The organism is Microbulbifer hainanensis, from assembly GCF_014904735.1.
Taxonomy (GTDB): Bacteria; Pseudomonadota; Gammaproteobacteria; order Pseudomonadales; family Cellvibrionaceae; genus Microbulbifer; species Microbulbifer hainanensis.
In genome coordinates this window covers 57,672-114,559 of the sequence record NZ_JACZCR010000026.1, presented here as the reverse complement: position 1 = coordinate 114,559, position 56,888 = coordinate 57,672, and the positions used below count along the sequence as shown (strand labels likewise).

General features: G+C 56.9%; 58 protein-coding genes (2 of these 58 cut by a window edge). 21 read left to right on the top strand and 37 right to left on the bottom strand.

What is annotated here, in order from left to right; translation table 11 throughout:
- Both IG168_RS09410 and IG168_RS09405 read right to left on the bottom strand, forming a co-directional pair.
- On the bottom strand, positions 1–483 hold the 5' portion of the coding sequence (locus tag IG168_RS09410; RefSeq protein WP_193164135.1) for an OsmC domain/YcaO domain-containing protein. It extends 1,710 nt beyond the left edge of the window; 483 of the gene's 2,193 nt are visible here — the first part of the coding sequence; its start codon is at positions 481–483; its stop codon lies off the left edge, out of view.
- A gap of 457 nt (positions 484–940) precedes the next feature.
- Entirely contained in the window at positions 941–1,810 is an 870-nt protein-coding gene (locus IG168_RS09405) for a LysR family transcriptional regulator (RefSeq protein ID WP_193164134.1), read from the bottom strand.
- A gap of 94 nt (positions 1,811–1,904) precedes the next feature.
- On the opposite strand from IG168_RS09405, the gene IG168_RS09400 reads away from it, so the two are divergent.
- On the top strand, positions 1,905–2,405 hold the full coding sequence (locus tag IG168_RS09400) for a lactoylglutathione lyase family protein (RefSeq protein ID WP_193164133.1): 501 nt from the start codon (positions 1,905–1,907) through the stop codon (positions 2,403–2,405).
- 37 nt (positions 2,406–2,442) lie between these two features.
- On the opposite strand, the gene IG168_RS09395 is transcribed toward IG168_RS09400, so the two are convergent.
- The 4 genes from IG168_RS09395 to IG168_RS09380 form a co-directional block, all read right to left on the bottom strand.
- Entirely contained in the window at positions 2,443–3,237 is a 795-nt protein-coding gene (locus IG168_RS09395; RefSeq protein WP_193164132.1) for a class I SAM-dependent methyltransferase, read from the bottom strand.
- Between the two features lie 160 nt (positions 3,238–3,397).
- Positions 3,398–4,477: a lipocalin-like domain-containing protein gene (locus IG168_RS09390; protein ID WP_193164131.1), complete on the bottom strand. Its 1,080-nt coding sequence runs from the start codon at positions 4,475–4,477 to the stop codon at positions 3,398–3,400.
- Entirely contained in the window at positions 4,470–6,893 is a 2,424-nt protein-coding gene (locus IG168_RS09385) for an ABC transporter permease (protein ID WP_193164130.1), read from the bottom strand. The genes IG168_RS09390 and IG168_RS09385 overlap by 8 nt, the downstream gene beginning before the upstream one ends.
- Entirely contained in the window at positions 6,869–7,555 is a 687-nt protein-coding gene (locus IG168_RS09380; RefSeq protein ID WP_193164129.1) for an ABC transporter ATP-binding protein, read from the bottom strand. The genes IG168_RS09385 and IG168_RS09380 overlap by 25 nt, the downstream gene beginning before the upstream one ends.
- Before the next feature lie 594 nt (positions 7,556–8,149).
- Here IG168_RS09380 and IG168_RS09375 point away from each other — a divergent pair.
- The 4 genes from IG168_RS09375 (at position 8,150) to zwf (ending at position 12,620) form a co-directional block, all read left to right on the top strand.
- Complete coding sequence (locus tag IG168_RS09375) at positions 8,150–9,094, top strand: hypothetical protein (protein WP_193164128.1); 945 nt, start codon at positions 8,150–8,152, stop codon at positions 9,092–9,094.
- Positions 9,076–9,525 (top strand): nuclear transport factor 2 family protein, encoded by a 450-nt coding sequence (locus tag IG168_RS09370; protein WP_226876739.1) that lies wholly within the window; start codon positions 9,076–9,078, stop codon positions 9,523–9,525. The genes IG168_RS09375 and IG168_RS09370 overlap by 19 nt, the downstream gene beginning before the upstream one ends.
- A 372-nt stretch (positions 9,526–9,897) precedes the next feature.
- The gene (locus tag IG168_RS09365) at positions 9,898–11,028 is read left to right on the top strand and encodes an alcohol dehydrogenase family protein (protein ID WP_226876737.1); all 1,131 of its coding nucleotides are present in this window, start codon (positions 9,898–9,900) and stop codon (positions 11,026–11,028) included.
- Between the two features lie 188 nt (positions 11,029–11,216).
- Entirely contained in the window at positions 11,217–12,620 is a 1,404-nt protein-coding gene (zwf, locus tag IG168_RS09360) for a glucose-6-phosphate dehydrogenase (protein WP_193164126.1), read from the top strand.
- 611 nt (positions 12,621–13,231) lie between these two features.
- Here zwf and IG168_RS09355 read toward each other — a convergent pair.
- Complete coding sequence (locus tag IG168_RS09355) at positions 13,232–14,101, bottom strand: hypothetical protein (RefSeq protein WP_193164125.1); 870 nt, start codon at positions 14,099–14,101, stop codon at positions 13,232–13,234.
- A gap of 238 nt (positions 14,102–14,339) precedes the next feature.
- Positions 14,340–14,915, bottom strand: coding sequence for a tRNA-uridine aminocarboxypropyltransferase (locus IG168_RS09350; RefSeq protein WP_193164124.1), 576 nt, complete (start codon positions 14,913–14,915; stop codon positions 14,340–14,342).
- 8 nt (positions 14,916–14,923) lie between these two features.
- On the opposite strand from IG168_RS09350, the gene IG168_RS09345 reads away from it, so the two are divergent.
- Entirely contained in the window at positions 14,924–15,367 is a 444-nt protein-coding gene (locus tag IG168_RS09345) for a GNAT family N-acetyltransferase (RefSeq protein ID WP_193164123.1), read from the top strand.
- A 108-nt stretch (positions 15,368–15,475) separates the two neighbouring features.
- The gene (locus IG168_RS09340; protein ID WP_193164122.1) at positions 15,476–15,910 is read left to right on the top strand and encodes an OsmC family protein; all 435 of its coding nucleotides are present in this window, start codon (positions 15,476–15,478) and stop codon (positions 15,908–15,910) included.
- Between the two features lie 73 nt (positions 15,911–15,983).
- On the opposite strand, the gene IG168_RS09335 is transcribed toward IG168_RS09340, so the two are convergent.
- Positions 15,984–17,192: an acyltransferase family protein gene (locus IG168_RS09335; RefSeq protein WP_193164121.1), complete on the bottom strand. Its 1,209-nt coding sequence runs from the start codon at positions 17,190–17,192 to the stop codon at positions 15,984–15,986.
- A 158-nt stretch (positions 17,193–17,350) separates the two neighbouring features.
- Between IG168_RS09335 and IG168_RS09330 the strand changes: the two genes are divergently transcribed.
- Positions 17,351–18,256, top strand: a complete 906-nt coding sequence (locus tag IG168_RS09330; RefSeq protein ID WP_193164120.1) for a LytR/AlgR family response regulator transcription factor — start codon at positions 17,351–17,353, stop codon at positions 18,254–18,256.
- Positions 18,257–18,287: 31 nt separating this feature from the next.
- Here the strand turns inward: IG168_RS09330 and IG168_RS09325 are convergent, their stop codons facing one another.
- Entirely contained in the window at positions 18,288–18,773 is a 486-nt protein-coding gene (locus IG168_RS09325) for a VOC family protein (protein ID WP_193164119.1), read from the bottom strand.
- Between the two features lie 257 nt (positions 18,774–19,030).
- Here IG168_RS09325 and IG168_RS09320 point away from each other — a divergent pair, with 257 nt between their 5' ends.
- Positions 19,031–19,984 (top strand): MlaD family protein, encoded by a 954-nt coding sequence (locus IG168_RS09320; protein WP_193164118.1) that lies wholly within the window; start codon positions 19,031–19,033, stop codon positions 19,982–19,984.
- Complete coding sequence (locus IG168_RS09315; RefSeq protein WP_193164117.1) at positions 19,981–20,628, top strand: ABC-type transport auxiliary lipoprotein family protein; 648 nt, start codon at positions 19,981–19,983, stop codon at positions 20,626–20,628. The genes IG168_RS09320 and IG168_RS09315 overlap by 4 nt, the downstream gene beginning before the upstream one ends.
- An 11-nt stretch (positions 20,629–20,639) precedes the next feature.
- On the opposite strand, the gene IG168_RS09310 is transcribed toward IG168_RS09315, so the two are convergent.
- The 3 genes from IG168_RS09310 to IG168_RS09300 form a co-directional block, all read right to left on the bottom strand.
- Positions 20,640–21,200: a cytochrome b gene (locus tag IG168_RS09310; protein ID WP_193164116.1), complete on the bottom strand. Its 561-nt coding sequence runs from the start codon at positions 21,198–21,200 to the stop codon at positions 20,640–20,642.
- A gap of 47 nt (positions 21,201–21,247) precedes the next feature.
- Positions 21,248–22,093 (bottom strand): PA4780 family RIO1-like protein kinase, encoded by an 846-nt coding sequence (locus IG168_RS09305; RefSeq protein WP_193164115.1) that lies wholly within the window; start codon positions 22,091–22,093, stop codon positions 21,248–21,250.
- Positions 22,094–22,347: 254 nt separating this feature from the next.
- Complete coding sequence (locus IG168_RS09300; RefSeq protein ID WP_193164114.1) at positions 22,348–23,175, bottom strand: DUF2306 domain-containing protein; 828 nt, start codon at positions 23,173–23,175, stop codon at positions 22,348–22,350.
- A 268-nt stretch (positions 23,176–23,443) separates the two neighbouring features.
- On the opposite strand from IG168_RS09300, the gene IG168_RS09295 reads away from it, so the two are divergent.
- The 3 genes from IG168_RS09295 to IG168_RS09285 are packed head-to-tail and all read left to right on the top strand — an operon-like array spanning position 23,444 to position 25,819.
- Entirely contained in the window at positions 23,444–24,700 is a 1,257-nt protein-coding gene (locus IG168_RS09295) for a sensor histidine kinase (protein WP_193164113.1), read from the top strand.
- Complete coding sequence (locus IG168_RS09290) at positions 24,700–25,392, top strand: response regulator (protein WP_226876735.1); 693 nt, start codon at positions 24,700–24,702, stop codon at positions 25,390–25,392. Before IG168_RS09295 ends, IG168_RS09290 begins: the two co-directional genes overlap by 1 nt.
- Positions 25,379–25,819, top strand: coding sequence for a hypothetical protein (locus IG168_RS09285; protein WP_193164112.1), 441 nt, complete (start codon positions 25,379–25,381; stop codon positions 25,817–25,819). Before IG168_RS09290 ends, IG168_RS09285 begins: the two co-directional genes overlap by 14 nt.
- Before the next feature lie 62 nt (positions 25,820–25,881).
- On the opposite strand, the gene IG168_RS09280 is transcribed toward IG168_RS09285, so the two are convergent.
- Positions 25,882–26,316 (bottom strand): GFA family protein, encoded by a 435-nt coding sequence (locus tag IG168_RS09280; RefSeq protein ID WP_193164111.1) that lies wholly within the window; start codon positions 26,314–26,316, stop codon positions 25,882–25,884.
- 365 nt (positions 26,317–26,681) lie between these two features.
- Between IG168_RS09280 and IG168_RS09275 the strand changes: the two genes are divergently transcribed.
- Positions 26,682–27,116 (top strand): OsmC family protein, encoded by a 435-nt coding sequence (locus IG168_RS09275; RefSeq protein ID WP_193164110.1) that lies wholly within the window; start codon positions 26,682–26,684, stop codon positions 27,114–27,116.
- A gap of 55 nt (positions 27,117–27,171) precedes the next feature.
- On the opposite strand, the gene IG168_RS09270 is transcribed toward IG168_RS09275, so the two are convergent.
- Positions 27,172–28,095, bottom strand: coding sequence for a M14 family metallopeptidase (locus IG168_RS09270; protein ID WP_193164109.1), 924 nt, complete (start codon positions 28,093–28,095; stop codon positions 27,172–27,174).
- A 485-nt stretch (positions 28,096–28,580) separates the two neighbouring features.
- Here IG168_RS09270 and IG168_RS09265 point away from each other — a divergent pair, with 485 nt between their 5' ends.
- From IG168_RS09265 to IG168_RS09255, 3 genes are all read left to right on the top strand, one after another.
- Entirely contained in the window at positions 28,581–29,273 is a 693-nt protein-coding gene (locus IG168_RS09265; protein ID WP_193164108.1) for an AHH domain-containing protein, read from the top strand.
- A gap of 20 nt (positions 29,274–29,293) precedes the next feature.
- Positions 29,294–29,869: a hypothetical protein gene (locus tag IG168_RS09260; protein ID WP_193164107.1), complete on the top strand. Its 576-nt coding sequence runs from the start codon at positions 29,294–29,296 to the stop codon at positions 29,867–29,869.
- Positions 29,870–30,016: 147 nt separating this feature from the next.
- The gene (locus tag IG168_RS09255; protein WP_193164106.1) at positions 30,017–30,568 is read left to right on the top strand and encodes a tetratricopeptide repeat protein; all 552 of its coding nucleotides are present in this window, start codon (positions 30,017–30,019) and stop codon (positions 30,566–30,568) included.
- Between the two features lie 31 nt (positions 30,569–30,599).
- On the opposite strand, the gene IG168_RS09250 is transcribed toward IG168_RS09255, so the two are convergent.
- Positions 30,600–31,079: a hypothetical protein gene (locus IG168_RS09250; RefSeq protein WP_193164105.1), complete on the bottom strand. Its 480-nt coding sequence runs from the start codon at positions 31,077–31,079 to the stop codon at positions 30,600–30,602.
- Positions 31,080–31,554: 475 nt separating this feature from the next.
- Here IG168_RS09250 and IG168_RS09245 point away from each other — a divergent pair, with 475 nt between their 5' ends.
- Positions 31,555–32,406 (top strand): hypothetical protein, encoded by an 852-nt coding sequence (locus IG168_RS09245; protein ID WP_193164104.1) that lies wholly within the window; start codon positions 31,555–31,557, stop codon positions 32,404–32,406.
- Here IG168_RS09245 and IG168_RS09240 read toward each other — a convergent pair.
- The 12 genes from IG168_RS09240 to IG168_RS09185 all read right to left on the bottom strand — a co-directional run bounded on the left by IG168_RS09240 (position 32,390) and on the right by IG168_RS09185 (position 46,630).
- Positions 32,390–32,671 (bottom strand): hypothetical protein, encoded by a 282-nt coding sequence (locus IG168_RS09240; protein WP_193164103.1) that lies wholly within the window; start codon positions 32,669–32,671, stop codon positions 32,390–32,392. The two genes, IG168_RS09245 and IG168_RS09240, sit on opposite strands and share 17 nt — an antisense overlap.
- A gap of 560 nt (positions 32,672–33,231) precedes the next feature.
- Positions 33,232–34,317: a hypothetical protein gene (locus IG168_RS09235; protein WP_193164102.1), complete on the bottom strand. Its 1,086-nt coding sequence runs from the start codon at positions 34,315–34,317 to the stop codon at positions 33,232–33,234.
- Positions 34,318–34,441: 124 nt separating this feature from the next.
- Complete coding sequence (locus IG168_RS09230; protein ID WP_193164101.1) at positions 34,442–35,122, bottom strand: DUF998 domain-containing protein; 681 nt, start codon at positions 35,120–35,122, stop codon at positions 34,442–34,444.
- A 357-nt stretch (positions 35,123–35,479) separates the two neighbouring features.
- Positions 35,480–35,971 (bottom strand): DUF4411 family protein, encoded by a 492-nt coding sequence (locus tag IG168_RS09225; protein ID WP_193164100.1) that lies wholly within the window; start codon positions 35,969–35,971, stop codon positions 35,480–35,482.
- Positions 35,968–37,110 (bottom strand): XRE family transcriptional regulator, encoded by a 1,143-nt coding sequence (locus IG168_RS09220; RefSeq protein WP_193164099.1) that lies wholly within the window; start codon positions 37,108–37,110, stop codon positions 35,968–35,970. The genes IG168_RS09225 and IG168_RS09220 overlap by 4 nt, the downstream gene beginning before the upstream one ends.
- A 401-nt stretch (positions 37,111–37,511) precedes the next feature.
- Positions 37,512–38,114 (bottom strand): hypothetical protein, encoded by a 603-nt coding sequence (locus IG168_RS09215; RefSeq protein WP_193164098.1) that lies wholly within the window; start codon positions 38,112–38,114, stop codon positions 37,512–37,514.
- Positions 38,115–38,258: 144 nt separating this feature from the next.
- The gene (locus tag IG168_RS09210; RefSeq protein ID WP_193164097.1) at positions 38,259–39,167 is read right to left on the bottom strand and encodes a hypothetical protein; all 909 of its coding nucleotides are present in this window, start codon (positions 39,165–39,167) and stop codon (positions 38,259–38,261) included.
- A gap of 425 nt (positions 39,168–39,592) precedes the next feature.
- A complete protein-coding gene (gene prpF / locus IG168_RS09205; protein WP_193164096.1) occupies positions 39,593–40,771 on the bottom strand; it encodes a 2-methylaconitate cis-trans isomerase PrpF in 1,179 nt (392 codons plus the stop codon).
- 172 nt (positions 40,772–40,943) lie between these two features.
- Positions 40,944–43,541 (bottom strand): Fe/S-dependent 2-methylisocitrate dehydratase AcnD, encoded by a 2,598-nt coding sequence (gene acnD, locus IG168_RS09200; protein ID WP_193164095.1) that lies wholly within the window; start codon positions 43,539–43,541, stop codon positions 40,944–40,946.
- Positions 43,542–43,858: 317 nt separating this feature from the next.
- Positions 43,859–44,983 (bottom strand): bifunctional 2-methylcitrate synthase/citrate synthase, encoded by a 1,125-nt coding sequence (gene prpC, locus IG168_RS09195; protein WP_193164094.1) that lies wholly within the window; start codon positions 44,981–44,983, stop codon positions 43,859–43,861.
- 60 nt (positions 44,984–45,043) lie between these two features.
- A complete protein-coding gene (gene prpB, locus IG168_RS09190; RefSeq protein ID WP_193164093.1) occupies positions 45,044–45,922 on the bottom strand; it encodes a methylisocitrate lyase in 879 nt (292 codons plus the stop codon).
- Positions 45,923–45,946: 24 nt separating this feature from the next.
- The gene (locus IG168_RS09185; protein ID WP_193164092.1) at positions 45,947–46,630 is read right to left on the bottom strand and encodes a GntR family transcriptional regulator; all 684 of its coding nucleotides are present in this window, start codon (positions 46,628–46,630) and stop codon (positions 45,947–45,949) included.
- 319 nt (positions 46,631–46,949) lie between these two features.
- Here IG168_RS09185 and IG168_RS09180 point away from each other — a divergent pair, with 319 nt between their 5' ends.
- Entirely contained in the window at positions 46,950–47,471 is a 522-nt protein-coding gene (locus IG168_RS09180; protein WP_193164091.1) for a DUF2062 domain-containing protein, read from the top strand.
- Here IG168_RS09180 and IG168_RS09175 read toward each other — a convergent pair.
- The 5 genes from IG168_RS09175 to IG168_RS09155 form a co-directional block, all read right to left on the bottom strand.
- Positions 47,460–47,705: a DUF7661 family protein gene (locus IG168_RS09175; RefSeq protein WP_193164090.1), complete on the bottom strand. Its 246-nt coding sequence runs from the start codon at positions 47,703–47,705 to the stop codon at positions 47,460–47,462. The two genes, IG168_RS09180 and IG168_RS09175, sit on opposite strands and share 12 nt — an antisense overlap.
- Complete coding sequence (locus IG168_RS09170; protein ID WP_193164089.1) at positions 47,705–48,970, bottom strand: lipoprotein-releasing ABC transporter permease subunit; 1,266 nt, start codon at positions 48,968–48,970, stop codon at positions 47,705–47,707. The genes IG168_RS09175 and IG168_RS09170 overlap by 1 nt, the downstream gene beginning before the upstream one ends.
- Positions 48,963–49,718: a lipoprotein-releasing ABC transporter ATP-binding protein LolD gene (lolD, locus tag IG168_RS09165; protein WP_193164088.1), complete on the bottom strand. Its 756-nt coding sequence runs from the start codon at positions 49,716–49,718 to the stop codon at positions 48,963–48,965. Before lolD ends, IG168_RS09170 begins: the two co-directional genes overlap by 8 nt.
- 15 nt (positions 49,719–49,733) lie before the next feature.
- Entirely contained in the window at positions 49,734–50,975 is a 1,242-nt protein-coding gene (locus IG168_RS09160; protein ID WP_193164087.1) for a lipoprotein-releasing ABC transporter permease subunit, read from the bottom strand.
- A 109-nt stretch (positions 50,976–51,084) separates the two neighbouring features.
- Positions 51,085–52,716 carry an alpha/beta hydrolase gene (locus tag IG168_RS09155; protein ID WP_193164086.1) on the bottom strand — a complete coding sequence of 544 codons (1,632 nt, stop codon included), beginning with the start codon at positions 52,714–52,716 and terminating at the stop codon, positions 51,085–51,087.
- A gap of 219 nt (positions 52,717–52,935) precedes the next feature.
- Between IG168_RS09155 and IG168_RS09150 the strand changes: the two genes are divergently transcribed.
- Positions 52,936–53,238 carry a hypothetical protein gene (locus IG168_RS09150; RefSeq protein WP_193164085.1) on the top strand — a complete coding sequence of 101 codons (303 nt, stop codon included), beginning with the start codon at positions 52,936–52,938 and terminating at the stop codon, positions 53,236–53,238.
- Between the two features lie 46 nt (positions 53,239–53,284).
- Complete coding sequence (locus IG168_RS09145; protein WP_193164084.1) at positions 53,285–53,650, top strand: hypothetical protein; 366 nt, start codon at positions 53,285–53,287, stop codon at positions 53,648–53,650.
- Between the two features lie 20 nt (positions 53,651–53,670).
- Here the strand turns inward: IG168_RS09145 and IG168_RS09140 are convergent, their stop codons facing one another.
- The 4 genes from IG168_RS09140 to IG168_RS09125 form a co-directional block, all read right to left on the bottom strand.
- Positions 53,671–54,135, bottom strand: coding sequence for a thioesterase family protein (locus IG168_RS09140; protein WP_193164083.1), 465 nt, complete (start codon positions 54,133–54,135; stop codon positions 53,671–53,673).
- On the bottom strand, positions 54,132–55,529 hold the full coding sequence (sthA, locus tag IG168_RS09135) for a Si-specific NAD(P)(+) transhydrogenase (RefSeq protein ID WP_193164082.1): 1,398 nt from the start codon (positions 55,527–55,529) through the stop codon (positions 54,132–54,134). Before sthA ends, IG168_RS09140 begins: the two co-directional genes overlap by 4 nt.
- A 123-nt stretch (positions 55,530–55,652) precedes the next feature.
- Entirely contained in the window at positions 55,653–55,892 is a 240-nt protein-coding gene (gene nqrM / locus IG168_RS09130; protein ID WP_193164081.1) for a (Na+)-NQR maturation NqrM, read from the bottom strand.
- A 108-nt stretch (positions 55,893–56,000) separates the two neighbouring features.
- Positions 56,001–56,888: the 3' portion of an FAD:protein FMN transferase gene (locus tag IG168_RS09125; protein WP_226876732.1), read on the bottom strand. 36 nt of this gene lie beyond the right edge of the window; the window shows 888 of its 924 coding nt (coding positions 37–924); its start codon lies beyond the right edge, outside the window; the stop codon is at positions 56,001–56,003.

The window sequence follows — 56,888 nt, the reverse complement described above, 5'->3', positions numbered from 1 at the left end:
CTGCTCCAGCGGCAGATCCTTGCCCTCGATGAAGGTCTGGTGCTCGGCATCCGGCTCCACCATCAGCAGCGCCTGGGCATCCTCGGCCAGGTTCTCCACCGTTTCGATCTGGAAGTCCGGCCCGGTCTGGATCACCTTCTTTACCGTGCAGCGGTCGATGGAGCGCAGGATGCCCTGCCGATCCTTATCGGAAATATCTTCCGGCAGTTCCACCTGAATCTTGAAGATCTGGTTATAGCGGTTTTCCGGATCGACGATATTGTTCTGCGACAAGCGGATATTGTCGGTCGGGATGTTGCGCGACAGGCAGTAAACCCGCACGAAATACGCCGCGCACAGCGCGGAAGACGCCAGGAAGTAGTCAAACGGACTCGGCGCCGAGCCGTCGCCCTTGTAGCGGATGGGCTGGTCGGTAATGACGGTGAAGTCATCAAACTTGGCTTCGAGGCGGAGGTTATCGAGGAAGTTGACGTTGATTTCCATTGGGTACTACCGGGCGTGGAGAATTTGGTGAGCCTAGGGAACCTCTGATTAAGTCCGTGACGCCTCTGGCTTTCAGAGCGGTTCACAGTCAAGGCGCGGCTTCGCAGGAATGTCTAGACCTTTCAAGAAGTCGCAACGCGGAATGTGAATCGCTCTGAAAACCCCTCCGGGCGGGTCCTGAAGGCCGCAGCTGCTGCGTTGCAGCTCTTGCAAAGGGCTACGGCCATTCGCGGCGAGCTGCGTCTAACATCTGCAGACTTCAGGGCTCGCAGCGGCAATACGGACTTAATCACAGGTTCCCTAGCGGCTGTGCGGCGGCATTATCCAGTTTTTGGGTGACCTCGTCTCGGTGATTTAGAAGATAGTAGCCATGTGACAGCGCCCCTGAGTTCCACATACCCTAAATGTCCCCAGCTCAATCCCCCTATAGGCCGACGCCACGCTCTAGAACGATGTTTCACAGCCATTTGCTGGCTTCCGACATCACCGTGTTGACCCGGCTCGGCACGGGTTTATCGCGCCGGCTAGCGAGATACAGGGTTTCACTGACAGGCTTGGGGAGGTGGTGGATTTTGATCCGCTGGGGCTTTGGAAAGGCCTCCACCGCGTACGCCGGCAATACCGTAAAGCCCAGTCCCATGCTGACAGGCTCCAGAATCAGGCTTATCTGGTTCGAGAAGCCCCGGCTCTCGAACATGCTGCTGTTCTCGAACTCCGGATAGTTGGCTCCCAGCAGCAGGCCGGCATGATGGGAGCCGTCAGGATGATCGATAAATCCCAATTCCAGCAATTGCGCCCAGTCGGGATTGGCGACAGCCGCGGGTGTGACCAGCAGCAATGCTTCCGTAGCAACCGGCTGGCAACGCACTTCCTCACGGCTTGAGGCGCTGGTCATAAAGCCGATATCAACGCCGTCATCGGCAATCGCGTTTTCCACATCCGTGTTGGGCGCAAACCGGTAATCAATCACCAGTTGCGGGTGCTGTTTCTGCAGTGCCAGGAGGTGGGGATATAACCTGAGCCCGACACTTCCGGGAGACATGATCCGCACCAGTCCCTGAAACGGCGGATCCTCCCCTACCCGCTGCGCCAGGTTCGCGAGGGCCTGGATAACCGACCGCCCCTCTTTATACAGCCGCTCCCCGGCATCCGTCAGGGTGAACTGCTTACCCTCGCGCACCAACAGGGGGATGCCCACCTGGCTTTCCAGCTTGCGCACCTGCTGACTGACGCCGGACTGAGTCATATGCAGTCGCTCGGCAGTGCGCGTGAAATGCCCGACTTCAACCAGGGTGCAATAGGTGTGCAACCAGGTGGTATTAATCATTACATTTTGTACTCATTTATATTTCAAATGATCATTTTACGTAATTACTTGAGCTTTGTAATCTGCGCCCAACGTCAAACCAGGAGCAACGCAAATGAGTAACGTATACCCGCGCACCTTCTCACATATCGGCATTTCGGTTCCCGACTTGGACAAGGCTGTGGAGTTCTATACCCGGGTGTTGGGTTGGTATGTGATTATGAAACCGACCGACATCGAAGAAGATGACAGCGCCATTGGCGCCATGTGCACCGACGTCTTCGGACCCGGCTGGGGCAGCTTCCGCATCGCGCACCTCTCCACAGGCGATCGTATCGGCGTCGAGATCTTCCAGTTCAAGAACCAGGAGAACCCCGAGGACAACTTTGAATACTGGAAAACCGGGATCTTCCACTTCTGTGTACAGGATCCGAATGTAGAAGAGCTGGCCGAGCGTATTGTTGCCGCGGGAGGCAAAAAACGGATGGAAAAACCGCGCTACTACTATCCGGGTGAAAAACCCTACCGCATGATTTATATGGAAGATCCGTTCGGTAATATTCTCGAGGTGTACAGCCACAGCTACGAATTGATTTACAGCGCCGGCGCCTACTAGTTAAAAGCGCCGAGCGACGCAAGCTGCTCTCCCGCCTCTAGGTCTCCTGGCCGTGCATTGCAGACAGTGCCGGCTTCCTGCCGACAACAATGGCATAACCCAGGAGACCGCTCGAGAAGACGCGCTCCGATCGAAATACTCTCCACGCGCCGCCAAAGCCCCACCGGCGGATGATCTTGAGCGCCAGCATCAGCTGACCGGCCAAACCCAGTTGTTTCCTGGATTCGGACATCCAGCGCGACATGATTGCTGACTTATCAATTGTGCTGATCTGCTCCAGGCCGGCGCCCTCGAACAACCGACGCCATCCCTCAAGGGTTTCTGGCTTTTCGGCCTCGATCTCGGCGAGAGTGAGCTTTTCCGCCTCTGAGGCTCCCTCCTTCCAGTATAAATCGTGCATGCCGATGAATCCCCCTGGACGCACTACTCGCACCATTTCGCTGAGCACGCGGGCCTTGTCGAGAAAGCACAGCGTGCATTCACAGATAGCGACATCGAACCTGGAATCGTCGAACGGCGGGCTGGCCGCATCCGCCGTTATGAATTCCACATCTACCTCCTGTGTGCGAGCCTTGGCCGCAGCACGCTGCACCATTTCGTCGGAATGATCGATACCAAGGACGCGGGCACCAAATGAGGCGGCAAGGAAACAGGCGCTCTCCCCCGTCCCCGATGCAACGTCCAGCACCTCAGTGCCCCGCTCTATCTCACAGAGTTCGGCAAGTTGCCGGGTTGTATCCAAACCACCGGGATGAAGGCTCTCCAGAGGCAGCATCCCAGTCTCGACGAGTCCCTCCAGAGAAGCGTGGTCTGTCGCCTGCTCCTGTGTCATTTGCAGTAGCCTCCTCCAACCGGCGGGGTTTGCTTTGGCAAAAGGCCTCAATCGCCACCACGGATCGTCATACCCAGCGATGGGTCAATTGCATGTGATGTCTATTTTAGCTGGGAGAAAATAGCGCCCGATATTGGTGCCGGCATTACTCCAGGAAATCTCAGCTGCCGTACCCCGTCATTTCCAGATAGCCTTCGCCGGTATGACTGCCGCTAATCGATACAGGCCCTTCCCAATAGCGCAACGTGCCCGGGTTCCAGTAGTCACCGGGCCAGGATCGGACTTCAAGATCCAGCTGCGCCGACGGCACTTTCAAGCGCCACACTACCGGCACCTCTCCAAACCGACTGTCGCGGTATTCGATCGGCTGCAGTTGGAACTCTTGTGCATCCAGCGTTCGGGCACTGCCATCGGCTGATACCAGCGTGCCGGAATAGAAGTCTTCCGCGCCGCGCACGCGAAAGACCATCAGGTGGCGGCCGTCCTGCAGGTGCAGAGCCATCCAGTCCCAGCCCTTTTGGTCCGGGTTCAGGTACTGGCTACTCCATTCCCGGTCGAACCAGCCCTGTCCACTCACCTCGAACTTTTCATCGCCGACTTCCACTTCGCCTTCGATAGCCAGGTACGGATAACTGAAATACATCGAGCCACCGCCACCGGAGGATTTGGCGCTGAAGCCCTGCTCGCCGTTCATGACGGGTGGTAATTGCGGCCGCAATTGCAGCCGGTAACTGAAGTCCTCGGCTTTCACCACAAGTTTCCAGATATCCGCTGAGACGCCATCGAGCTGCCAGTCGTCGATCCAGGCCTTGAATGGCTGCGCCGCAACACCAGCCTGGCCGGTACCGCCACGAGCGCCGCGGCCGGCAAAATGGTGATCGTCGGGACGGCTCAGGGCGGCGTGGGCCAGCCAGACTTCATTACGCTGCCATCCCGGTTCCTTTTCTTTGAAGGGCCCGGGGTGGAGACCATTTCGGAACAGGGTCCATTGCACGCCGAACTGCTGTCCATCGGCGCTGTGCAGGTTGGCGGTGAGGTACCACCACTCCAGGCGGTATTGCGGATGCGCACCCATATCCTGCGGCAGACGCACGGTCATTCCCGGCGCAGCCTGTTTAAAGCCTGCGGGCGGATCGCGTAGCGCAGTGAAAGAAGACTCATGGCTATCGTCTTTCGCGCAGCCGGTGAGCAACATAAGCAGTAACAATAGGCGGCCGAGACTATTCTTTTTTTTATTCATTCTTCAGCGTCTCCAGCCTCACCGGGTTACCCACCAGCAATCCGACAAAAGCGCCGATCAGCAGGCACACCAGCCACACCTGCAACCAGAATCCAGGATAGAGATGCAGCGGCAGCGCCCAGCCGAAGGCGGCGGGATTGACCCGTGCCACCAGCACCCAACCGAGGAAAACTCCCAGCGGCGTCGCCAGCAGTGCCAGCAGGCCGGTCACCAGCATACTGTGCGCAATCAGGCGCCGGCGCAGGCGTTTGCGCGGCACACCGTAAACATGCAGCAAGGTATAACTCCCCTGCCGCAGGCGGAATATCACTAGCCCCATCAGTGCCAGTGCGGTACCCGCCAGTGCCAGCGTCAGCCCGTTCAGCATCTTGGTCATCTGAAAAGTACGGATAAAAGCAGCGTTGGCGGCCCGTTTCAGTCCTGCCTGATCCCGCAGGCGGCTGCCGGCCATCCATGGATACTGTTCCGGCCACTCCCGCCAGGGGATTTTGTCGAGGTCATCCACGCCCAACACAAAGGTGGAATAACGATTGGGCAGCGAGTCCGGAACCAGCGCAAGCGGCAGCATCAGCTCACCCTCGGGCCGGCCATAGTCGGCGTAGATACCAATTACCTCCCGCGACTGCAACTCGGCGCCGAGGCGAAAACGAATTTGGTCGCCCACCGCCAGCGACTTCCTGCGCGCCAGCTGCTCGTTGATCAACACACCGCGAGTGGGCAATTCCGTCCAGGGGCTTGCCACCGCTGACAGGAAGGGCCAATCCTGCAATAGCGGTGAGGCGGGATCGACCGCCAGCACGTCCACAGGTAGTTCGTCCGCCGGTGATTCCGTTGTTTGCGATAATTCCAACAGGGCCCGCCCCCGCAACATGGGCAATACCGCAGTGACGCCGGGCAGCTGTCGCAACCGCCCTTTCCACTCCTCCGTTGCCACAACCTCGCCGGGGTCCAGATAGAGATCGCCCTGCAGGCGCTGGTCGAGCCAGCGGGCAAAGGTCGATTCGAAGCCGGTAACCATTGCCTGCACGCCAATGGCAGTGGCGATGGCAAACGCCAGTGCAGTCAGTGGCAGGCTCAACAGCCGACACAGCGCGCGCATCTCGGAACAGGACCACTCCAGCAACGGCTGCTGGCAGTGGCGCTCGGCTCGCGCCAGCAAGGCATTCAACAATTCCGGCAGCAGCATGCCGACGCCGATCAGGCAGCCCATGGTGGCTGCGAATATCAGCGACAACGTACTGCTCGACAACAACACTAGAAGCGACGCCGCGACGAGAAACAGCGCGACAACGATGCGCCATTTGCGGGTCGCTATCCGGCCCGTCCCGACCCCCGAATCTGCCGCGCCCCATTGATCCCGCCGCTGCAGTAATAGATCCAGGCAGGCCCAGCCAACGATCAATACCAGGATTAGCACCATGCCGAGCCAGGTTTCCGTGCTGGGCGAGCTCTTCGCCAGGGTATCGACACTGAAGAGACTCGAGAGCGTGCCCTGGAAGCCATCCGCCATCGCCGACGCCAGGCGTTCGCCCAGCCAGAGCCCCAGGCTGCCGCCAATCAGAGCGACCAACAAAACTTCCACGATAAGCGCCAGGCGCAATTTGCCGGGCTGCACACCCAGGCGCACCAGTATCACCAGACTGCGGCGCCGCTGCTCCAACGCAAAGCGATATACGCTGCGCACCAGCAGCGCCGCCACCAAAAGTGCCAGCGCACCAAGGGCATCCAGGCTGAGTAGAAAGGCATTCACCAGCGGGCTTGGCTCCACACCGTAGTCTTCAACCTGTGTGCGGTAACCCGCGGGGAGCACCGACTTTTGCAGCGCCGACGCCGGCAACAGAATCGCGAGTTTACTGCGCCCGGTGGAGGCCAGCTCCGCTGCCACAGAGATATCGGCAAACAGCTGCCCGCGCGGCAGCCCGTCGAGTTGCTCGAACTCAAAATCCTCGGTACCCGGCAGCGCCAACCGTTGCCAGCGCGAAAGATCGGCGGCGCCGCCAAGCAGCAGTGGTCGGTCAAGTGCGGCAATCAGTTTCTTCGCCACCGCCGCACCTGAATCCTCGCCCTGCCTGTCTTGCGCACTGTACTGCCGCAGGCAAGCCGCACTGAGAGGATCGAGCCCGATCACATCCGGCGTGTCAGTAGCAAAGCGTACTTCCAGTCGCGGCGACGCACAGAGCCCCGCGCGGCGCAACCGCGCGAAATCCTCTACCGTCAGGGGGCGCCCATCCACGCGCTCAACCGTCAGCAATGGCTCCAGCGCCGCCCGGGACTTGGCGACGGCATTCTCCGCAGAACCGGTGAGTGAGCGGACCCCGCTCCAGAGCATGGCGGCGCAAACCAGGATCAGTAGCAGCCCGGCCAGCTGACCGGGGTGGCGGCGGTAATGGCTTAGGAAGACTGTGCCGAGTCCCATGGGCGCAGGGCTCCTTCCCGCAATTCAAGAATCCGGTCGCAGCGCTGGGCCAGCTCCGGGTTGTGGGTGACGATCAGCGCCCCCAGCGCACGCTCGCGGATGGCATCGAAAAATAGCGGCGCCACCCGCTGGGCAGTTGCATAGTCGAGGCTACCGGTGGGTTCGTCGGCCAGAATCAGTTCTGGCTGCATGGCAAAGGCACAAGCCAGCGCCGCACGCTGCCGCTGGCCGCCGGAAAGCTGATCCGGATAACGGTGTGCGGTGTCGGCAATGCCCAGATGCTGCAGCAGTGCCTCGCCGTTGTGCTGTTGCAGGCCGGCGAGTCCGGCGCGAAATGCGACATTGCGGGAAACCGTGAGTGTGGGGATCAGGTTGCCGTCCTGGAACAGTGTGGCAATTCGAGTGCGGCGCAATTCGGCCCAGTCGTTGTCGGTCAGTTCAGAATGCGCCCGGCCGAATATCCGCAGCTCACCGCTATCGGGCGGCAGCAGACCGTTGAGCAAATTCAGCAGCGTACTCTTGCCCGAGCCCGAAGGTCCGATCACCGCCACCGCCTCACCGCGTCGAAGCTCGAGGGATAAGCCCCGCAGCACACTGATCTGCTCGCGACCATTGTGGTAGGACCTGTTGAGATCCCGCGCCTGAATCAGGACGTCATTCATAGTCTACCGGGGCTGCCTTATGGACATGTTCGGCTAGTTTATCGCACAAGGAAACCAGTTGGAGTATTCCTAATGAAAGACCATCGACGGCAGCATTGATGAATTATTAATCGCCAAGTCTAGTACTCGAAACCCCACCCAGTGTCACCCAAAACAATCAACCATCACAAAAGCAGAAACTGATGATAGTATTCTTATGCAGATTTTCGCGCCAATTAATACAGAAGGTTTTTACAAAATTTTCACAAAGGCGCTGGCAGACTGCTCCGTTTTTTGAAAAAACAAACAAAACATAAAAAGCCAAAACGAAAGCCGAGCACAAACAAAGCTTTCGCCCTGCAGTGCTTCCGCCAGATAAATTTCGGACTGAACAATCCCCCCTGTTTTAGCTGATCCTGCTACACCTCTCATTATTACAGAAAAGTTAAAAATTAATTTCTTGACGACAATTTTCTGCAGGCGTATTGCTTAAAAAGTATCGTAAAAGACCAATAACTTTCTACGATCAATCGATCGGCCGCAGTATGGCCGTCTCCAAAAAATATGTACCTCGGATGTAAAAATAAAAATTGAACTTTAGCTGAGGATTTTTACGTGAAATTCAAACTTACCTCTATTGCTGCTTTGACGGCCGGCCTCGTAATTGCCGCTGCCAGTCAGGCCAGCGCCATCAAAACTGACGGCGACTCGGTGTACCGCCCGACAGGCAAAGGCTTTGGGGAACTGGTACCACCAAGCCATGTCCACTCGGAAGAAGCATCCAGGAATGCCAAACCTGGCGGTGGTGGCCGCGGCAATGGTATTAACTACAATGGCGGCCCGGTAATGCTGGGCACAACCAATGTTTACTATATCTGGTACGGCGACTGGAGCAGCTACTCAAGCGCCCAGACTATCCTGCCGGACCTGATTACCGGCCTGTCTGATTCCCCCATCTACAATATCAATACCAGCTACTACGACGGCTCGAACCAGCACGTTTCAAATAGCGTACAGCTGGCTGGTCAGGTTTACGATAGCGGCTCTTACGGCAACTCCCTGGATGATGCGGCTGTTGAAAGCGTCGTCGCCAACGCGATCAATAACCTCGGCCTGGGCACAGATATCAATGCTGTTTACTTTGTACTGACCGCACCTGATGTTCAGGAAACCAGTGGTTTCGGCACCCAGTATTGTGGCTGGCACTACAAGGGCACCATTAACGGCCAAACCATCAAATACTCCTTCGTCGGCAACCCTGTAACCCAGGCCCCTTCGGGCTGCGGTGTCAACAATCCGTCGCCGAACAACGACGGTGGCGCCGATGCCATGGCAAGTATCATTTATCACGAGCTGTCTGAAGCGGTTACCGACCCGGAACTGAATGCCTGGTACGACCGCCGCGGCTACGAAAATGCCGATAAATGTGCCTGGGACTTTGGCAGCACCTACACGACCGGTAACGGGGCTACCGCCAACGTATCCCTGGGCGGCCGCGACTGGCTGCTCCAGCAAAACTGGGTAAACGACTTCGGTGGACTATGCGCACTGTCTTACTAAAGCGCATCTTGATTATGGGAGTGACCAGCCTCGGCTGGTTCACTCCCGTATTTGCAGCGCAACCCCCGTCAGTCAATAGCAAGGGCGTCAACGTAAAGACGCGCTATATGATGGTATTTAGCGGCCTGGAAAATGAGCTGCTCACGGCGCAGGCCACTGGGGACAAGTCCGTCCTACTCGCCCGGCTGAGTCCCTTCTTCGAACTTAATACCGCCAATCACCATCGGCTTACCCGCGAAGCTTTTGTCAGTCGCAAACCCGACGCCCATAAACAGCAAATTAGCGGGCTTCGGGTCTATGAGGTGGGTGAAAATGCTGTTGCCAACTTCGTCCTGCATACAGAAGGCCAAGGTGATCTTTCAGTCGTCGATGTCTGGTCCAAAAACGGGGAAAAGTGGCAATTGCGGGTTCGATTCGAAGCGAATTATTGAGAATGCGGTGAATCTACCCTCAGCAAGCTGTTGGGTTAATTGATCCACCCAGTCACATGCTGCGCTGCCGTGCGCCTCTCGAAGTTTTCCGCCGCAGAGACATGCAGCGCCAGCAATCTCCAACCCTACCACCCCCTTCTCACCGGCATCCGTTGCAATTCGTGCCTTGCCGTTACCTGTCAGCTCAGAAAGCGCTCGACCAAATACGCGCAGCCGCATGGGGGATATATGGCGCTCATTTGATCGCTAAACCAGCTTGAGAGCGGCTATGGCACTCAAGGTTTCGCTGCCAGATTCACTCTGCGACTACATTTAGCAGGCAATAAAGCGCTCTTGCCCCGAAGTGATCCCCCTGACACCACTGGAACAGCCATGCCTGATCTGCGCTATCTGCTGACAAACGATCCGGAACGCTTCAACACTACCGGTGACCAGCCGACCATGAAGACCATAGTCACCACGGGCAATGGTGGTTACGAAAAACTCGACTATCGGGACGTGCCAATCCCCACACCCGCAGCGGGTGAGGTATTACTCAAGGTGCTGGCTGCCGGCGTCAACAATACGGAAATCAACACAAGACTCGGCTGGTATTCGTCCTCGGTGGAGAGCGGTACGGAGCAATTAACCGAAAGCGCTGAGGAGTCAAAGATCGAAGATGGCGGCTGGAACGCAACAACACCGTTTCCATTGATTCAAGGCACCGATTGCTGTGGAGAAGTCGTTCAACTCGGTGAAGGCGTTACCGATCTCGCGATTGGAGCGCGCACCCTGGTTAGAGCCTGCATGCGTGTCAACGGCTTTGATTCAATGGAAAATATCTGGATGGCGTCGGATTTCGACGGCGCGTTCGCTCAGTATGTCACCGTGCCTGCCAGCGAGGTATTTGCAGTTGATTGCGACTGGAGTAATGCCGAACTCGCGACCATACCCTGCGCCTATGGAACAGCAGAGAACATGCTGCATCGGGCCAGAGTTATGGCCACTGATTGCGTGCTGGTTACCGGCGCATCGGGCGGAGTTGGCTCGGCGGTTGTACAACTGGCCAAGCGACGGGGCGCGCACGTTGTTGCCATAACGGGCGCCGGCAAGCAGCAATTGCTCCAGGATCTGGGCGCTGACCAGGTAATCACTCGTGGATCAGATTTGAATGCCGAACTTCACGGCACCCGCGTGGATGTTGTTATCGACAATGTCGCAGGGGCGCAGTTCGGGCAACTGCTAAAGTTGATGGCACGCGGCGGCCGCTATGCCTCGTCCGGGGCCATTGCCGGGCCGATCGTATCGATGGATATGCGCGACTTTTACCTCAAAGATATTACCCTGTTCGGCTCCACTGCCTGGGACGAACCGGTCTTCCCGAATCTTATTGAATACATTGAACGGGGCGAAATAAAGCCACTGCTTGCCCAAACCTTCGAGCTGAAAGATATAGTCGCCGCCCAACAAGAATTTTTGGCCAAAACACACTTCGGCAATTTTGTGTTAGTGCCGCCACCATAAACGGGAAACTAAATTCAAGGCCTAGATTCTGTGTCAGCACATCAATCTAAATTTGCCCAACGGTCGCAGCACCTACCGCACCGTCGGCGCACCGTCGGCGCACCGTCGGCGCACCGCGTCTAGACTTACACATTGCCATGGTCCTTTACAAAGGCTGGCCGGTAGTATCGATAAAAAGGCGGTAACGCATGGACACGGGAAAAGCCGATAAAATGAAGTCCGATGCACTGGTGCTATTCGGTGTGACCGGCGATCTGGTGCATAAGAAGATTTTTCCGGCACTTTATGCCATGGCTAAGCGTGGTGCCCTCAAGGTTCCTGTCGTCGGCGTCGCCAGTTCTGACTGGACTATCGAACAGTTGCGCCAGCGCGCGGAGGACGGCATACGGAGTTCCGGACAGGTCGACGACCCGCAGGCCCTGCACCAATTGCTTTCCAGCCTGCGCTATGTCGCTGGTGACTATAGCGACGCCGGCACCTTTACGGCACTGAAGCAAGCACTGAACGGCGCCCGGCGTCCCGCGCACTACCTTGCTATTCCCCCTGAATTGTTTGGGTGCGTCATTGAGGGGCTCGGGAAATCCGGGCTTACCGATCAGGCGCGCGTCATCATCGAGAAGCCTTTTGGGCGCGATCTCGCGTCCGCGCGAAAGCTTAATCGTATTGCGTGCTCCAGGTTTAGGGAAGATGCGATCTTTCGCATCGACCACTATCTGGGCAAAGAAGCGATTATGAACATTCTTTATTTCCGCTTCGCCAATTCATTCCTGGAACCGATATGGAACCGCAACAATGTGGCCAGTGTGCAGGTCACGCTAGCCGAAGATTTCGGCGTGGCGGGCCGCGGTGCCTATTACGAGACCGCCGGTTGCCTGCGCGATGTGGTCGAAAACCATCTTTTCCAGATTGTTGCCTTGCTGGCCATGGAACCGCCGGCGTATCAAGGCTATGGCGCCGTGCATGCCGAGAAGGCCAAGGTGTTCCAAGCCATGCGTCCGCTGAGCCCGGACGATGTTGTACGCGGCCAATACGCCGGTTACCTCAACGAGCCGGGTGTGGCGAAAGACTCAGACGTGGAGACCTACTGCGCGGTGCGGCTCTTTATCGATTCATGGCGCTGGCAAGGGGTGCCCTGGTATTTGCGCTCGGGTAAATGCCTTGCCATGTCAGACGCAGAAATTCTGGTGGAACTGAAACCCCCGCCCCAGCACCTGTTCGATGATTCCGCTCCGGTGAATAGCCGCACCAACTATGTACGCTTCCAGCTCTCACCGAAGGCCGCCATCGCCCTGGCGGCGCGCGTCAAGCGGCCGGGACATGAGTTTATCGGGGAGCAGCGCGAGCTTTTTCTGTTAGACGAACACGCAGATGAGCAAGGGCCTTACGAACTTCTGATCGGCGACGTACTGGCCGGCAATGGAGCGCTGTTCACTCGTGATAATGCGGTCGAGGCTGCATGGGCGGTGGTGGATCCCGTGCTGAAAACGCATCCACCGGCCATTCGCTACAAACCGGGCAGCTGGGGACCAAAGGAAGCGGATAAGCTCATCGCGCCAGACAGCTTCTGGCATAACCCAGCGCCGAGACGGTAAGGCTGCGATTTTAGGACCAGCGTAGCGTTCTGGATTACTACGGCTTAGGGACTATTCATGTCAATATTTTGCTCTGACCCCAATTACTTCTGACCCCAATTACTTCGACAGGAGGATCGCTGTTGGGAAGTTAAAAGATCAGACCCCAATCCCAGAGCAGCGAGTCGACTCTGAGGTTCAGAACTAAATACTCTAGAGCTTCCAGATCCAAGTCGGATATTGACCGGCTGGCAGAAAAATATGGAATTTCCTGAATCCACAGGGTTGAGATGCATCGGCAGGACTAGCGATGTGGCAGACTCATCTGTCCGGAAATATCGTGTGCACAAGATGGCGTCGGCGGACCACCATGTTTAAAAATGGAAGCGAAGCACGAAAAATAATCGCGATTTTAATTCAGCAAAAAGCAAATGGGTTAGATCAACATTTTGGCATGATATTCATTCAGACAAATCAATGCCATAATGTTGAACTGACCCTTTTTTCTGAGAGAAATAGCCGCGCATTCTAGATAAGCACCGGCCAATTTCTCATTGAAAGCCCCAAAAAAAGACCGCGCCCCGAAAGCCTTGGCTTGACGCTCACGCGGGGATCATCGCCAAACGGGCAGCTTATTTGTTTTGCTGATATTGCTCGTAGTCCTGTGTGCACTCACCCTGTCCGCAATACACGATACGGTAGCTGCCCCATCCGACCAGGCCAGAGCCGGGATCATCGACCGAACCGTTTAGCGCATCAACTGACGCGAATGGGCCAGCCATAACTCCGACACTGCCGATGCAGTCTGTCGCCTTGTAGGGAATAAAAGGCTCAGCTCTATCTTCCACGGCCGTAATATTGTTTATTCTTCGATCTTCATACAAGACACAAGTGGCAGATTGTCCCGGCTGGTACTTTATTCTGTCTTGCATGTCGACCAAGACACTATCGTGCCCCCGAAAGCCGCCTTTGCTGTCCCACATAAATCCAAACACGTAAAATCCATCTTTGGCGTTAAGAGGCGTTGCCTCGGCATCGTACTCAACGCATTTCAAATCGACACTATCTCTCTTCGTATGCCATATCGAATCATCGTTGAAATCGACACAAATCTTTATATTGCCAAATTCACCCGTTCTTATATAAAACTCACCGACATTATCTTTCATCTTCGGATCATAGGGTTCAAAGTCCGTCTTAAATAAAATATGACTTCTCTGCCCACTGGTAAGCAGCGTATAGCTTATGGGCCACCCAATATCTTCCGCTCTAACCCGCACTTTAACAACATCCAAGTCCCCAAAATGCAATAAAGCCTGTAGGTTAGCCCCCTTTCGGATCGCTGCCTCCAGGTCTTCCAAAGCCATTCCGTGAGCGTCGGAAGATGGATCGGCCGACTCCCGGAGTAAATCTTTTACCACCACGCTAAGTGCATCGCCGGGCTCTGCAAAACACACTCCAGAACAAAAGAAAAACAAGAAAATAGAGAAAACAAAGCGCATATCAACTTCCATATTTTCAATTAATATAATGAGGAACCCATGGGAACTTATACCATAAACCGGATCTATCAAGCTTTGCGTGGCGACGGCGCCACCATCACACTTGCAAGTATTTCTGTTCTACCATCCGAGCCCCTCGATTTAGAGGAGTAAGACTAAGAAGTTTTTATCACCGCTTCAAGACGCGCTTGCGGTACAGCGGGGTATATTTTTGTGTGTGGCGGGATAAGAATGGAGGTCAAATTTTAGATGCGACCTGAAGTGAAATCATCTTTTCAAAGGGCTGCAGCAGGGTTTGAAAGTTATGCTCCGGCTCCAGTTCCTGCATAGCCATAACAATGCTTTCCAGCGTTGACAGGCTGTTTGGAAGCGACGAATGGCGAATCTGGTAGTTCGAACTCAACTCCCCTTCAAAGCTAACTCGAGGCAGTTGCTGCAGCGCCGGATGCAAATGCAGCATTTTCTTGGATTTCCGCCAGGTAGCATCGATCACCACCAGCTGTTCCAGCCCCTCTGCCTGCGGCGTACCGGGCTCCATCTGCTCCACTCCCGGCAGCCAACTCAGTGAGGGATACAGCAAAGCCGACCTGGGCTTCAGCAGCTGCGCCAGCTCTTCGTCCGACAGGCGCTCCGCCACGATCAATTCACTGTTCTCCAGACACAGGTGCGCCATGCGCCCGGTGTTGAACGGGTGCTTCTGCTCCAGCGGGTGCTGTATGATGAGCACCTTGATTCGATTGGGAATATGCACCAGCGCGCTGCAGTAGCAGACCTTGAGCGGGCGCTGGCAGGTTGGGCAGATTTCGCGCGGCATAGAGTGATATGGATCCGGATTTTTCTACTGATTCTTTGACTGCCCAGTGGCTCTCCGACGCGGAGATGCCATTAGCCAACAAATTCTACCGCACCCACAAATTCCGCGGCAAAGCGCGGCGGCACGATCCCTGTATGATAATCCGCGATGCACAGAGCCAGATTATCGCCTGTGGCTCTCTGCGCAAGCTGACCGACAGCCAGTTACTGGCCGGGGTGGCGGTGGCTGAGGGCTACCGCGGCCGCGGTGTGGCGCGGCTACTGCTGGGACGTATGGCGCAAGCCTATGACGACAGCACCTTCACCTTCCCGTATCGGCATCTCGTGGCGTTCTATGAATCGCTCGGGTTTGTGGAGGTGGAACCGGATGGCCAGCCCTCGGCCATTGTCGATCGCTTCCATACTTACCAGAAGCAGGGGCGGGATATTGTGATGATGCGCTACCAGGCGTAGCCCTGATCCCCCATGTATTGGGGCCTGTGAGGTATCGGGCCCGGAATGGTGGCGGGGTCAGGCCGAGCCTACCCTGCCAAGATTATTGACTCATTTGATGGAGACTCCATGGACGCCTTTCCCCACAAGTATCAGGTAGCCGCCCGCGCAACGGGCGAAGGCGAAGTCACGCTGACCACCGAGGGTGTTGAACCCCTCGCCTCGGCAGCGCCGGTGCAGTTTGATGGCCCCGGGAACCGCTGGTCACCGGAGGATCTGGTGGTGGCCGCCGTGGCCGACTGTTTTGTGCTGACTTTTCGCGCGATCGCCCAGCACTCGGGCCTGGCATGGACGTCGCTGGAATGCAGTGCCACCGGTACCCTGGACCGAGTGGACCGCACCACCTGCTTCACCGCCTTTGCCGTCACTGCCACACTCGAAGTGCCGGAAGGCACAGATACGGAGAAGGCGCATAAGCTGCTGGAGAAATCCGAAGAATATTGCCTGGTGACGAATTCACTCAAGGCGGAAGTGACGCTGAATGCAAAGGTCACCGTCTCGTGACTTCTACATTCCAGGGTAACCTATGGGCAGCAGCCGATTGGTCCCACTGCCCGATCGAAGGCGCTGCCTGCCCCTAGCGGGCCAGCGCCGCCTGCGGCGCAACTTTCGCCGGTTCCGCAAGGGACATTCCACACAACCAGCGCAACGCATTCACTCGCCGGATTATTCCGTAGCCGCCCACGCAACCCCCAACGGTCAGTGCCAGCAGACATACCGCCTCCAGCCCAATGGGTAGCGCCAGGGGCTTGAGGCTCCAGGCAAAGACGATAATCAGTGTCTGGTGCAGTATGTACCAGGGCAGTATGGCCGGGTTGGTGTAACGGAGTACCCGGCTCGGTCGGTTGAGGTAAAAGCCGGCAAACCCTACCACGCAGAATATCCACGCCCAGTGATTCAGTGCCACCACAATGCCGGCAAACAGCCGGACACCCAAGTGCTGATTGAAGTTCGCCTCGAGCGCCGGGAAAGCACCGTTGCGATTGGCAATAATCAGCAGGTAGCAGCCAATGGCCAGACCAAGGAACAGGCTGCGCCGGTCAATCACGAACTGCCACCAGCGCGGTTGCAGGGCAAACAGGTAGCCGAAGACGAATACCAGCAGGTAGCGCCCGTGGTTGTACCAGTCATTGACCAGGGCGTGGGTCACCGGGTACTGGGTGCGCAATAGCAGCCAGACCAGCATCAGAACAATGACCACGGCGGCGATAGCCAGCACCGGCGGCACCCGCTGGAAAATACGGCTCTGGGCCAACTGGTTCAGCGGCCGCCGCAACGGTATCAGCAGCAGGCTGTAGATCCACAGGTACGGCAAAAACCAGAGGTGGTTCCAGGTCAGCAGGCCGATGGCTGTGTGGTGCTCGGTCAGCAGGTCGGTGCGCGGATTGATGTACTTGCCCCAGAACTGGAAATAGCCCGGCTCGATCAGATTCTGGCTGAGCGCCTCAAAGTACGTCTGCGGCACAACAATCACGAACATGCCGAACAGCAGCGGCACCAGCAAACGCTGGGTCCGCCGCCCCGCCAGTTGCAGACCGCTACGCGCATCACTCCGTTTCTGCACCAGGGCCAGAGCGACTGCCGAAATAAAGAACAGCAGCGACATACGCCAGGGGGCAGTGAGCATCATCAGGTTCTGCAGCCAGGTCACAGTCTGCTCACTCTTGATATGCCAGCCCCAGTCCGCCACGTAGTACATGCCCAAGTGAAAAAGAATCAATACCGCGAATGCGAGGGTGCGCAGCCAATCGATATCGTATCGACGCTCTGCAGTAGGTTGTGTCATGATTTTGCTCCGTCAGCTGAAAACACGACCGCATTGTTGCAAGGCGCCGGCTGGCGGGGCGTAGAAAAGGCCATCCCGCCCTGTCCCGGGGACCAGCGGTGGCATGGTGGGATGAAATTACAGCGAAATCAGGGTGCAGTGGCGATAGCGGAATGACAATGGAGTACAACGGACAACCAGAGCAGCCATCCAACTCGGTGGCCAATCCGTGGATCGAAAGGTTTGATCGGCACCGGATGCTTTACAGTTATTTGGCGCTGACCGTTTATCTATTCATCAACAACACCGTCAATGCGTTTTCTGTCTGGGCGGACCACAACCGTGGCGGTCTGGCGCATATTCAGCTGTGGGAACCCTTGGTCTGGGAGTACACCAGTGCCATCAGCATTCTGACACTGCTTCCAATTCTGGTCTTTGCCTTCCGCCACAATCCCCCGCGCCTGACCCGGTTTGGCAGGCAGCTGGGCTGGCACCTGCTCGCGTCCATGCTCTTTTCCGTCGCCCATGTATTCCTGATGGTGCAGATGCGCAAGTTGATATACCTGCTGGCAGGTGAAAGTTACGGCTTCGGCACCTGGCTGCCGGAGTTCGGGTATGAATATCGTAAAGATGTCTGGGGATACGCCATCTACTTCTGCCTGTATTACGTCTTCCGCCTGGCCTACAGCCGACTGAAAGGCGAGGCCAGCCTGATTGCCGAAAACGAGCCCGCACAAGGCGCCGACGGTGGGCAGAAGCTACCAGAACACTTCCTGGTGAAAAAACTCGACAAGGAATTCCTGGTCCGTGTGGCGGATATTGAATGGATCGAGGCTTCCGGCAACTATGTCAATCTGCACAGCCGCGGGCGCATTTACCCCCTGCGAAGCACCCTGACAGAAATTGCCGAGCGCCTGGCCCCGGCGGGTTTCAGCCGCATTCACCGCGGACTGGTGGTCAACCACAACGCCATCGAACACATCAGTTTCCAGTCCAGCGGAGACGGTGAAGTACAGCTGCAATGCGGCAAACTGCTCAACCTGTCCCGCCGGTACCGCGACACCTTCAAGCAGGCGCTGGCCTGAACGGCCAGGGCCGCGTCAGACCAGCGGGTGTCTAACCGCGTACCGCCGCCTCAATCGCCGCAATGTCGATTTTCCCCATCTGCATCATGGCCTCGAACGCACGCCTGGCGACAGACTTATCGGGGTTGGTGACGGCACGGGTCAGCACAGCCGGCGTGATCTGCCAGGACACGCCCCACCGGTCTTTGCACCAACCGCACGCGCTCTCCTGGCCACCATTGCCGACAATAGCGTTCCAGTAACGATCGGTTTCGGCCTGATCACTGGTCGCCACCTGAAAAGAAAACGCCTCACATTGATTGAAGGCTGAACCGCCGTTAAGTCCGATACACGGAATCCCCATCACGGTAAACTCCACCGTCAAAACGTCCCCTTCTTTGCCGGACGGGAAATCTCCCGGCGCCCGATGTACAGCGCCAACCGAGGAATCGGGAAACGTCTCGGCATAAAACCGCGCCGCGTCTTCCGCGCCACCGTCGTACCAGAGGCAAATGGTATTTTTTGCGGGTGTTGTCATATCTCTTCTCCCGGGAGTGTCAGATAGCAGTCGCTGCGGCCAGGTGGCACCACTCGAGAAGCGGCAGATCACCGGTCGTGAAAACGGATTTTCACGCAGATCGGGCATGACTGTGTGGGAACCAGCGTCAAAATGTTATGACGACCGCCGTTTAATGCACGATGGCGCTGTCGGTATTTCCATTTAGCGGAGTGTGATCTGAACTAGACTTGGACTGCCCGGTATCAGGGCCAATCTCACCGGAGGAGGAGCGCTCAGTGACGATCAGCATAGCGAACCGGGCAAGATTGGCATTTGCGATCACCCTGCTGCTGGTCCTCGTGGCGGTGTCGATCTGGTACTACCAGACATCCGGCCGCTTCACGACCTACCAGATTCTCACCGAAGATGCCGTGTCCGGGCTGATCGTCGGCGCCCCGGTCGAGTTCCATGGCGTGGATGTGGGCAAGGTAACCCAGGTCGAGCTCACCGGCCCCCGCTCCATCCGTATTCTGCTGGACGTCGAGAAAGACGCGCCCGTCAACATGGCGACCGTCGCCACCATCACCTCGCGCGGACTCGCCACCCGGGGCTTCACCGGCTATGTCTATATCCTGCTGGACAACACCGGCACGGACCAGGGCGCACTTACCGCCGCGCCCGGCGCCCGCTATCCGCAGATACCCAGTACACCATCGCGCTCGGTGAACCTGGATACCGCGATCAGCCAGGTAAATCAGAACGTGCAATTGCTGACGGAATTGCTGCGCACCATGCTGGATGAGAAAACCATCGCATCGTTCAGGAATGCCGTGAACAACTTGCAGCAGGTCAGCCGCATGCTCGTAGAAAACCAGGAGGAGCTCAGCTCGATCATCGCGAACACCGAACATGCGAGCGGCCGACTGGGGCCGCTGCTGGATTCGAGCAGCGACACCATCGACGCGCTGCAACGAGTCAGCCACATGCTCGCCAGTAACCAGCAGAAACTCAGCGCGATCATCGCCAATACCGAGCGGGCGAGTGGCCGCTTCGTACCGCTGCTGGATTCAAGCAGCGACACCGTCAACGCACTGCAGCTGCAGGTGCTGCCGGAAGCGTATCGAACCATGGCCACCCTGAATAAACTGACGAATTCGATGAACCGCCTGACGGACAAGATCACTCGCGACCCATCGATCCTGTTGCGCGGCAGCGCCCCTCCCCCTCTGGGCCCGGGCGAAACCCAATGAGAGAAAAAGGCTTCACGCTTTTTCCATCTCTTAAAAGGACGGCCAAAGTTTTTCCGGTCGCACTCGCCGCCTTCGCCGCAATAATGATTTCCAGCTGTGCGCTGCTGTCCCCGGCACAAGACGAAATGCGGGTGGCCGTGATCGACAGGCTGCCGCCCGAACTTCCGCAACGGCAAACGCATCCGGCGACGCTGCTGGTACTATCTCCAGCAATCAACCCCATCTACGACAGTGTCCGCATGGCGTACCGGACCCGGCCCTACCAGGTGGAGTATTTCAGCCGGCACGAATGGGGCGCATCGCCGGCACAGATGCTGCTGCCGTTACTGACCCACACACTGGAGAACACCCATTACTTCGACGCGGTACTCACCCCACCCTACTTCGGCCCCTATCGTTATGCGCTGCGAACGGAGATCCTGGAGCTGATACAGGACTTCACCACCAATCCGGCAACCTTACAGTTTTCCATGCGGGTCCAGCTCGTCGAGAGAACATCGAATCGGATCATCGCCAGCCGGGCCATAGCACTGCGTGAGCCCATGTTGCAAAAAGCCCCTTATGCCGGGGTTGTAGCCGCCAACGATGCGACGGCGCAGGCCCTGCAGCAGATCGCCGGGTTTGTGCTGGAGAATGTGCAGTGAGTGGAGACTGTCTAGGTGTGAGTGCCGGGCAGCATCTTTTTCAGGGTGTTATCCCGGCTGAGGAAATGGTGCCGTAACGCCGCGCCGGCGTGCAGCACAATAAACCCGATTAATGCATAGCCCAGCCACTTGTGAATTTCGATCAATTGCTGGAACCGATACTCATTGTGCGCAATCAGATCCGGCAGCCTGACCCCAAAGACGTACACCGGAATGCCCGCGGCCGAAGACATCAGCCAGCCGCTGATCGGCAGGGCGAACATAAAGCCGTAGAAACAGAGATGCACAAAGCGCGCGGCCACCTGCTGCCAGTCCGGCAGCTCTTCGACCAGCGCCGGCAGCACATTGCCCACGCGCCACGCCAGCCGCACCACTGCCAGCCCCAGCGCCAGCATGCCGTACTCCTTGTGATAGAGAACCAGCAGGATTTTATTCTTGTCGAATCCGACATCGGGCAGACGGCTCATGTACAGCCCCAGCACGATCAGCGCAATCAGCAATAGCGCCATCAGCCAGTGCAGCGCGATGGCCACGGTGCCGTAGCGCTGTTCCGTGTTCCTGAGCGTTGTCATCGACCACATCGTTCGCTCAGAGGCTGTTCACGCATGAAAGTGTTCCCCTACTCTTCCCAGGCCGGCGCCAGGCGCTCGGCCTCTTCTGCGCGCACATCATCGATGACGGCCATCAGGTCGCCGACGTCGACGCTGGCGGTGTCATGCTCGAAATGCCCGGTAAGCACGCTGTCCGGGTGCAGGTCACCCGCCTCATACAGCGCCCAGATCTCGCTGCCGTAATCGGTGGCCAGCAGTTCCGGGGCAAAGCGGCCGAAATAGGCGCGCATATTGTCGACATCGCGCTCCAGCATCATGGCGGCGTTGTTGTTGCCGGCCGCATCCACCGCCTGGGGCAAATCGATGATCACCGGGCCGTGGCGGTCCAGCAGCACGTTGAACTCGGAAAGGTCGCCGTGTACCAGGCCGGCACACAGCATGCGCACCACGTCGGCCATCACCTGGCCGTGGTAATCGCGGGCCTGCTCCGCACTCAGCGTGACGTCATCCAGGCGTGGGGCCGCGTAGCCCTCGTCATCGGCCACCAGTTCCATCAGCAGCACGCCGTCGACGAAGCCGTAGGGCTGGGGGACGCGCACCCCGGCCGACGCCAGCCGATACAGCGCATCGACCTCGGCACTCAGCCAGGCCTGTTCCTGCTCTTTCTGGCCGTAGCGGGTCTTCTTCGACATCGCCCGCGCGCGGCGGCTGTTGCGCATCTTGCGGCCTTCCTGGTACTGCACCGCCTGCTTGAAGCTGCGCTGTTTGGCCTCCTTGAAGACCTTGGCACAGCGCAAACTGCCGCCGCAGCGCACCACATACACCTGCGCTTCCTTGCCGCTCATCAACTGGGCCATGACCTCGTCGACCATGCCGTCGTCGACCAGCGGTTGTAATCTCTTGGGTACTTTCATGGATCTCGTTCTGAACGTCAGCGGAGGCGGTCCGCCGGCCGGGCCGTGTAGCCGCCAATTCCCAGCCATGTTACTGGTGCGCCGGCGTATAGTCGATTACTGCGACGGCCTGCGCGGTGTTGCATTGCCCCGGCGTCGCGCGGGGGCTCGCGGGAATGCCGCTTGGCATCAACGGCGTGTCATCGCAAGCTGTCAGCGCGTTGCTCGACGCCGTGAATTCTCTAAAGCCAAGTTTATGCAGCCACCAGACAGGCTTACATCCGCGGCAACCACATACCCATGGTAGCGGCAAAGATGCCAATGGCCATAAAGACGGTGAGCGGCACCAGGGTGCTTATAAAGGCAAGCTGTGCGCGGTGCCCGGCTTCCCGCTTTTGACAATGGAAATACCATTGCAGCATGGCCAGAGGGACCAGGTACTGACCAACACCCAGGGCGTAGAGAAATGGACCGGTGAAGGACTCCCAGTCGACTCCCCAACCGCCGGTGAGCATCGCCCAGCCCATCAGGGTCACACGAAAGAACCACACTGCGCTGGCGACCATGAATAGACGCAGGGCCCAGCGCCGGTGCTCGGCAAAGCGGCCGGCCATGGCAGCGCGCAGCGCCAGGAACGCAAACACGAGAATCAATACACCGTCGATGGAGATGCTGACCTGAGACACCAGGTTGCCAACGGTGTGGCGGGTCCAGGTCATGTACAGCCCGCCTACACCGGTTATGACGGCAGCCAGAAGGTAGCTGCGGCCCAGCCAGCGGTGGAAGCTAGGCACATGTCGGCGCAGGTTGGGAATCAGCTGCAAGGGGCCACCACCAATCACTATCGCCGCCAGCAGAACGTGCGCCACCGCTGCCAAGTTGCCCAGCGTATCGCCCTCGCGAAAGCCCGCCGGCAGGTGCAGGCCCTGCAGGCCGTAAAGTCCGGACTGTGCAATGGGCGGGTAGAACACGGCGAGAATGTAGGCAAAGAAGATCCCGTGGCCGATCGCCGCGATACCAAACCAGGTTGTTACCGCGAGATTGACGGCCCGTCGTGTATCGAATGGGCGGAGTTGTGTTGTACTGAGTACAGCGTCGTTCATCGTTTTTTCTCCACGCGTTTATAGAGCGGGACTCACGCGGCTCGCTGAACTCACACGACTCAAACGGAGTTGGCTCAACGTGGCTTCCACGGCATGGTCCTCGCGCGATTGGGCGCAATGTGCCTGGCGAGCATGGTCAGCGTTTTTATACCCATGCACATCCGTCACAGGCAGGAATCAGATCTCCCCCAAAAGGTGGAGACGATGCTGCGATCACCTCCCCCGCAAGTCTCATGACAGCTGGCCACGCCTCGTTTAGCATGCGGAAATGAAATCGCCGCCCTACAAGACGCAGGCTCCGAATCCGCCCAACGCCAGCACCGAATTACCCAGGCTTCCGGTCTGGCAACCATTGCGCGGGCCATTCGAGCGCTGGCCACAGCTGACCGACCTGCTTATCGCCACCCTCGCCTTTTTGCTGACGCTACTGATGTGGTCGCGCCAAAACGCAAACGATGTCCTGGCCCTGCAGAGCCTGTGGGATGTCGTCGCTTTCCAGTGTGCCTTCGTCGGCTGCTCCGCCTTGTTGTGGCGCCGCACCCACCCCTGGCAGGTTCATACCGTTATTCTGGGAGCCAGCCTGATGCTGGAGCTAGGGTTGCCGGCCAATGGCATCGTTGCCCTGGCGTTTTCGCTCTACAGCCTTGGCCGCTACGAGCCCAATACCCGAATTAGTTTGATCGCGGTTTTGTCGACGCTGGCTTACGTGGCGCTTGATCTGAGGGTGTTGATTGAGCCCACAGCCTCAGGCACGGTGGCTGTCGTACTGGCGTGGGCACTGTGGCACATTGGCCGGAGGCTGCGCTTTCGCGGCGAATACCTGCGTTTGCTGGAAGAGCGAGCCGAATATCTGGAACGCGAGCGCAATGCGGAGTCCGAGCGCGCTGTGGTGGCCGAGCGCACCCGCATCGCACGCGAGATGCATGATGTGGTGGCGCATCAGGTGAGCCTGATGACGGTGCAGGCCGGCGCCGCCAGAACCGTCTGCCGCAACAATCCAGAGGCAGCCAGTGAGGCCATGGCTGCGGTGGAGGCTGCCGGCCGCCACGCCTTGTCGGAGATGCGGCATTTGCTGGGTGTGCTGCGCCCAGTCAGTGACGAGGCGAAACTCACCCCACAGCCAGACTTGAATGATGTCCCTGCCCTGATTGAAAAGGTCCGCCAGGTCGTGGCCAGGGTGGACTATGAAATCCACGGCGAGTTCGGGAGCGTGCCTGCCCGAGTCGCCCTCGCCGCTTACCGCATCATTCAGGAGTCATTGACCAACGTCATCAAACACGTCGGTGCCGAAGCCAGCGTGCACGTGATTGTGGACGTAGCGCCCGATCAAATTGCCATTCGTATTCGTGACGACGGGCGCGGCGCCGGTGAGCCGCCTATCAGCCAACAACAAAGCGGCGGACATGGCATCGCGGGCATGCGTGAACGGGCGGAACTACTCGGCGGCCACCTGCGCGCCGGTGTGATCGATGGCGGCGGCTTTGAGATAACTGCACAACTGCCCACTACGGAAGGGGGAACCTGATGATACGAGTCATGGTGGTGGATGATCAGGCACTGGTGCGGCGCGGATTTGCCCTGGTACTGGATAACGAGCCCGATATTGAGGTGGTGGCCGAGGCCGGCACCGGCGTCGAGGCCATTGAGGCCGCACGCGCGCACCAGCCAGACATCATCCTGATGGACATCCGCATGCCGGAGATGGACGGGCTGGAAGCCACAGCCCGCCTTTTACAAACAGAGGAAAAAGCGGAGGCCAACGGCACCCCCTGCCGGGTCATCATCCTGACCACTTTCGATCCCGACGAATACGTATTTCGCGCCCTGCAGGCGGGAGCCAGTGGTTTTGTGCTGAAGGATATTCCGCCCGAGGCGCTGGTCGAGGCGGTGCGCACGGTTGCGGATGGTGGTGCCATGCTCGCACCCGGTATCACCCAGCGCCTGATCAGCCAGTTCGCGCAGAAGCTGGGGACAGGACGCAACCTGGCCGAGCGTCTGGAGCGCCTGACCACGCGCGAGCGCGAAGTGCTGGCCGCGATTGCCGATGGCAAGAGCAATGCCGAAATTGCCGAGGCCCTGTTTATTGGCGCGGCAACCGTAAAAACCCACGTATCCAGTGTGCTGTCCAAGCTGGGATTGCGCGATCGCGCCCAGGCCGTCGTGTTCGCCTACGAATGCGGGCTGGCCACCGCCGGAGGGCGCGATGTCGGCTTCTAGTTCATCACGGGGTTTACAGCGCAATGCCCTGTACAATCTTGCCGCTGCTGGTGCTGTACTCCTGGGTGCTCTGCTCACCCTCGGCGCCTACGGGCATTTTGTCGCTGTTTGGTCGCAGATAACGGGTGAGGATACTGCGCTGCTGCGTCGCCTGCTGCTGATGCTGCCCGGAGCGACACTCGCCGGCACCGCCGCGCTGAACATCCTATTCAGCAAGCCCCTCTGGCAAGCGCGTGCCTACGCGCTCACCGTCACGCTGGCAGGCAATCTGCTTGCCCTGCTCTATTTGATCTACCTGATGATACAAGGTGTGCCCGACCACCCCATTGGTGTCTTCCTTGCACTGGAAATGTCGTTGGTCATCCTGCTGGTAGCACTACGAGCCGGCCTGGTGTGGCCAGCAGCCGGTGAAGGGCCAGCTGCCTGAGCGGCTACTCGATGACACCGCGTGCAACATGTTGGGCGCCCAAATGTCAGGATACCTCAGTGTTATTCCGGCACGCTTTCACCTGAGCCACCCATTTCAGCGGGGAAATCTTTCAACTTGGTTATCCCGTCGTGGATGCGCAATACGGCTTCCTGGTAGTTCACATGAACGCCGGGCTTAAAGGGAAAGCCAGGTATCACTGCGGCGTATACATCCGTTAAGCCCATGGTCGGATGCTCGCTGAGAATGTGACCACCGCACGTTTTGCACCATTTGCGATAAGTTTGGGGTGTCTTGTTGTATGTCCCGATGTTATCGGCACCCTGGGTAATTTGAACGGCATCCGGCTTCCACAACGTGAACGCATTTACCGGGCCCGCAGACCAGTGCCGACACGACTCGCAATGGCAATAACCCATAGCGGCCGGCTCCCCTGTGACGGTCAACTGAACCGCACGGCAAAAACAACTTCCCTTGTATGTCTGTTCATTGCTCATAACTCACCCTTTGCGTTAATCGCCAAGCCACAATGCTAGAACAAGTTTGAGCTATCCAACTTCTCCACCGGAAATTTTTAGGGTCAGATCATAATTTGAGCATCACATGCGCTCAGTCTAACTAACACCAACCAGTTGATCTGGTCCCATTTATTTCTCGATGACTTGATCTTAATCAGGGCCGACGTTTTGTGTGACGGTATCGTTCATGCGGCGCTTCTCTTCAACCACTGATTAAAGAATAGCCATGAGGCGTCAGATGTTCACAGTGACAATATCCCTCGCGATATGCACTGCCCTGAATAGCCGCGGAGAGACGACGGGTCAACTCGGCATAAATTAATGACTTGATTGTAGGAGGTTTCGTGGACGCATTTCCCCACGAATACAAAGTGGCCGCCAGTGCGGCAAGTGAAAGTGAAATTACCCTGACTGCTGAAGGGCTGGAGCCCCTCCCCTCTGCAGCACCTGCCCAGTTCGGCGGACCCGGCGACCGCTGGTCACCGGAAGACCTTTTGGTAGCTTCCGTGGCGGACTGTTTCATTTTGACGTTCCGCGCCATTGCCAAGTTTTCAAAGCTTGAATGGACATCACTGGAATGCAGCGTCACCGGCATCCTGGACAAGGTCGAACGCACAACCTGCTTCACCGCTTTCGAGCTAAACGCCAAGTTGCTGGTCCCAGAAGGCACGGATACGAACAAGGCGCACAAGCTGCTGGAAAAGTCCGAGGCGAGTTGCCTGGTGACAAACTCCCTCAAGTCCTCGATAACGTTGAATGCAGAGGTCACGGTTTCGTGACCTCCAGTATCCCCCCTCCGTTAGAGAGCGTCGCCGCCAACGCGCACACGCCTTCTTACCGATTTGCCAGCGCGTAGTCGATGGCCGCGCATACCGCGGCCGCCTGCGCGGCATTGCACTGCTCCGGCGTCGCACGGGGGCTGTCGGGGTAGACCTCGGTGGTGGTCTTGTAGGGAGCGTTGGTGATGCTGGCGCACAGGCCCAGCTGCTTGAGCGGGTATTCGATAACACCGCGCGCGACCACCGGCGAGCCGATGATCTCGCCGTTGTCATCGGCCGGGGCGATATGGGTGACCTTCTCCACCGCCGCGATCACCGCCTGCTGGAACTCGGGCTGCGGGTTCTCGCTGTCGTCGACCAGATAGAAGCCGTCGGGAATCCCACCCGGCGCGAACGGCTTGCCGTCGCGCGCGGCCAGTGCGGGGCGGAACTCGGTTTCGTCGGTATCGGTGGTCTCGTGCAGGTCGATATGCATCAGCGCACGATCGCGGATAGGCGCCACCAATCGCAGCAGTGCCGCCGACTCCTCCGCCGGGCTGTCTTCGCGGAACGAGCGGTTCGGGTCGATCGCGTTCGGATTCCAGCGATGGATACGCTCGTAGCCCCAGGGGCTGACACAGGGTGCGACCAGCAGGTTAACGCGGCCGGCGTAATCCGCGGCATGCTGATCGACGAACTGCAGCGCACCGTGTACACCACTCGTTTCATAACCGTGCACCCCGCCCGTCACCAGCACCACCGGCAGATCGTCATTCCAGTCGCGGCTGCGGATCGCCAGCAGCGGAAAGCTCTCGGAGCCGTATTCCAGGCGGCCGTACTCCTCCACATCGAAACGCGGGCGCAGGCCCTCGATGGCGCCCAGCACTTCGGCCTCGTAGCTGCGCTGGCGGGCCTGGCGCGACAGCCACTCGGCGCGTTCAGCAATGCCCCAGGCGGTGCCGGGGGTGCCGATTGGATAGAATGCGGGGGCCGTGTTCATTTCGCTTGTTCTCCGGTGATGTGCGAGACTGGCGGGCATTCTAGCACCCGGCCGGGAATATTGCGGGCGGGGCGTGAAACCAGGACCGAACCCTGGAACCGGTCCACATATGACCTCTCAAGCCCGGACCTATCACCACGGGCTCGCCCTACCGAATCTTGGCCAAGTCGGTGCCCCTCCCCTCAATGTTACCTCCGGCAGCACGGCAACCTCGGTTTCCGTTACGCACGTATCGCCGAGGCCGATCAGACTCCCCTGCAGAAGCTGATCAAACAACGATCAAAACAAGCGATCTACCCATTGGTAAGACATTTTGACCCTCGCGGTTTCTCACCCTCGACGCTTTTGCAATAATCGATATCTCAAGCTTCACGGAAAGTGCCCTCAATACACCTTGGATAAAGAAATCGAAAGTTCTCGATTATTGGCAGAACAACGCTTGCTGCCAGAATATTGGGAACGCTTCGCTGCTAAGGAGAGCAGTAATGGAATACGATCACGGTCAACGGATAACACCACACGTATGGGAATTATCTCCCTTAGACCTTTCCATCCAGCAATATGACAACCGTTGTAAGAATTACCACTACAAAAAGCGAAAAGCAGCTGGCGAAACGGAAGAGCAGCGGAACAAGCGGCTTGCTGACCTCAAAGAAGCCAAAGCACTACTAGACCTGGAACGTCGCCGCATCATGTGCATGACATCTGTGCAAGCGCAACTTCAGGCGTACCGAGACGAGCATAAGTGCATTGAAGATGAATTTGAGCGCGTTGACGCTTATGCATCAGAAAAGCACCACCCCACCGGTGTACTTGAGGACAATTTGCGTTTAGCCGGCCGGGCCCAGCCGAGCAACAGATACACAGCCCACCACGTTGTTGAAGGCAAAGGAAAGCTCCCAATCACAGCAGACGCACGGCTCCTTCTCTTCATGAATGATATACGGATCAACGATCCCGATAATGGGGTGTGGATGCCGCGTGACGAGAATGATCGCGGGCACTGGGCAATGCCGAAGGCCACACCGCACAGCCGCATTCATACCCATGAGTATGAACGCTGGGTGCACGGGGAAATCATTAACCTGAACAGCGAGCAAGAAATCAGGGGTAAGCTGACAATTATTCGCGCCCACCTAAAAAATGGCACGCAGCCCGAAAGAGTGACCAAAACGTAGTGCAAATCATGGAACGAGAGATGACTTACAAAATCAGCTTTGATTACATCAATTTCCTCAACCTCGACCTCGACATGAAGAAATTGATGTTCACGATAGGAAAAAGCCTGGGAGGCATGAAAGCCTTCAAAAACTATTGCTGGGACAACAAGTCTCTGGCGGATGCCTGGCAAGATATAGGCGCCGCCTTTGTCAAGGTTGAAGGCCTGGATCAAACAGAGAAACCTGACATAACCATATGGAATGGTGCAAATTTTGTACTCTCCCCAAAGGCCTATGACCTGCTTGCTGAACAACTTTCTCCGCTCGGCGAGTTTTTGCCAATCACCATTGATGGGCAGACTTACCAAATTTTCAATTGCCTCAATACTGTTGAAGCAGACAAGAATGTGAGTGAGGCGGAAATCTCTGATGATCTGTGGATGGGAGTAAAAAGCTTAGGATTCAAGAAAGAAGATGTAGAAAATAACCTGGTATTCAAGACACGATTCGATAGGTGTGGTGCTCTTTATTGCGGCGATCAATTTAGAAATCTCGTGAAAATCTTCAAGCTGAAAGGTTTGAACTTTAATGAGGATTTACTGACAAGCTTTTAGCTAAGAAAGTGTGGAATCAATCACTTTTCTAGCAAAGCCTCGAAAGAGGACATCAAAACTTTTGTCCGCCGAACACGCAGGAATGATTCTACAATGAGACTTCTTTCTAGATGCTTCATGTTATCTTACTTGATAGCAAGTGTTAGTTTGTCTCAGGCCGATGAACTTGGCGTAAGCCACTGTTCTGACTCATACCTTTTGGAAATAAATAGAAAAGTTGAATCCGGCGATGAATCTCTTATCGATGAACATACTTTATGTATGCGTGAGCGCAAAGACTATAGAGCCGTTGAATCTGACATCAAAAGGTATTTTTCTATAAATGGTGAAGATGCCAATGCATATATTTTACTGGCAGAAGCATATGCATTTACACATCGATGCGATATGGTTCTCCCTACCATAAAGAAAGCAATCAATATTCGACCAAATGGAATGTCCCTTTACGTTGATGGGGCAGATTTTCTTTCTCAGTGTGGAAGTGATGAGCTGGCGATCACCTTGCTTAAATCAGGAATCTCGCTCACCGAGAGTGAATTGCAACAAGAATCAGAGAGTGTGACGCTGTTCTTTCCAGCTCTTGAGGATGCCAAAGACCTCCTGGAGAAACTTTCAAGAAACCATAATAATAATTCGGAACAATCTAAACTATTGATTCAATTTGTGGATATCCATTTTATTACTCTCCACCCCCCCTGAATACCCTATTTACCACTGCATTTATTTACCGTCACCATACTTGTAACATCTTTCCGAATAAAAATACGTACCACCCCATAATGAACCCGCAGTAGAACCTATCTACTACAGCATGGGCGGCTGGTAAATACATCCATCGCCAAGATATGGCAAAGACCATCCAATAGACGGCTTTCCCGGAAACTGTCAAGTCATCATATAAAACTGGCTTTTCAGGAAAACCACTTTCAACCAAATCACCCAAAAACGTGGACACCAACGCTATTAAAAATGCCAAAACAAACAAGCACATAAACACATTTACGGTGCCTTGAGCTGCAGCCAAATCGAGAAGTATCGGCTTAATGAAAATCCATAAAAATGGTGTCAACAACAAGGAAAATGACACTGAAAAAGCCTGCATGTACATTCCAGGTGGATAAAAACGCAGATTCCCATTCACCCATAAATGTGGATACAGATTCTTGTTATTAAAAAAAGCACTGGCGGATTCAGAAAAAGCTTTTCCCATCACAGCTTTGGTTCCATGTATAGATGCTTTTCGATACCAATTTTACTCCCTACAGTCAATAAATGAGATTAGGTCGAAGCAACGAAAGATCGCCGATAGCCAGAGCCACTGTTCCCGTTTGTCGGCAATCACAAAAAAATGGGGACAGATCAATATTTTGCCCAAAATACATACGATAAGTTTAACGCGATAAAGTTGATCGACCCCATTTATTTAGATTCTGGTGACGCATGATACCCGCGACGTCGCGGCCTTGAACGCGACCGTCTGTGTGCTGGCGGCCGGTCAGGTCGTCTAACAGGGGCCGCTTGACGGGCTGCGCAAGGCGCCCGCGGCCCCGTTCGTCGCGGAGTTTACAAGCCACCCTTGTATGATCGGACAGGGCGAGCGAGAATGCTCGCGCCCGAACGAGGAGTGTTCGCGCCGCCGAGTCAGTAGACATCGGCAACCTAATAACAGCCAGGGAGGCAAGACAGTGACTCTCCATCTCCAAGCGACGAAGCAAACTTTCGCCAACCGCATGCGCAATGTCTGGAAGGACTGGAACCGCACCGGCGGAAGCCGGACAACCCGTCGGCGGCAGTCGATCGAGCAGGCGATTCGCGGCATGACGACCTTCATGCCCACGCCAGCAATATCCCACAATAATCTCGGCCCGGGCCTATGCGGGTCCTTCAGCTGGGGCAGCTGGCGCTTGAGACTGAACGCCAACTACACCAATGACGCCCACCTGATCTACGAGGACTTCGTCGAACTGTGCGCGACGATCTACCACGAGACCCGCCACAGCGAGCAATTCTTCCGTATCTCGCAGGGACTCGCGGGCGGCGAGCTCGAGTTCCCCGACCAGAACTCCAGCTCCAAGATCAACGCCCACACCAATGTCCATGGCATGGGCTCGGTCCAGGATCGGATCCGGATGTTCCAGCAGGTCAGCCAGGGCACCGACGTTTCCGCGACGCCCCAGATGATCTCCAGATGGCTCAGCGTGCCGCTGAACGTGTCCAATCAGGCCTCCCAGAACGCGCGCAACGACTTCCGGACCTTCTGCGGCACCGCCCGTCCGACCTGGTTCAAGCGTTCGAGCATCAAGCTCGAGGTCGAAGAGTGGATGCGGGAGTGCTACAAGACCACCCTCTCCGGAGTCGGCAACTTCGCTCAGAGCGATCACTCGCCATGGAATTTCTACGCCAACCAGCCCACCGAGCGTGACGCGCACGGCATCGAAGACGATGTGACCGCACTGATCGAAGCCGCCATCGGCGTCCGCGTCGCCCAATACGGCAACCGGAGCCGCAGCAGCAGCAAGTTCAACCACCTGGTGTAGGACACGGCGGCCAGGGTTTCCGAGCCGAATCAATGGCCGCCTCCTCGCGGCCAAAGGTCTGGAAACCCAGCTGCTGCCAATCGTAGGGCACGCCGGCCAGCACCTCAGTCACCTGGGTGCGGTCCACCACCTTCACCATAAAGACCCGGCGCTCGCCCTCAATGACCAACTTGACCGGGCCCTCGGGCGTGGCCAGCCAGTAGTGGATGCAGCTGCTGCCGCGCTGATCAAAGCTCTGGCGACTGAGGAGAAACCCTTGAGGCAAGAGGCTGTTCTGAGTTGAGGCTTGGAGTGCAGGCTTGTGCCGTTCCACCGGAAAAATGCACTGCTATCAGTAATCGCCAGAGCTGGACGCGAGGGCTGTTGCGGCCAGCCTAAACCGTTTGGCCTGAGCAGGACTCATACCTGTGTCAGACTCCGCATTCGCGCTGTGATCAGCCGCACCTTCCGAAGGATTGCAGTGAGAAACGGCCCTCAAATTTGGGCAAAAGCCCGGGAGGCAAATAGACCTTCAACAACGCAGACTTTAGCATGGCGGCCAAATCCACTTACCGCTGTATTCCCATGAAACTAAAAATCGCTCTGATCCTGTGCGCAACCGCTTTTCTTAACGGCTGCGCAGTGGTTGGCCCCAGCCTGGAAATGAAGCCTGGCAAGATATTAGTCCCTGGCGTCATTGTCGGCGGGGGCCAGAAGCACTGCCCGCCGGGACAGGCCAAGAAAGGCAATTGCTAAATCGCCACGGCGGGCGCGGATGCAGCGCCTGCCCTGGCCCTCTTTTCCTTCATGATGCATCTGGCGCTGCCCCCCATTTACTAGACAGGCTCAATCGATCCGACGGCGTGCTTCATTGGACCGGTGGTTAACCGGCTCACGCACCAGGCGTACCTGATCGCGCTTATCCGTTTTCTTTTTGGACTTCTTTTTCTTTTCCGTTTTCTTTGGCTGCTCGTTCTCTGGTTGCTCGCGCTCCTGGCGCGGAGCTGGCTTCGCGGCAGCCTTGCGCCGATCATTTGGCGCATGGCGCTGGGGCTGAGGCTGGCCGCGCTGGGTTTGCGGCGTGGGCCTGTCGCGCACCGTACGGCGATCGGCCTCCTGGCGCGAAGCTGGCTTCGCGGCAGCATTGCGCCGATCATTTGGCGCATTACGCTGGAGCTGGGGCTGGCCGCGCTGGGTTTGTGGCTTGGGCCTGTCGCGCACCGTGCGGCGATCGGTTGCTGGACGGTCTAATACAGGAACAACTCGTGGGCCGCGAATGCCGGTGGGCTTGTCCGCAAGTTTAACTGCGCGCTCGTTCCGACTTGGATTCCGACGTGGCTCCGGGCGTTCATTACGGCGATCCCTGCTCCGGTTATCCATCTGAGACGCCCGCGGCTTTGGCTCGGCTATGCCAGCAAACCCATGTTCGCCGCCTCGGCCACGAATCTGGCCCTCCTCACGACGATCAAGTCGATGCGCGTTGCTTTCATGCTGGTCCCGCCGGTTGTAACCGTCGTCATGATCGTTCCGGCGCGGCGCTCTGTGGTCGTGCCCTCCGGCATAGCGATCGCCATGGCGGCGCAAGCGCGTCTGCCAGCGATCATTGAAGTTTGCCGAGATATACAGATTCGGGGCCGGATACCAAGGGCCACGCCAGTGATTGGCACTGATCCAATGGTCCTGATGCCAACGATAGTAACGTCCCTGTCGAAAGAAAACGTCGCTGCGGTCGTAGAATACGTAAACGCCGAGCGTATCGTCGTAGTAACGATGGCCGGGATCGGTGATCACTGAATAGGAGTAAACCGGAGGAGCCTTGCGGACATAGTTGCTCCCGACGATGACCGGCGGGGCTGATGGGTAGGTGACACAGCCACCGAGCGTCAAAACGATGGTGAGAGCGGCGAGTAATCGGTATGGGACCTGGCGCATGGTGCGTTTTCCTTGGATTCACACCTGCTTTTTAACCCGGCACAACTGAATCGCCGCTGAATTTACTCGCAAAAGAACAGAGAACAACCAATACCGAGAAATGAACACAACCCCATAAAATCAGCTACCTCCCAGAAAGCTCGATTTTTATACGCTCTTCTTCATTAGTAATAAATGGCAACATGCGACTAGCTGTCATCCATGCAACACCAAAGGCAAACAACCCTGTCGCTTCGACATAGTAAGTTAACCGGTTAGTAATACCGCTAAAATCTACCCAGTCCAGAATATCGAGCAGCTGTACGGCCATGGCGCCAACCATAGCGACTGCGCAGATTCTATAAATCCGCCCCCTAACCCTCGCCTGTTTAGAATCTTTTCCTTTAGCTCTCAGGTAAAACAGCCAACAAAAAATTGCGAGGATAACGAACATTGAAATTGCCGAGGCCGTGTGGACAACCCCAGTCATCGTGGGTTCTCTAGCTGCCCCCTCAACACCCCGACCTGTAAAGCAATCGCATGGAAAAAATGCCACTGCTGCGACAGCGACTGCTGCGACTTTACTTAAGACTGCTTGAAACAAAGAGTAGCCATTATATGACCAGAGAAAAGCCGATATTACGCAGAGAGATCCAACGAAGACATTTCGTGCATTATCCGTTAAATGATATGAAAGACTAATCGAGCTGATACTGACCCCAGGCGTCAGCAAGTCCGTTAAACTCGCAAGCGACAAAGCGATAAATCCCACGATCAATTTAGCCGTGTGGTGATCAATTTCTGTGTCTAGTGGTTTCCTATCCATGGACCCAACCTCATATGTCCGGAGTTACCAGCGGGTTAACGTGGTTAGTCATCAACACCCAGGCATGTACCTGAATATCGAATTCCTTTGCATACTGTTTTAGCCAACCGGCTAGGCGATCATATCCTGCTCTGAACAGAAGCAAACCTGCCGATTATTGCCCAGTTGTATGACATGCTGCGGAATCCCCGCAGGACCTAGGCGCGGAAATCTGGCCATAAAGAATTCCCTTCCCTCTTTGTTATGGCCATAGACTAATGGATGGAAAACTCAGTGGATGCTAATGGATGTCATAATGTTGATCTGACCCCATATATATTCTTTTATATTCTTTAGCCCTTCAATCATGACTGAAGCTTATGCACCAAGGACAAACTTCGCCTGAAGCTGTCTCATAAAACTAAATGTATCCACGCAAGAAACATCGAAGTACTTGCAAATATTGGGTACCTTTACTTTTTTTGTTGCTGGTGACAAGACAGCTTCATGAGTAACTACAGAGGCGCCTAACGTTTTGGCCTTGGCAATTATCCACGGATCGGCACCGGCCAAGAAATTATCTCTATTGCCCGAATTATAGTCTCCACTTACGACATAATTTGCTATTTCGACAAACGCCTCTTGGGTAGCTGAATCATCATACTTGATGAAGTGCTGTGGCCGATGTTTCACCCAATCAACAAGCTCATCATTTCCTGCTTTTAGCTCGCGACCAACAAATTCAATACTGGCAACAAACCCTTCATCAAACTTCTTATCCAGCCATTCCCAATATGCAGGACATATATCCATTCCGTAATACCTATTTTTCGCCTCGATATAGGTATTTGCATCCAACAAATAATTCAAACCCCTAACTCCCTGGCAAAAATTTTAATTTTATTTGGTTTTATGCCACCCAAAAGGTGCCCCGCATCTCTCAAAAGTAGCTGTCCATTTAAAGCCTCAGTAACAACTGCGCGAGAAAAAATATTACTTAATTGTGCCTTTTTCGCACGATAATAAGTGGGTCCACCGCTCTTTTTTTCACGATTACGGAATTTATCTTCTTGGTCAGCAATAAATGCTTCGTACTGGCCTTTAGTAATTTTATTCAAAGTTAAAGCGCGCCGTGCCAATACCCACTTGCTTACATGAAAGTTAGCTTCGAGAACTGGAAGATTATCAAGCCATGGGTCAATCCCTCCATCCCACAAAGACAAAAATTCCTCGGATGGCACAAGAAATTCCGCTGCAACAGCGTTGCATAGAATTTCTTCTTGCTGCTCCGCATTAGAGTCACCATCGGAAATTCCAGACTCTCCTATCCAGATATGGCAAAGCTCATGTAATAAAGTAAACAACCTAGCACCCGGGCAATCAGCATGATTTACAAAAATCACTGGAGCTAATTCGTCAGCAATTGCAAACCCTCGGAACTCTTCGACTCGCAACGGTCTGGAGTGATGACCAATGTTTGCTTGCCGCATTACCATGATTCCTATGGACTCAATTCTTTCCACCAATTCTCGATAATATTCATCCCAAGTACCTCGCTCAGGATGAGGAGGCACCCTGAGCGCTTCCCTCATACTTGACACTATCGTCTCAACACCCACGTCAACGGAAAGACACCCAACATATGGGTTTTGCCCGGCAAAATGATTCTTTAAATACTCCCGGTACCATTCCTGCCGCTGAAGCATAATCTTTACTATATCTTTAAGTTCAGCACTGGCATTACCAACTCCACTTCCACCTAAAGTGCGTAAATCAGGTATCAGCAAATCATCTGCAGGAGGCTCCTTCAAAAACAGATAACCAAATGGTATATGCGCCTTTTCTGCGTAACGCTGAGCCTGGTTGAAGGTGATTTTCTTGAGGCCAGACTCCCACTCGTCTAGCTTGGCAGGACTTACACCGCATTTAGCTGCGAAATCAGGCGCCTGCATGCCAGTGCGTTCACGGGCCCACCTAAGCATCTTTGTGTTTATTTTTGCCTCAGCCATAGCTAAAACCGCTCAATCAACCCGTTAAAATAGCAATAATCTATCAGAAAATCGGTCGTAATTGCCATTTATAAGCTTTTCCCCCAAGAAATCAACTATTTCCACAATACCTTGACCTAAGCTCCATCTAAACGACCGAAGTTCTTAAACAACCAAACTTCAGAGCACCCCAGCACTTAAAAGCAATATTAAATCTACTTCTATGTATCGCCAACACGGATTTTATTCAAAAATAGGACCAAAATATAAAAATAGCAGACTTACACAATAAGCATCTCTATCTGTTTCTAAAAAATTAGCTGATATATTTACCACGATAAACTTTGCGCAATTCTAATGGGGAAGCAGCAATGCCAAAATCAAGTGCACAACCTAAGCCTCCCTCACCCTACAGCGCATTTTTATGTTATCAGGGATTTCAAGGCACCTACCAAACTACCATCCCAGCCACTAAAGCCATAAGCCAGAGCAAATACTGCAATTAGTAACGGCATATAATAATCAGTGAATGCTGATCTATTTACCACGGTAGTATAAATACTCATAATTACAGGGCGCACAAGCTTTCTACGCTGAAATCTAAAATGGAAATTTTCTAAGCGATGTCCATCATGCCCACTGGGAATTCCATTACTCTCTTGTCCATGATAGATCCACATCCAATTTTTTAGCAGAAAGAAATCTACCTCTCCGCCAGTATTATCGGGATAGTCTTTATCGACGGCTGCTTTTATCACACGCCGACTTTTCTCAGATAGAGCTTCTGAAAATTTGACCACTGACTCGTTGAATCCTTCTTGCATAAAGTATTGATAATAGCGAATTAAAAAATAGCCCCAGACAATCCACAATGCTACGTAGATGGCGCTAGGATTTTCAAAACTTCCAAACTCCACACCAAGAAATGACAATTTCGATATTTCAACTTTAGAAAAACGCAAGAATATCAGCAATGACGAAATGAGAATAAGATTTCTTCTCTGTCTTAAAAGACCATCAGACATTAACTACTCCGAAAATATAACGCCGCACTCAGCAGCCAGCCACAGCTTGCATTGCGAACGTTTTACGCGAAATTTAAAGCAGCAGCGAGTGCGCGATAGTACACGGCGTAAGCTATCGGCCTGCAGCGCTTGTTAAGCATATAACTATGCTACGAGGTAGCCCTCAAGCTCTTTAATACCAGCGATGCTGCGATTATGATATTCCTTTAGCCAAATAAATTTACTTAGCACTCTCGATATTTGTTCATATTCTTTCGATTCACTTTCAGCTTGCTTAAGACCACTTTCAATTTCACCAATCTTATTTTTCAGAGCCTCATAATGTCGACGAACATAATTCAATGTAGCGTATTTCTGAGCCAAGAACATGAGGGGGTTAACTGCAGCAGACCGAGCAACAGCCGCACTATTCAAATCTGACGAAGATAACGCATGTCCTATGTAGTCTAAAAACAAAATTCCGTCCTTATCATCCCTTTGAATCAATGATTTTCCACCATACATCACATCAGACAAAAATTTTATTTTTTCTATTAGCTTTTCGTTCTCCTCCACATTAGGGTGCAAGACAATTCTTGGATACTTTGCAATTGAACTCTCTGCCAAATACGCCTCAATAACTCCCTCGCCAACAGCGAAACTATCTTTTATATATGCGTATTTTGATGAGATTCCGCCCCTTAAAAATATCCCCCTTTCCATGAAGCAATGAAAAATCAAAGTCTGAAGCCTCATGCAAATGATAAACAATGCATTTGCCGAATGCATAAATTTCTCTTCTTCGTTGGCTAGCTTTTCAACTTCTTTAGGCTTGTATGTAATTATAATTGAGTCAGATACGAAACAGCTATGCACCTCATAATACTCATATAAATCAAACTCATCTTTTTTGTATCGTTCCTTGACCTTGTCACGATTAGAGTAATCAAGAATATTTTTATTTGCCTCCATAAACTCTATAAATTCTTCTGCATCTTTATCGGAGTAAATAGAGCCATTGACCTCCCTGTATCCAAGCATGTCTACAAACAGAGTCCATTGTAATAATTTCAAAACTACCTCACTTAACTCGGATGCTTAACGGCTTATTATACAGGCGCTACTTTATAATTTTCTTCTTGGTAATTCGGCAATCAATGGCAAATCAGCCGACCAAAACAATCTACAAACCTTCAAATTGCGATGGGTGAGATTGCTTCCCGACAAAATTATATTGTGCGGTATCTTTAAATCTCTAGATATAGCTCCCCAAGATAGTATTAAAATCCCACTTTAAGTCAACGACTTAGCCTCCCACCGAAGAGATCAAACTTAGACACCACCCTAATCGAGGGTTACAAGTTGCATTACGGTTAAATATCAATCGGTCAACGACAAACATAAAAAAAAGCGAGCCTCAATTGAGGCTCGCTTTTTCAACTTCCGAAGTCAGCTTAGACAGTTCCCACTGCTATTAGCCGCTTCTACTGCAAGGTGAACTAAAAAGAATCACCGGGCACCCGCACCCACCCCTCCATCAGAACCCTTGCACTGCGGCTCATAATGGCCTTGGTAGCCGTCCACTGCCCATTAACCACTTCAGCCTCCGCACCCACCCGCAAGGTGCCTGACGGATGGCCAAAGGTCACGGCATTGCGCTCCCCTCCCCCTGCGGCCAGATTGACCAGGGTACCGGGAATCGCGGCGGCGGTGCCGATGGCCACCGCAGCGGTGCCCATCATGGCGTGGTGCAGTTTGCCCATGGACAGCGCACGTACCAGCAGGTCGATTTCACCCGCGTCCACTTGCTTGCCACTGGAGGCCGCATAGCCCTTGGGCTCCGCGACGAACGCGACCTTGGGGGTATGCTGGCGGGCGGCTGCCTCTTCCACGTTTTCGATCAGGCCCATGGCCTTCGCACCATATGCACGAATGGTCTCGAACATGGCCAGGGCCTTGTCGTCACCGTTGATGGCTTCCTGCAGTTCCGTGCCGGTGTAACCGATATCCGCCGCATTAATGAATATGGTCGGGATACCGGCGTTGATCATGGTGGCTTTCAGGGTACCGACGCCGGGTACTTCCAGGTCGTCCACCAGGTTGCCGGTGGGGAACATGGCCCCTTCTCCATCCGCCGGGTCCATGAATTCGATCTGGACCTCTGCCGCGGGGAAGGTGACGCCGTCCAGCTCGAAATCACCGGTCTCCTGCACTTCCCCATTGGTGATGGGTACGTGGGCGATGATGGTTTTCTTGATATTGGCCTGCCAGATGCGCACGGTGCAGATGCCGTTCTCTGGAACGCGAGCCGCATCGACGAAGCCGCTGTTGATGGCGAAGGCACCGACGGCGGCGGTGAGGTTGCCGCAGTTGCCGGACCAGTCCACGAACGGCTTGTCGATGGAGACCTGTCCGAACAGGTAATCCACGTCGTGCTCCGGCTGCTCGCTCTTCGACAGGATGACGGTTTTGCTGGTGCTGGAGGTGGCCCCGCCCATGCCGTCGGTCTGCTTGCCGTAGGGATCGGGGCTGCCGATCACCCGCAGCAGCAGGTTGTCTCTTGCTTGGCCCGGGACTTGGGCCGATTCAGGGAGGTCCTGCAGGCGGAAGAACACGCCCTTGCTGGTGCCGCCGCGCATGTAGGTGGCGGGGACTTTTATTTGGGGGGCATGAGTCATGGGGTTTCTCACACTGTCGTCGTCCCGGGCTTGATCCGGGACCCAGTGCCTCGAAGCTGGATGCCGGATCAGGTCCGGCATGACGGGAGGTCAGCTGGATCCCGGATCGGGTCCGGGATGACGAGGTTTTTTACTGGATCCCGGATCGAGTCCGGGATGACGGTGGTTGGGTTTAGGCGTTGGCTTCGGCTTCCAGGAAGTCGTTGGCGAAGCGCTGCAGTACACCGCCGGCGTCGTAGATGGAGACTTCTTCCGCGGTATCCAGGCGACAGGTCACCGGCACATCTACGGTTTCACCGTCTTTGCGGTGGATCAGCAGGGTCAGGGTCGCGCGCGGGGTGCGGTCGCCGATCACGTCATAAGTCTCGGTGCCGTCGAGGCCCAGGGTCTCGCGGGTGGTGCCCGGCTGAAACTCCAGTGGCAGCACGCCCATGCCGATCAGGTTGGTGCGGTGAATGCGCTCGAAGCCTTCGGCCACGATCGCTTCCACGCCGGCGAGACGTACGCCCTTGGCGGCCCAGTCACGGGAGGAGCCCTGGCCGTAGTCGGCGCCGGCAATAATGATCAGCGGCTGCTTGCGCTCCATGTAGGTTTCGATGGCTTCCCACATGCGCGTGACCTTGCCTTCCGGCTCGACGCGGGCCAGGGAGCCCTGCTTCACTGCACCGTTGTCGTCGCGCACCATTTCGTTCAACAGTTTCGGGTTGGCGAAGGTGGCGCGCTGGGCGGTGAGATGATCGCCGCGGTGGGTGGCGTACGAGTTGAAGTCCTCTTCCGGCAGGCCCATTTTCGCCAGGTATTCACCGGCGGCACTGCTGGCCAGGATCGCGTTGGACGGCGACAGGTGGTCGGTGGTGATGTTGTCACCCAGTACCGCCAGCGGACGCATGCCTTTCAGCGCGCGCTCTCCCGCTAAAGCGCCTTCCCAGTAAGGAGGGCGGCGGATGTAGGTGCTCTGCGGGCGCCAGTGGTACAGCGGCTCGCCCTTCTCTGCTTCCGCCTTGTTCAGGTCAAACATCGGGATGTAGACCTCGCGGAACTGCTCGGGCTTCACGCTCTGTTTGACGATCGCGTCGATCTCTTCATCGCTCGGCCAGATATCTTTCAGGGTGACCGGGTTGCCGTCTTTGTCGTGGCCCAGTACATCTTTCTCGATATCGAAGCGGATGGTGCCGGCGATGGCGTAGGCCACTACTAAGGGCGGCGAAGCCAGGAACGCCTGCTTGGCGTACGGATGGATACGGCCGTCGAAGTTGCGGTTGCCGGACAGTACGGCGGTGGCGTACAGGTCGCGGTCGATCACTTCTTTCTGGATTTTCGGGTCCAGCGCGCCGCTCATGCCGTTACAGGTGGTGCAGGCAAAGGCGACCACGTCGAAGCCCTGTTGCTGCAGTTCCGGCAGCAGGTCGGCTTCTTCCAGGTACATTTTTACGGTCTTGGAACCCGGAGCCAGAGAGGTTTTCACCCAGGGCTTGCGGGTCAGGCCGAGCTTGTTGGCGTTGCGCGCAATCAGGCCCGCCGCAATCATGTTGCGCGGGTTACTGGTGTTGGTGCAGCTGGTGATCGCGGCAATGATCACCGCGCCGTCCGGCATCTCGCCTTCTTTCTCTTCCCATTCTTTGGCGATGCCACGGTTGGCCAGTTCGGATACCGGAAGCAGTGCGTGCGGGTTGGACGGGCCGGCCAGGTTGCGGCCTACGGAGGAGAGGTCGAACTTAAGTACGCGCTCGTACTCGGCTCCCTTTAAAGTGTCTGCCCAGAGGCCGGTTTCTTTCGCGAACTTCTCTACCAAAGCTACCTGCTCGTCGTCGCGGCCGGTGAGCTTCAGGTAGTCGATGGTCTGCTCGTCGATGGCGAACATGCCGGCGGTGGCGCCGTACTCGGGCGTCATGTTGGCAATGGTGGCGCGGTCGCCCAGGCTCAGGCTGGAAGCGCCTTCGCCGAAGAATTCGAGATACGCACCCACTACACGCTCGCGGCGCAGGAATTCGGTCAGGGCCAGCACCATGTCGGTACCGGTGATGCCGGGCTGCAGTCTGCCGGTCAGCTCCACGCCGATGATATCGGGCAGGCGCATGTAGGAGGCGCGGCCGAGCATGACGCTCTCGGCTTCGAGGCCACCCACGCCTACGGAGATTACGCCGAGCGCATCCACCATCGGGGTGTGGCTGTCGGTGCCGACACAGGTATCCGGGAAGGCGACACCTTCTTTCACCTGCACCACTGGTGACATTTTCTCCAGGTTGATCTGGTGCATGATGCCGTTGCCGGGCGGGATCACGTCGACATTTTCAAATGCGGTCTTGGTCCAGTTGATGAAGTGGAAGCGGTCTTCGTTGCGACGCTCTTCCACCGCGCGGTTCTTTTCGAACGCGTCTTTTTCAAAACCGGGGTGCTCGACGGCCAGGGAGTGGTCGACGATCAGCTGGGTGGGCACCACCGGGTTTACCTTGGCGGGGTCACCACCCTTCTCTGCGATGGCATCGCGCAGGCCGGCGAGATCCACCAGTGCAGTCTGGCCGAGAATATCGTGGCAGACGACGCGCGCGGGGAACCACGGGAAGTCGAGGTCGCGTTTGCGTTCGATGATCTGCTTGAGGGCGTCGGTGAGTTTTTCCGGCTCACAGCGGCGCACGAGGTTTTCCGCCAGGATACGGGAGGTATACGGCAGTTTTTCATAAGCACCCGGCTGGATGTTTTCGACCGCCTCGCGGGTGTCGAAAAAGTCGAGATCTGTGCCGGGGAGTTTTTTGCGGAATTCGGTGTTCATTTCTAGTCACCCAGTCGGGTCATTTAGTCGGGGCGTTTGGTGGCGGTGCCGGCACCGGGTCGGGTTTTGATGGACACGCCGTGAACCCATCCATGGGGGCTTGTCGAAAAGGTCCCTCTTTTCGACAGTCCAGCAAAACCCGACCCGGCACCGACACCTTCGCATCAGGTTATGTAGGAGCCTTTGAATAATGTAGCGAGCGGGTGGCTGACGGTGGCCGCCTGCGCGGAGGAAGCGGAGCGTACTTGAAGTACGTGAGCATTCCGAGCACAGCCGGACGCCGTCAGGCGCACGCGCAGTAATTATTCAGAGGTTCCTTAGCGTTCTGCGATCGGCGTTACCTTGCGCGGCTCCACACCGACATATTCCGCGCTCGGGCGGATAATGCGGTTGTCGGCGCGCTGCTCAAATACGTGGGCGGCCCAACCGGTGAGGCGGGACATCACGAAGATCGGGGTGAACAGCTTGGTGGGAATGCCCATGAAGTGGTACGCGGATGCGTGGAAGAAGTCGGCGTTACAGAACAGCTTCTTCTCGCGCCACATCACTTCTTCGCAGCGCACGGAAACCGGGTACAACACTTCGTCGCCCACGTCGGCAGCCAGCTTTTCAGACCACTGCTTGATAATGGCGTTGCGCGGGTCGGATTCGGTGTAGATCGCGTGGCCGAAGCCCATGATCTTTTCCTTGCGCTCCAGCATGCCCAGCAGTTCTTTCTCGGCTTCGTCCGCGGAGGAGAAGCGCTCGATCAGTTCCATCGCCGCTTCGTTGGCGCCGCCGTGCAGCGGGCCGCGCAGGGTGCCGATGGCACCGGTGATGCAGCTGAACAGGTCGGACAGGGTGGAGGCGCAGACGCGCGCGGTGAAGGTGGAGGCGTTGAACTCGTGCTCGGCGTACAGGATCAGGGAAACGTTCATTACCTGCTCGTGCAGGGCGTTGGGCTTTTCGCCGCGCAGCATGTGCAGGAAGTGGCCACCGATGGAGTCGTCGTCGGTTTCGGTTTCGATGCGCACGCCGTCGTGGGTGAAGCGGTACCAGTAACAGATGATGGACGGGAAAGCGGCCAGCAGACGGTTGGCTTTTTCCAGCTGCTGGTCGAAGCTCTCTTCACCTTCCAGGTTGCCCAGCATGGAGCAGCCGGTACGCATGACGTCCATCGGGTGGGCGTCGGCGGGGATGCGCTCCAGTACTTCTTTCAGCGCCTGCGGCAGGCCGCGCATGCCTTTCAGCACGCCTTTGTAATCGGCCAGTTGCGCCTTGGTGGGCAGTTCGCCGTAGAAAATCAGGTAAGCGACTTCTTCAAATTCGCAGTTTTCCGCCAGGTCTTTGACGTCGTAGCCGCGGTAAGTCAGGCCGGAACCGGATTTGCCCACGGTGGACAGTGCGGTTTTACCAGCTACCTGGCCGCGCAGGCCGGCTCCGCCGAGTTTCTTCTCTGCCATCTTATATTCCCCTTTTCTCTCTGATGTCGGTTGTCGGGGTGCGCCGGGCGCACCGCCAAATTACTTTTTGAACAGTTCGTCGAGCTTCTGCTCGAAGTCGTGGTAATTCAGGTAGTCGTACAGCTCGGCGCGGGTCTGCATGGTGTCCACCACCGCCTGCTGGTCGCCGTTTTCGAGAATGCTGGTGTAGACGTTTTCCGCCGCTTTGTTCATCGCGCGGAATGCGGAAAGCGGGTAAAGCACTATATCGGCGCCGGCTTCACCCAGCTCCTTCGCGTTGTACAGCTTGGTTTTGCCGAACTCGGTGATGTTGGCAAGGATCGGCACATTCAGTGCATCTTTGAACGCGCGATAGTGCTCCAGTTCGGTGACCGCTTCGGCGAAGATGCCGTCGGCGCCAGCTTCGATACAGGCCTGGGCGCGCTCGATCGCAGCGTCCAGACCTTCCTGCGCGAAGGAGTCGGTGCGGGCCATGATGAAGAAGTCGTCATCGGTGCGCGCGTCTACCGCCGCCTTGATACGGTCGACCATTTCTTCTTTGGAAACGATTTCCTTGTTCGGGCGGTGACCACAGCGCTTCTGCGCCACCTGGTCTTCGATGTGCACTGCACCGGCGCCGGCGCGGATCATTTCCTTGATGGTGCGGGAAATGTTGAAGGCGCCGCCCCAGCCGGTATCGATATCCACCAGCAGCGGCAGTTCGGTGGCTGCGGTGATGCGGCGTACGTCCTCGAGCACGTTGTCGAGACTGGTCATGCCCAGGTCCGGCAGGCCGTATGAGGCGTTGGCAACGCCGGCACCTGACAGGTAGATGGCCTTGTGACCGATACGCTCGGCCATGATGGCACTATAGGCGTTGATGGTGCCTACAACCTGCAGCGGATTGGTTTCGGCAAGGGCGCGGCGGAAGCGCGCGCCGGCAGTCATTGATTGGCTCATGAACGACCTCGTTTCTCTTCAGGTTTATTGCGTCAGTTTCTTTTCGATATTGAGTCGCGACGCGCGGATATGGCGCCGCATCAGGATTTCTGCCAGTTCGCCGTCTCCGGCTTCGATGGCATCGATGATATTGCTGTGCTCGCGGAAGGCGCTCTTGGCGCGGGGACTGGCCATGCCCAGCTGGTAGCGGTACATGCGCACGCGGTAGTAGAGGCGGTTGCACAGGGTGTCGATCAGCAGGTCGTTGTTGGAGGCCTGCACGATGCGGAAATGGAAATCGAAGTCGCCTTCCGGCTGGAAATAGGCGCGCCCGGCCTGCAGCTCTTCCTGCTGCTCGTGACGCGCCAGCATCTCGCGCAGTGCGTCCAGGTCTTCCCCCGTCCGCTCGGTTGCCGCCAGGCGACAGGCCATGCCTTCCAGGGCCTCGCGCACGTCGTAGAGCTCCAGCAGGCCGCGCTCGGTCAGGTCGACGACCCGTGCGCCGACATTGACCCGCCGTTCCAGCAGTCCGAGGGACTCCAGGCGCATCACCGCTTCGCGAAGACTGCCGCGGCTGGCATTGAAGCGCCGCGCCAATTCCGGCTCGCTGATCTTGCTGCCGGCGGGGATCAGGCCCTCGACGATTTCGCCCCGAAGAGTCACAAATAGGCGGTCAGCCAGGCTCTGCCCCGCTTCCACCGACTCCACTTGCACGTCTTCCAACGCCATATGAATCCCTGCCCGACTCCAGATTGTCGACAATCTTAATGTGCGAGCACCATAGATCACCAAAAACCTGACGTCAACCGGTAGCCCACACAATGATGTGTTGACAATCTAAATCAGAAACTGAATTAAAATGGAGCGGTAGTCTTGTTACAGCGAAGGCGGCATAATAGCGCCCGCTACGGCCCCACTATCCCTCGCTGCCCGGGCACTCTATGCTTATTTACTGGCAGCACTGGAAGCGGGAACGCCGTGCGAACTCACTTCCTGTATCGACGACATCCATTGTTTAGGGCTGCCGGTTTCCGGATCGATCAACGTTATGCCGAAGAGTTTTATCAGGCGCTGGCTGCCAACTCCCGAACAGGTACGCGCGAATAATGGCCTGAAGTTTCTCGGAAAGTTGCTGCACGACCCCAACCTGTTCCACCTGAACCGCCATTCGGTGTCGGTGGCCTTCGCCGTGGGGGTCTTTACCAGCTTCCTGCCGCTGCCCGGCCAGATGATCATCGCCGCCCTGCTCGCCCTGTGGTTTCGCTGCAACCTGCCGCTATCGATGATACTGGTGTGGATCAGCAACCCGGTGACCATGCCCGCCATCTTTTACAGCACCTACAAGCTGGGCGCCTGGATCCTGGGCACGCCGCCGCTGGATTTCAAAATTGAACTGTCGTTGCAGTGGCTGACGCAGGAAGTGGGGAAAATCTGGCTGCCGCTATTCTTCGGCTCGCTGTTGACCGGCATTTTCTTCGCCGCTGTGTCCTATTTCGCCATGCAGGGATTGTGGCGCTGGCACGTGGTCAAGCGCTGGAAGATGCGTATCGAGAAACGCTCAGCGGTCTAGCTGCCGGATTTCCTGTCCGGCCGCGGCAAGCTCGTGATAGTGGTCGTCGAGGAAAATGCAGAGATCGCCAGGCGCAATATCGCCGGGAATGACCAGGCCGGGCTCAGGCCTCAAGGTACCCTCACCCTTCCGGAAAACTCTCCAGACATCCCCTTCCCGCACCAGGACAAGTACGAAACGACCGTAGACGTCGAACGCCAGGCGATGGCTGTTCCCGCCCTCGCCCGGCGCCATTATTGCTCGTTGCGCAGCGCAGCGGCCGGTTGTACGCGGCTCGCCTGCAGAGATGGGTAGAGTGTCGCCAGCAGGCTGAGCAGGAAGCCCGCACCCACCACCAGAGCCACATTCGACCACTGCAGTTGTGACGGCAGGTAATCCACCGGATAGACGTCGGACTTCAGGAACTGAATGCCGAACAGAGACTGGATCGCATCCACAACGTCGGTCACCACCAGCGAACCGATCACCCCGAGGATGCCGCCAACCAACGCGCCGACGAGACCGACCAGGGCGCCCTGGCTGACAAACGTGAGCAGGATTTCCCGCGTACTCGCACCCATGGTGCGCAGGATGGCGATATCGCTGTGTTTGTCGATGACCACCATCACCAGCGTGGAAACCACGTTGAAGGCGGCAATGGCAATGATCAACAGCACCAACAGCCCCACCAGGTTGCGGGACATCTGGATCGCCTGGTAGAGATTGCCCTGGGTACTGGTCCAGTCGCTGCCGTAAAAGTTCTGCGCCGGCAGCTGGTGCAACAGATCACGCAGAATGCCATTCGCCTGCAGCATCCGGTGGAAACGCAGCTGCACTCCGGCACCGCCGGAACCACCTGCGAGTTCGCGGGCCTGCTGCCAGGAAACCAGCGCCAGGGACTGATCCAGCGAAGTGCCGGAATGGAAGATATCCGTGACGCGGAAGCCGGCCAGGCGTGCGGCCTGACGGCCGCCGGAATCATTACTGTTGGGCACGATCAGGGAGATATGCTCGCCGGTTTTGACGCCGAGTTTTTCCGCCAGTCCACGGCCGAGAATCACACCGCCATCGCTGCCGCCGCCCGGCCGCAAACTCGCCAGGCTTTCCGGTTTCAGGAAACGCCCGATATTCGAAACCTGGACAATGGTGTCGGGATTCACGCCCTGCACCAGTAGCGGCGTGACCTCCCTGCCCTTGCGCGCCAGCGCATTGACCTGCCACACCTCCGCCGCGGACACCACCTCTGGCGACGCAGCCAGCTGGTCGCGCAGCGCCGGCCAGTCGATTTCCGGACTAGTGTTGTAGATGGTCGCGTGCGGCATGATGCCGAGAATTCGCTCGCGCAGTTCGCGGTCGAAGCCGTTCATCACCGACATCACCACGATCATCAGCGCCACGCCGAGAATCAGGCCCACCATGGACAGACCGGAAATAAACGACACCAGGCCGGCGGAATCGTCGCTGCGACGCTGGGCGCCCGCATAGCGCAGGCCGATAAAAGTGGGCAGCGGTCTAAACATGATCACCCTGGTGCCAGTTGCTTTCGAGGCGACCGTCGATCAGGTGCAGGGTGCGGTCGAGCGCCGCCGCCAGATCCGGATCGTGGGTGACGATTACGAAACTGATTTCCAGCTCGCGATTGAGGCGATCCATCAGTTTATGGATTTCCTTCGCCGTGGCCCGGTCCAGGTTACCGGTCGGCTCATCCATCAGCACACAGGCGGGCCGCGTCACCAGCGCCCGCGCGATGGCCACCCGCTGGCGCTCGCCGCCGGACAGCTGTGACGGCTTGTGGCTCAGGCGCTCGCCGAGACCGACCGCCTGTAGCATCGCCGTGGCTTCTGCACGCGCATCAGCCACTGACTGCTTGCCGATCAGCAGCGGCATGGCCACGTTTTCCAGCGCCGAGAACTCGCCGAGCAGATGGTGAAACTGGTAGACAAAACCGAGGCTGCTGTTGCGCAGCCAGCCGCGCTCGTTCGCATTCAGGCTGGCCAGGTTCTGCCCCGCCACCCAGACTTCGCCGGTAGTGGGCGTATCCAGGCCGCCGAGCAGGTTCAGCAGTGTCGACTTGCCGGAGCCGGAGGCGCCGACGATGGCGAGCTTCTCGCCTTTGGCCACCTGCAGCTCCACGCCGCGCAGCACTTGCAGCTCGTTGTTGCCCTGGCGGTAACTCTTACACAGTTCGCGACAGGCCAGCACCACTTCGCCGCTACCGGAGTTAGCGGGCCGCACCTGTTCGGTTTGCAATTCGACTTGGCTATTCATTCTTGGGCCTTCTACTTATTCGTATCGCAGCGCTTCAGCCGGCGCAATCTGCGCGGCGCGCCAGGCGGGAAACAGGGTTGCCAGCAGGCTCATCAGCACCGCCGCGGTCAGCACAATGACCGCGTCGCTGGTGCGGAATTCAGAGGGCAGGAAGCTGACAAAAAATACGCGCGGATCAAAAATCTTCATGCCCAGCAGGTTTTCCATCCAGCTGACCATTTCGGTGAGATTGAAGGCGATCAGCGTTCCCAGTACGCCGCCGATCACAGCGCCGATAATACCGATAGCACTGCCCTGCACCACGAACACCGCCATGATCTGCCGCGAGGTCAATCCCAGCGTGCGCAATACGGCGATATCCGAACGCTTGTCCGCCACCATCAGTACGAGCGCGGAGACAATGTTGAACGCGGCCACGGCGACGATGATCATCAGCATCAACGTCACCACGGTTTTTTCCATTTTTACCGCCTGGAACAGACTGCCCTGGGAGTGGCTCCAGTCCTCACCGGTAAAACCCTCGCCGAGCGCAGCGGCGTAACCGGACACCCGGCCGAGGGCATTATCCATATCGTCGAAACGCAGTTGCAGCCCCTGCACCTTGCCGCGCATGCGCAGCAGGCGCGCGGCGTCTTCGATATTCATCAGGGCCAGGCTCTGATCCACCTGGGCGCCCACGGAAAAGATGCCGGCCACGGTAAAGCGCTTGGTGCGCGGGAATATCCCGGCCGGTGTCACCACCACTTCCGGCAGGGTGAGAATGACGCTGTCGCCGGGAATGACGTTCAGCTGGCGCGCCAGAATACGCCCCAACACGATGTTGTAGCTGCGCGGCTTCAGCGCATCGAGGCTACCCATCAGGATATGGTCGCCGACCGCCGACACATTTTTCAGTGCCTTGGGATCCACGCCCTGAAACTCGACACCGTGATTACTGCCGTTAGCGCCCAACAGGGCAAAATCGCGCACAAACGGACTGGCGGCCATAACGTGGGGCTGCTGTTCCAGTTGCGCCGCAGCGCCGTGCCAGTCTTTCAGACCACCCTCTTTCTGCACGAAGCCGTGGGGCACCACGCTGAGGATGCGGGTTTTCAGTTCCCGGTCGAAACCGTTCATCACCGAGGTGACGACGATCAGCGCCAGTACGCCCAGCGCCATGCCAAGCAGGGAAAATCCGTTGATGAAGGAAATAAACTGCTGACGACGGCGGGCGGCCACATAGCGCAGGCCGATATAAAGGGGTACGGGCTTTATCATGTGGGTGATTTAAGCGGAAAAACGCCAAGAAATCCAAGTATTTAGCCCGGATATTACGGCTCGGGCCGGAAACAGTGCGGCCAACGGCCCAGCACTTGGACAGACGGAATCAGCGCGGATTCCACGTAAGGAGTTTTTTCCGCAGCTTTTCCAGGTCCGCCTCGCTCCAACCCTCCGGCTGGGTCAGCGATTTCCACGCATGCACATAGTCCGCCGGCGCGTAGCTGTGGCCGAAGCCCATCGGGGCGATGCCCGCGTGCATGTCCATGGCCAGCTGCAGCATGGTCACGATGGGGTACCACTGCAACTGCGGAGAAACATCCGGCGCCCGCGGCTTCTCCATCCAGGCCGGCCGGCGATACGCCGCGCCCGGCGCAAAAAACACGATGGGGTCGCTGCCATGCTGCAGAAAGGCAAGGCGGAAATTACCCCAGGGCACTTTGCCTTCCTGGTAACCGCCGAAATGGTTGCCGAAGCGCACCACCGCGCCGCCGCGGAACTGGGGCAGCCACGCCGGCGAACCGGCATCCCGGTCCGCGGTGACATCCCGCCAGGTATCGCTGCGAAATGGCGGTCCGGCCCAGAGCGCGCCGTCAAAGGGATCGTCGATGATGTCGTAGAAATCGAAGGAGCGATCCGAGTTCAGTGCTCCCAGGCTCAAGCCAAACAGGTACAGCCGCGGGCGCGATTCTCGCGGCAAGTTACTCCAGTAGCCATAGATCGATTCAAACAGTGCCCGCGCCGTCTCCCGCCCGTAGGCATCCTCGGTCATCAAGGCAATCGGACTGGGCAGATAGGAGTACTGGGCAGCGACACTGGAGACATCCCCGCGGAGCAGGTATTCGACCGAGTTGATCGCCCCCGGGTCCACCCAGCCGGTACCGGTCGGGGTAATCAGGATCAGTGTCGAGCGCTCGAAGCCCCCTACCCGCTTCAGCTCTTCCAGCGCCAGCCGGGCGCGCTCTTTCGGCGTGTCCGCCGCATTCAGCCCCACATAGACCCGGATCGGGTCCTTGGCAGTGCCGGTCACTTCGGCGATATCCTTGCCTGTGGGGGCAAGCGCCAGATAGCGCCGCCCCTGGTGACCCATGTCCTTCCAGCGCACCAGTGACTCGGGGCTGCCGGGTTTCATCGGATCCGTGGGTTCTTGCATGTCCGGCACAATGCGCGCGTCCAGCTGCTGGTAAATGTGGTCCACCTTGTGCAGTGCCGCGGACAGCACTACATCGTTGAACAGGATCCAGAACAGCGCGAAGGCCGCCAGCAGTCCGAGCAGCGTGGAGATGCGCTGGGGAATGCGGTGCTCCAGCTTGGCGGTGAAGAACAGGAACAGGCGCCTGAACGCCTTCGCCAGCATCACCAGCAGGAGGAATACCGCTGCCGCCACCAGGGCCACCGTGAACGGCCGCATCCCGGTGACCTCTTCCATTCCCATCAGTGTCCGCACCGAGTTCTGCCACCGGGTGGCCTGCAGCAGGAACCCCAGTGCCAGCAGCACACACAAAATACCCGCGACCCAGCCCAGTACCCGCTGCAATCGCTCGCCGCCGGTGGGAAGCTGCAGAAAGGCCCAGATCCACATCAGGAAAACACCGACGCCATAGCCCGCGGTGAAGGACACACCGGAAATACAGCCCTGCACGAAGTCGCTGCGGGGAATCAGGGATGGCGTGAGGGAGAGCGCGAAAAAGATGGTGCCGATCAGCAGCCCGACGGTGGAGAAATATTGTGCAATTCGCATCCAGGCGAGCCTGCGGCAAGGGTTTGCTTTCCAGCCTAGCACATCGCCCATTGCCCCAGCCCTGTCCGCTTGCGGCCGGACCGTCGGTGCAAATTAGCCGGCGGCAGTGGATGCCGCCCCGAATGCGGATCAAGGCTGAAAAACGTGAAGAATTCCAAATGTTTAGGCACAATATCTGCTTTAATTGGCCAGCAACTACAAGAATCCGGAGCAGGATCCATGTTCAGCAAATTCCGCAGCCGAAAACCCTCCCTCTTCGTCGGCGCCGCCTTGTTCGCGTTCGCACTCTGCGCGCGGGCGGAAACCATCGAAGTCCCGGTTGGCAGCCAGGGCAATGACGCACCTGTCAAAGAGATGCGCGGCCTGAAAAAGGAAGATGTCAGCGCCCTCCTCGGTGACCCGATTGGCATCCAGGGACCCGTCGGCGAACCCGCCATTACCCGCTGGGAGTACCCAGGTTTCTACGTGTACTTTGAACGCAACGTGGCACTGCACACGGTCAAAAAGCATAACAACGGATAACCGTCACCGGGCTTTCGAGCCCAGGACACTGGACCAGGATGGCAGCATGATCAGATCAGCCCTTTCACTCATTGCAGTGTTCGCTGTCGCAGCGTCAAGCCTGACGGCAACCGCACAGAGCGAGTCAGCCAAGTCTCCGGGGCCGGATATGGCCAGCCAATTGGGAAAGATCAGCGGCATGATGCATGTCACCGCCAAATCATGTGGTGATTACAGCGCTGAACGCCTGGCCGAGATCAAAGAGCGACAGCGGGCACAACTCGCCAAGGCCGGCCTCAATGTCGAGAGTTTCGAAAAGGCCTTCGCCGAAAGCGAGAAGCAGGCAACCAAGCGCTGGCAGGCAATGTCCGCTGAAGAGAAAAAGGCCGCCTGCCAAAAGATGAAACAGCAACTGCCTGTCACTGCAGAATAACGACGGGGCCTGAACAGGCCCTAGTAGAGATAGGTTGCGGTGCCCGTTGCGATCAACTCTTCCTGATCGTTGACCAGTTCCATCCTCGTCACCACCAGCTTGTTGCCGGCACGCAGAATTGACCCATGGCAGACGAAGCGCTCTCCCCTGCCCGGCTTTAAATAATCCACCCGCATATCGACGGTGCCCAATTTCGACAGCCGCGCCGTTTTCTCTTTCCAGTCGACATCGCCCATGCGCTGATAGGCCGCCACCATGGCGGTGAGTCCGCCGACGGTGTCGAGTGCAGTGGCAATAACACCGCCGTGCAGGATGTTCTTCCAGATATTACCGATCAATTCCGGACGCAGCTCGAAGGACGCGGAGATAGTGAGCTGTTCCAGGTCCAGCTCGCGCATCTCCAGGCCAATCTGCCGGTTGAATGGGATCTGCTCAAAGAAGCTCCGCACCAGCTCGCGGAATTCGCTCGGCGAAGGTTCCGTCACAGCCGCGCCACCCTATTCAGTCCATCCAGCGCGGCACTGCGGTAGGCCTCCGCCATGGTCGGGTAATTGAAAGTCGTGTTGACGAAGAAATCGATGGTGTTGTTCGGCGCGGGTTGTTTCATGATGGCCTGGCCGATATGGACGATTTCCGCGGCTTCGGCGCCGAAGCAGTGAATACCCAGAATTTCCCGCGTCTCGATGTGGAACAGGATTTTCAGCATGCCCACGCGCTCACCGGAAATCTGCGCCCGCGCGGTGTGCTTGAACAGTGCGCGCCCTACTTCATAAGGCACCTTGGCAGCGGTGAGTTCCGATTCTGTTTTACCGACGGAAGAGATTTCCGGCAGGGTGTAAATTCCGGTGGGTGCATCCTCGACCACGTGGTGGCCGCGGCCGGCAATGGCTGCCGCCACCGCGCGGCCCTGATCGTAGGAGGCACTGGCGAGACTCGGCCAGCCGATGACGTCGCCGACGGCAAAGATCTTGTCCACGGCGGTACAGTAATGCTCATCGACGCTCAACTGGCCGCGGTGGTTAGCTTCCAGCCCGACATTTTCCAGGCCCAGGCTGCCGGTGTTACCGGAGCGACCGTTACACCACAGCAGCGCATCGGCGTGAATACGTTTACCGGACTGCATTTCCATGATTACACCAGCGTCGGTGGGGACCACTTTGGCGTATTCCTCGCGGTGGCGCACAGTGACGCCCATATCCCGCAGGTGATAGCTGAGCGCATCGGAGATTTCGTCATCGAGAAATTCGAGCAGGCTGCCGCGGGTATTGATCAGGTCCACTTTGACGCCCAGCGCGGCAAAGATAGACGCGTACTCGCAGCCGATAACACCTGCACCATAGATCATGATGGAGTGTGGCGTGTGCTGCATATCCAGAATGGTATCGCTGTCGTAGACCCGCGGGTGGTCAAAATCGACATCCGCCGGGCGATACGGGCGCGAGCCGGTGGCAATCACGAACTTTTTCGCGGTGATGATTTCTGCAGCGCCGTCCGGGAGCTGGACCTCGATGCTGTCGGCATCGCGGAATTTCGCCTCACCGTGGATCAAATCGACCCGATTGCGCGCGTAGAAGCTGGTGTGCATCTCAACCTGAAAGGAAATGACCTTGTTGACCGTCTGCATCACCTGGGGGAATGTCAGGCGGCGCGGTTCGCCCAGGGCGCGAAAAACCGGCTGGGTGTTGTAGCGCATCAGCTGCTTGACCGAGTGACGCAGAGCCTTGGACGGAATGGTGCCCTTGTGCGTGCAGTTACCGCCAACGACCGAATAGCGCTCGACCACCGCCACACGCATCCCTTTCTTTGCCGCGCTCATTGCGGCGGCTTCGCCGGCGGGGCCGGAACCAATAACTACCAGATCGTATTTTTGCTCTGACATCTACAAGCTCATTTATTTTTTCGGTTAATTGTCTGCGTCGTTCCCGGGCGCTGCAAGAAAGCGCCCGACACGACAAGTTTCAACGCACCGTGGATACGGCCGCTGTGCAGGGAAACGGCTCGACTATTTGCGCTTGGTGGCGTCGTAGGCCAGGTCCCCGGCTGCCGCTTCCCGCTGCTGGCGCTCTTGTTCTTTCTTGCAGGCGTCGTCGTCACCACCACAGATTTCGCAGCCCTCTTTCAGGCCGAGATTGTTGAGCCCGCCACAGGAGCCCTTCAGCGGTTTGTTCTGCACGATGGCGCCGAGCGCCATACCGACAATCACCAGAGCAATGGCCACGAACGCAAAAATAAATACAACCACTTTTCAGACCTCTCTCGTTAAAACTGCTCGCCAATCCGGCTCAAAACCTGAGTGCCGGATTGATGACTGCAGACACTTGCCAGCCATCGGCCGGCATGAACTGGCGCTTTACTGGCCGCCCGACAGATACGGCTTGAACGCACTGCTGTAGCGTTCTGCGAATCCGTCGTCGGTCTTCACCAACATGAATACGGCGAGACCTTCCTTCTCTGCCAATTTTAATCCCGCATCGGCACCCATCACATTCAGCGCCGTGGCGAGGCCATCGGCCTCTGCGCAATTGTCGGCAATCACCGTGACCGATGCCAGGCGGTGTTGCAGCGGACGCCCGGTGCGCGGATCAATGGTATGTGCGTAGCGCACGCCATCGCGCTCGTAGTAGTTGCGGTAATCGCCGCTGGTGGCCACAGCCTGGCCGCTTACGGCGATCGGCTCCTGTACGGCGCGGCCGCCGGGATCCGGGCGCTCGATGCCGATCCGCCAGTCAACACCGTTGGGGTTCTGCCCGAGCGTGCGCACCTCTCCACCAATTTCCACGAGGTAATTGCGGATGCCCTGCTGTTCCAGCAACTCGGCAACGCGATCTACTCCGTGTCCTTTGGCGATGGCCGACAGGTCGAGTTCCACCGGGCGACTGCGGGTAATGCGGTCCGGGTTGCGCTCCACTTTGAGCGCGTCGGAACCCACTACTTTGTCCAGCCGCGCGATCTCCTCGTCGGAGGGCACCTTGTCCGGTTCCGGTTGCGGGCCAAAGCCCCACAGGTTAACCAGGGGCCCCACGGTAATATCGAAAGCGCCACCGCTGCGCTGATAGATATCCAGCGCCTTATCGACCACATCGGCCAGGTGGCCGCTGACCTGGACGGCTTCGCCGACCGGGCCGCGGTTGAAGCGCATCAGTTCGGAGTCATCGATATAGGTCGACATCTCCTGGTTGACCTGCTGCAGCTCGCTGTCGATCTGTTGCTGCAGCGATTTACTGTCAACGCCACTGGG

Bases quoted from the DNA above. Each gene is read 5' to 3' on its own strand.
- IG168_RS09350 (WP_193164124.1), bottom strand. From the start codon at position 14,915: ATGCCGCGCGAAATCTGCCCAACCTGCCAGCGCCCGCTCAAGGTCTGC.
- IG168_RS09265 (WP_193164108.1), top strand. From the start codon at position 28,581: ATGGAATACGATCACGGTCAACGGATAACACCACACGTATGGGAATTA.
- IG168_RS09380 (WP_193164129.1), bottom strand. From the start codon at position 7,555: ATGAATGACGTCCTGATTCAGGCGCGGGATCTCAACAGGTCCTACCAC.
- prpF (WP_193164096.1), bottom strand. From the start codon at position 40,771: ATGACTCATGCCCCCCAAATAAAAGTCCCCGCCACCTACATGCGCGGC.
- IG168_RS09155 (WP_193164086.1), bottom strand. From the start codon at position 52,716: ATGCGAATTGCACAATATTTCTCCACCGTCGGGCTGCTGATCGGCACC.
- IG168_RS09175 (WP_193164090.1), bottom strand. From the start codon at position 47,705: ATGGCGCCGGGCGAGGGCGGGAACAGCCATCGCCTGGCGTTCGACGTC.
- IG168_RS09280 (WP_193164111.1), bottom strand. From the start codon at position 26,316: ATGAGCAATGAACAGACATACAAGGGAAGTTGTTTTTGCCGTGCGGTT.
- acnD (WP_193164095.1), bottom strand. From the start codon at position 43,541: ATGAACACCGAATTCCGCAAAAAACTCCCCGGCACAGATCTCGACTTT.
- zwf (WP_193164126.1), top strand. From the start codon at position 11,217: ATGGACACGGGAAAAGCCGATAAAATGAAGTCCGATGCACTGGTGCTA.
- IG168_RS09290 (WP_226876735.1), top strand. From the start codon at position 24,700: ATGATACGAGTCATGGTGGTGGATGATCAGGCACTGGTGCGGCGCGGA.
- IG168_RS09300 (WP_193164114.1), bottom strand. From the start codon at position 23,175: ATGAACGACGCTGTACTCAGTACAACACAACTCCGCCCATTCGATACA.
- IG168_RS09270 (WP_193164109.1), bottom strand. From the start codon at position 28,095: ATGAACACGGCCCCCGCATTCTATCCAATCGGCACCCCCGGCACCGCC.
- IG168_RS09355 (WP_193164125.1), bottom strand. From the start codon at position 14,101: ATGCGCTTTGTTTTCTCTATTTTCTTGTTTTTCTTTTGTTCTGGAGTG.
- prpB (WP_193164093.1), bottom strand. From the start codon at position 45,922: ATGAGCCAATCAATGACTGCCGGCGCGCGCTTCCGCCGCGCCCTTGCC.
- IG168_RS09310 (WP_193164116.1), bottom strand. From the start codon at position 21,200: ATGACAACGCTCAGGAACACGGAACAGCGCTACGGCACCGTGGCCATC.
- lolD (WP_193164088.1), bottom strand. From the start codon at position 49,718: ATGAATAGCCAAGTCGAATTGCAAACCGAACAGGTGCGGCCCGCTAAC.
- prpC (WP_193164094.1), bottom strand. From the start codon at position 44,983: ATGGCAGAGAAGAAACTCGGCGGAGCCGGCCTGCGCGGCCAGGTAGCT.
- IG168_RS09215 (WP_193164098.1), bottom strand. From the start codon at position 38,114: ATGTCTGATGGTCTTTTAAGACAGAGAAGAAATCTTATTCTCATTTCG.
- sthA (WP_193164082.1), bottom strand. From the start codon at position 55,529: ATGTCAGAGCAAAAATACGATCTGGTAGTTATTGGTTCCGGCCCCGCC.
- IG168_RS09390 (WP_193164131.1), bottom strand. From the start codon at position 4,477: ATGAATAAAAAAAAGAATAGTCTCGGCCGCCTATTGTTACTGCTTATG.
- IG168_RS09405 (WP_193164134.1), bottom strand. From the start codon at position 1,810: ATGATTAATACCACCTGGTTGCACACCTATTGCACCCTGGTTGAAGTC.
- IG168_RS09180 (WP_193164091.1), top strand. From the start codon at position 46,950: ATGCCGAAGAGTTTTATCAGGCGCTGGCTGCCAACTCCCGAACAGGTA.
- IG168_RS09160 (WP_193164087.1), bottom strand. From the start codon at position 50,975: ATGATAAAGCCCGTACCCCTTTATATCGGCCTGCGCTATGTGGCCGCC.
- IG168_RS09370 (WP_226876739.1), top strand. From the start codon at position 9,076: ATGCGCACTGTCTTACTAAAGCGCATCTTGATTATGGGAGTGACCAGC.
- IG168_RS09400 (WP_193164133.1), top strand. From the start codon at position 1,905: ATGAGTAACGTATACCCGCGCACCTTCTCACATATCGGCATTTCGGTT.
- IG168_RS09335 (WP_193164121.1), bottom strand. From the start codon at position 17,192: ATGACACAACCTACTGCAGAGCGTCGATACGATATCGATTGGCTGCGC.
- IG168_RS09260 (WP_193164107.1), top strand. From the start codon at position 29,294: ATGACTTACAAAATCAGCTTTGATTACATCAATTTCCTCAACCTCGAC.
- IG168_RS09185 (WP_193164092.1), bottom strand. From the start codon at position 46,630: ATGGCGTTGGAAGACGTGCAAGTGGAGTCGGTGGAAGCGGGGCAGAGC.
- IG168_RS09295 (WP_193164113.1), top strand. From the start codon at position 23,444: ATGAAATCGCCGCCCTACAAGACGCAGGCTCCGAATCCGCCCAACGCC.
- IG168_RS09220 (WP_193164099.1), bottom strand. From the start codon at position 37,110: ATGGCTGAGGCAAAAATAAACACAAAGATGCTTAGGTGGGCCCGTGAA.
- IG168_RS09230 (WP_193164101.1), bottom strand. From the start codon at position 35,122: ATGGATAGGAAACCACTAGACACAGAAATTGATCACCACACGGCTAAA.
- IG168_RS09340 (WP_193164122.1), top strand. From the start codon at position 15,476: ATGGACGCCTTTCCCCACAAGTATCAGGTAGCCGCCCGCGCAACGGGC.
- IG168_RS09250 (WP_193164105.1), bottom strand. From the start codon at position 31,079: ATGGGAAAAGCTTTTTCTGAATCCGCCAGTGCTTTTTTTAATAACAAG.
- IG168_RS09145 (WP_193164084.1), top strand. From the start codon at position 53,285: ATGATCAGATCAGCCCTTTCACTCATTGCAGTGTTCGCTGTCGCAGCG.
- IG168_RS09395 (WP_193164132.1), bottom strand. From the start codon at position 3,237: ATGACACAGGAGCAGGCGACAGACCACGCTTCTCTGGAGGGACTCGTC.
- IG168_RS09365 (WP_226876737.1), top strand. From the start codon at position 9,898: ATGCCTGATCTGCGCTATCTGCTGACAAACGATCCGGAACGCTTCAAC.
- IG168_RS09235 (WP_193164102.1), bottom strand. From the start codon at position 34,317: ATGCGCCAGGTCCCATACCGATTACTCGCCGCTCTCACCATCGTTTTG.
- IG168_RS09285 (WP_193164112.1), top strand. From the start codon at position 25,379: ATGTCGGCTTCTAGTTCATCACGGGGTTTACAGCGCAATGCCCTGTAC.
- IG168_RS09385 (WP_193164130.1), bottom strand. From the start codon at position 6,893: ATGGGACTCGGCACAGTCTTCCTAAGCCATTACCGCCGCCACCCCGGT.
- IG168_RS09315 (WP_193164117.1), top strand. From the start codon at position 19,981: ATGAGAGAAAAAGGCTTCACGCTTTTTCCATCTCTTAAAAGGACGGCC.
- IG168_RS09305 (WP_193164115.1), bottom strand. From the start codon at position 22,093: ATGAAAGTACCCAAGAGATTACAACCGCTGGTCGACGACGGCATGGTC.
- IG168_RS09170 (WP_193164089.1), bottom strand. From the start codon at position 48,970: ATGTTTAGACCGCTGCCCACTTTTATCGGCCTGCGCTATGCGGGCGCC.
- IG168_RS09150 (WP_193164085.1), top strand. From the start codon at position 52,936: ATGTTCAGCAAATTCCGCAGCCGAAAACCCTCCCTCTTCGTCGGCGCC.
- IG168_RS09325 (WP_193164119.1), bottom strand. From the start codon at position 18,773: ATGACAACACCCGCAAAAAATACCATTTGCCTCTGGTACGACGGTGGC.
- IG168_RS09330 (WP_193164120.1), top strand. From the start codon at position 17,351: ATGGAGTACAACGGACAACCAGAGCAGCCATCCAACTCGGTGGCCAAT.
- IG168_RS09345 (WP_193164123.1), top strand. From the start codon at position 14,924: ATGGATCCGGATTTTTCTACTGATTCTTTGACTGCCCAGTGGCTCTCC.